The following is a 56,466-nucleotide window of genomic DNA, read 5'->3' on the forward strand; positions in this document are numbered from 1 at the left end:
TGGCGCTGGCGAGAAGGAGAAGCAATCTGCGACGCATGCGCTCGCTGGGGCGGCGCACCCGGCAAGGATAGCAGGCGGTTCTGAGAGTCCCCTGGCATGGGAGGATTCTCGCCATGGCGGTGGCGAGCGAGCGCATCATCGAGAGGGCGCAGGACGACTTCGGGGCGACGGCCGCGCAGGTCCTGACCCGGCTCGAGCGGCTGGGCGTGGGGCACGAGGTGGACGCCGAGCGTGTCCAGGCGGCCGTGCTGCTGGTGGCGCGCGGCAACCGCGTGATGCTCGACGATGCGCTGGAGCACGCCCGCGACGACTGGCGGGACCTGCTGGACCGGGCCGGGCTGGCGGGCGAGGGCTGGCGGGCGCGCCTGGACGAGGCGCTCGGGCTCGGCTGACGGGACGCGGCGTCAGCGGTCGGAGCGCTGCTCGTAGCGGACGCCCTGGGACCGCAGCCACGAGCCGAGGTCGCGGAGCTGGTCCGCGCCCAGCTGATCCGCCTTGCCCAGATCCACGCGCCGCTGATCCTGCTCGATGAACATCCGGATCGAGTCGCGCGGGCCCTCGGCGATGAGGAGCACGGGGTGGTCGAGCGAGTAGCGCACCGCGCGGCCGCGGAGCCGGCGCCCGCCGTGGCGGACCTCGAGGCGACCGTCGACCAGCCGCAGGTGGGTCGCATCGTCCCACCACTGGCCCAACGTGAAGGCGAGTCCCAGCAGCGCGAACACGATCGCGGCGGCGGGAAGCACCACGTTGCCCGCGCCGCCCTGCCCGTCGCCGCTGGGCCTGCCGATCGCGATCGCGAGCGCGACCACGCCGAACACGGCGATGGCGACCAGGAAGGCGGCCCGGAGCGCGAGGGTCGCGCGGCGGCCGACGTGGAGGACCAGCTCGGGGTGCACGGGGTCGGACGGGGTGCTCACGCTCTCCACGGTAGCCGCGCCGGCCGGGCGCCCCGTCACCGGGCGGCGAGGTCGACGACTACCAGGCGCGCCGACCACGCGCCGATGATCTCGGCCGCCACCGCGTGGACGGGGTGATCGAGGTAGACATCGCGGGCGGCCGCGTCGACGAAGGCGACGACGAGCCCCCACCCGTAGCCGGCCTCGAGCCCCTCGGGACTCACGCTCGGGCCGACGGTCACCTCCGCGATCCCGGGGATCTCGGCCCTGAACAGCCCGATCTGCGTGTGCAGACGCTCGAGCTCCGCGGCGGGCATCCCGTCCCGCCAGTCGACCAGGACCACGTGCACGATGCGCCCGTCGGTCGTCATGGCGCCACGCTACCGGGGATGACGGTGTGCACGAACAGCGCCGCCTCGTCGAGGTCCGCGGGCTCGATTCCGCGGTCGGGGCGAGGCGAGATGGTGAGCAGCCGGCCGCCGGGCCAGAACTCGGGCGCCGGCTGCCCCGTCGCGGCGAGCTCGTCTCGCCACCCGTCGATCAGATCGTCGATCCAGATCACGCCGGCGTGGGTCGCGAGCGCCTCGCGGGCGCGGTCGGCCTTCCACCAGCCCTCGACGGCGAACGCTCCCCCGCCCTCACCCTCGAGGCACGGCCAGTCCTCGCCGAGGCCGATCGCCGGGCCCAGGTAGCGGGCGGCACGGAACCCCCAGGTGGTGCACCACGCGGGCTCGACGCCGGGCAGGGCGGCGATCCGGGCCAGGCGCTCGACCATCGCACCCGACCAGGTGATCTCCATGCCGAACAGCACCGGCGCGGTGCGCCAGGACGATGCGGGCCACCCCGTCCGCTCGGTGCCCGGGAGGTCGTAGGGCGCGATGACGCCGTCCACGTCGACCAGCAGGGCGACGGACGGGGGTCCCTCACGCGGGGCCGCGGCGGCCATGGTTCCGACGCTACGCCGCGGAGCACGCCGGCGCCCGGAGCGGAGCGGCGGCTACGTCCGCCGGGCCCCGGCCCAGTCGCGTGCGTGGGCCCGTGCCGCGTCGACGGCGGCTCGCCGCGACCGCAGCGTCTCCGCGTCGTCGCCTGGGCGCGTCGCGGCCTCCGCGTCGAGCGCCTGGGACAGCTCGCCCACGACGGCCAGGCCACGCTCAGCGGCGCCCCTGCGGTCGTCTGTCGGCGCCGTCTCGATGAGCCCGTGCAGCTGGCGGTCCGCATCGAGCACGCGCGGGCGCGCGGCCTGCCACGTCTGCGCCGCCTCGGCCGCGGTGGGCTTGGCGAGCACCTGCGGCACCAGCGAGTCCTCGAACCACGAGACCTCGGCCCGCGCGCGCTCCAGCTGCCGGTCCCACGACCGGCGCGCGGCCACCACGCGCCACACCAGGATGACGAGCACCAGCGCGGCGGCGCCCGCCAGCAGCCAGAGCCACCACGGCAGCGATCCGTCGTCGACATCGTCGCCCGTTGCGGGCGACGCGCTCGGGGACGCCGAGGCGGTCTCCGAGGGCGCCGGCGCCTCGGTGACTGTCTCGGTCGGCTGGGCGACGGGCGCCTCGGTCACGGTCTCCGTCGGTTGCGGCTCCGCCGTCTCGCTCGGTCGGGCGGGGAGCGAGATGTCGGGGAGCCGGGACACGTCGATGTCGGGCAGGCTGTCGCAGGCGGACACGCCCAGGACCGCTGAGGCCCCGATGACGCCCGCGACGAGCCCCTTGACGATGCGTCTCACGGTCCGCCCCCTTCGTCGGCGTGCTTCTCGCGAGCGTAGCGGACGGGTGCGACGCGGCGACGATCGCCGCCCCGCGGGAGTCCGCGGCACGACGATCGACGCCGTCTCAGCGCAGCACGGCCCCGAACTTCTCGGAAGCCGCCGCGATGATCGCGTTGCGCACCTCGAGAACCTCATCCGCCGAGAGCGTGTGGTCCGCGTCGCGCATCTTGACGTTGATGGCGAGGCTCTTCTTGCCCTCGCCGATCTGCTCGCCCGTGTAGACGTCGAACACGCGCGCGTCCTCGACCAGGCCGTCGCCCGCGGCGAGGACCACGTCGACGAGCGCACCCGCGGGCACGTCGGAGGCGACCACGAACGCGAAGTCCTCTTTGGCCAGCACCTGGCCGGACACGGGCGAGGCCGTGACCAGCACGCCCTCGCTCTCGTCGATCATCGGGTCGAGGCGCATCTCGAACGCGACCGTGCGCGCCGGCAGGCCCAGGTTCTCGCACACCTTCGGGTGCAGCTCGCCGGCCAGGCCCACGAGCTCGCCCTCCAGCCAGTACACGGCCACGCGGCCGGGGTGGAACGGCGCCGTGGTGATCGCACCGTGCGCGTCGGGCGTGATCTCGAGGACCACGCCGCAGGCGCGCTCGACCCTCTCGGCCATCGCCATCGCGTCGGTCCACTTCCACGGCGTGGCGTGACCGTCCCAGCCGGCGGCGACCTTGTTGCCGGTCATGATGCCCGCCACGCGGCGGATCTGGCCCGGCAGAGCCTCGTTGAGCGCCTCCACGTCGTCGGGCGTGATGCCCTCGCCCGAGAACGTGCTGGGCACCTTGCCGATGCGCGACTGCAGGTAGGCGCGGCCGGTCTCGTAGACGGCCACGTCCTGCGCGCCGCGCCCGAGGTTCACCTTGACGGCGTCGACCAGCGAGGCCAGCAGCCCGGGACGCATGAGCGGAAGCTCGGCGCTCAGCGGGTTGGCGAGGCGCACCACCAGGTCGCGCCGCGCATCGTCCGGCGGCAGCAGCAGGTCGTCCAGCCGCTTCTCGGAGATGAAGGGGTAGGAGAGCACCTGGGTCAGCCCGGCCTCCGCGAGCGAGCGCGCGACCGACTTCCGCACCAGCTGCGAGTGCGTGTAGCCGCGGCCCGGGGGCGCGATCGGCAGCACCGACGGCAGGCCCTCGTACCCCTGCAGGCGCGCGACCTCCTCGACCAGGTTGATCCGACCCTCGAGATCCGCGCGCCAGGTCGGGCGCGTGACGATCAGCACCTCGCCGTCGCGCTCGACGGCGCAGCCCACCTCGGTGAGCGAGTCGATGACCTGCTCCGCGGTGTACGGCACGCCCACGATCCGGGCCGGGTAGTCCCAGTCCATCTCGATCTCGGCGATCGTCGGAACGTCGTCCACGTCCGTGTAGACGTCCTCGACGACTCCCCCGCCGAACTCGACCAGGAGGTTCAGCGCGCGCTGGACCGCGACCGGCGGCAGCGCGGTGTCGACGGCACGCTCGAACCGGCGGGACGCCTCCGAGCCGAGCTTGTGGCGCCGCGCCGTTCGCGCGATGGTGATGGGGTCGAAGTGCGCGGCCTCGAGCAGGATGTCGGTGGTGGTCTCGGAGACCTCCGTCGACGCGCCGCCCATGACGCCGGCCATGCCGATGGGCCGGGCGCCGTGCCCGCCCTCGGAGTCGGTGATGAGGAGGTCCTCGACGTGCAGCGCGCGCTCCGCGTCGTCGAGCGTGACGATGCTCTCGCCGGACGATGCGCGGCGCACCACGATCGGCGCAGTGACCTTCGCGAGGTCGTAGGCGTGGAGGGGCTGGCCCAGCTCGAGCATGACGTAGTTGGTGACGTCCACGGCGAGCGAGATCGACCGCATGCCGGCGGCCTCGAGCCGCTGCCTCATCCACGCGGGCGGCGCGGCGGTCGGGTCGAAGCCGCGCAGGATCCGCGCCACGAAGCGGTCGCAGCCGACGGTCCCGCGCACGGGCGCGGCGTCCTCGATCAGCACCTCGAAGCCGGCGCCGGCGGCGCCCGACACGGGCAGCGCGGCGGGGTCGGTGAAGGCCTGACCGGTGGCGTGGGCGTACTCGCGCGCCACGCCGCGGATCGAGAACGAGTAGCCGCGGTCCGGCGTGACGTTGATCTCGATGGTCGACTCGTCGAGCCCGAGCAGCGCGATGGCGTCCTGGCCGGGGGTCAGGTCGGCGGCGTCGAAGCCCATGTCGGTGAGCACGATGATGCCCGTGTGGTCGTCGCCGAGCCCGAGCTCGCGCGCGGAGCAGATCATGCCGTCCGACCAGTGGCCGTACGTCTTGCGCCCCGAGATCGGGAACGGCCCGGGCAGCTCGGCGCCGGGCAGCACCACGACCACCCAGTCGCCCTCGACGAAGTTGTGCGCGCCGCAGACGATCCCGCGCGAGGACGGGTACTCCACCTTGTTGTCGGGCTTGCGGCCCGGACCGGCGGGGTCGTTGTGCTCGCCGACGTCGACGCGGCAGTAGTTGATGGTCTTGCCGTTGGACTGCTCCTCCTTGACCAGCGACATGACGCGGCCGACCACGAGCGGGCCCTTGACGCCGGAGCCGTGGATGCCCTCCTCCTCGAGCCCGATCCGGGCGAGGGCGGTGACCACGTCCTCGGGGGTGGACCCGGGCACCAGGTCGACGGACTCCGCGAGCCACGTGAGCGGAATCTTGGGCATCAGATCTCCATCCCGAACTGCTGAGAGAAGCGCACGTCGCCCTCGACCATGTCGCGCATGTCGGTGACGCCGTGGCGGAACATCAGGGTGCGCTCGATCCCCATGCCGAACGCGAAGGCCGTGTACTTGTCGGGGTCGATCCCCGCGGCGATGAGGACGTTGGGGTGCGTCATGCCGCAGCCGCCGAGCTCGATCCAGCCGGTGCCCCGGCAGGTGCGGCACGCCGCGTCCTCGCCGTTGCACACGAAGCAGCGCATGTCCATCTCCGCGCTGGGCTCGGTGAAGGGGAAGAAGGACGGGCGCAGGCGCGTGACCGCGTCGGGGCCGAACATCGCCTGGACGAAGTGGTCGAGCGTGCCCTTGAGGTGCGCCATGGTGAGGCCCTTGTCGATCGCGAGCCCCTCGAGCTGGTGGAACACCGGCGTGTGGGTCGCGTCGAGCTCATCGGTGCGGAAGGTCTTGCCCGGGCAGATGACGTAGATGCCGTGGCCGTGCTCCTCGAGGGCCTCGCGGCGCTCGAGGGCGGCGCGCACCTGCACCGGCGAGGTGTGGGTGCGCAGCAGCAGGCCCGAGTCCGGCGGGTCGATGAAGAACGTGTCCTGCATCTCCCGCGCCGGGTGGTCGGGGTCGAAGTTGAGGGCGTCGAAGTTGAACCACTCCGCCTCCATCTCCGGTCCCTCGGCGACCTCCCAGCCCATGGACACGAACACGTCGCACATGCGGTCCTGCATGGTCTCGATCGGGTGGCGGGCGCCCACGGAGGCGCGGTTCACGGGAAGCGTGACGTCCACGGCCTCCTCGATCAGCACGCGCGCGTCGCGCTCGGCCTCGAGCTCCTCGGTGCGGGCGGCCAGCGCCCGGCCGATCGTGGCCCGGGCCGCGCCCATCGCCTTGCCCGCGGCCGCCTTGTCGGCGGGCTCGAGGTCCTTGATGCCTCGGTTCGCGAGCGTCAGCGCCGCCTTGTCGCCCGTGTGGGCGATGCGCGCGTCCTTGAGCTCGTCGAGCGTGGCGGCCTGCGCGAACGCGGCGAGCGCCGCCTGCACGGCGTCCTCGACGCCGACGGCGTCGAGCGGGGAGAGATCAGTCATGAGCGACCCTTCACAGCCTGGAAAAACCTACGGAAGTCTATCGGTCGCGCGGGGCTCTCCGGCCGGCGATGCTGCGGGTGGCACGGCGGTGGGACGATGCGGGCGCGAGCGCGGGTCAGGCCCGGGGGTCCTCCCCGGGCCTAGATAAACAGACGCACGGCGGCGCGCGGCAGGCGGCGGCTCGGACTCGTGGTCATGACCTCACCGTACCAGCCGTCTCGATGCGCCGGCCGGCCCGTCAGAGCCGGCGGCTCTCGTAGGCGACGCCCTTCTCGACCACGCGCCCGGAGACCAGCGCCTCGTCGGCGGCGACGATCCAGTAGCGGAGACGATGGTCGGCTCCCGTCGCCTCGACCCAGCCCGCGCTGACGCCCACGTCGAACTCGGCGCCCACCGCATCGTCCAACGCCCGGGCGGCGGAGCGGCGCATGCGCTCGACCGCCACGGCCGGATCCTCGTCGTCGTCGAGCAGGAGGACCGCCGCGAACTCGTCGCCGCCGAGGCGACCCACCAGGTCGCGCGGCCCGGCGCCGCGCACCAAGCCGTCCGCGACCGCCGCGAGCGCCGCGTCGCCGCTCTCGTGTCCCGCGCCGTCGTTGACGGACTTGAAGTGGTCGAGGTCGAACACGGCCACCACGGAGCGGGCGCGCTTGCGCCGGGCCGTGTAGAGCATCGTCGCGCCGGTCGCGTCGAAGTGATGCCGGTTCGCCAGGCCCGTCAGCGCATCGGTACGCGCCCGCAGCGACATCTCGCCCGCGGGGCGACGCAGCACCCAGAGCACCAGGGCGAGGATGCCCGTGATGCCGATGATCGCGATGGTGAAGAACGTCATGGTGCGATCCACGGCGGCGACCGCGGGCAGCACGTCGGCGCTTTCGATCTGGACGGTGAGGACCCACGGGATGTCGTCCGACACCGGCCGCTCGTAGGACACGAGCGACTCCTCCACGCGCACGATCCCGTTCTCGACCTCGACCGTCTCGGCGTCCGCGGGCATCGCGATGTCGGCATCGCCCGCGAGCAGCGTGCCGTCGGCCCCGGACAGGCGCGCCGCGCCGTAGCCGGCCGCGGGCGACTGCGCGAGCATGCTGGTGAGCATCGCGGAGTCGAGCCGCACGACGGCGATACCGCTGGGCTCCGCCCCCGGGACCGTCACGACCATGGCCGCGGTGATCGTGGTGCGACCGCCAGGGGTGACGACCGGGTCGGCCCACTGCACCCCCGGTTCCGAGACGTCCGCCTGCTCCCACACGACGTCGCTCACCGGCGGCGGCGGGCGCAGGCCCTCGGGGGCATCCGTCGGCTCGAGGGCGGCGTCCAGCAAGGTGGTGGCGACGGACCCGTCCGACGTGGTGACCGAGTATGCGTAGCCGTCCTCGACGCGGGCGAGGTCGTGGGCCGTGCCGTCGGCCGACGCCACCGTCAGGCCGGTGATCGCCTGCTGCGACTCCATCGCCGAGGCGAGCGCCTCCAGCACCCGATCGGCATCGCCCAGCGCGTCCGGCGTCGAGCCCAGCAGCACCGTCATGGACCGCAGCGCGGTCTCCGCGGGACGGGTCGCGGCGGCCACCTGGACCGCCGTCGCGTCGCCGACCAGGGCCACGCCCTCGACGGACACGCGACGCGAGTCCGCGTCGACGCTCGCGCGCACCACGATCGAGATCATGCCGATCAGCGCCAGGGCGCCCAGGACGATCCCGAAGACCCACGCGAGGGGATCGCTGGCCCCGCGCAGCGTGTAGCGCGACATCAGCTCCCCACCGCCATCGCTGCTCCGTCCCCCAACGTACGCCCCCCGACGTTTGCGGTGGAGCCTAGCAGGGGCTTTGTGCGATTTGGGAGGATGTGACCAGCGTCACCACCGAGTGCCGAACAGCACCAGCAGCGCGAGGATGATCACCACGGTGTTGACGGCCGGCATGGCGACGCGCAGGCCCGTGGGGATCGTGGGGTTCTTCACGAACACGATGTTCATGAGGAACATGAAGAAGGCGAGGATGGTGGTGATCGAGAGGACCACCACCGGGATGCTGCCGACGAGGGGCCAGAGCAGCAGCAGCACCGGCGCGAACATCGTGATCTTCGCGCGGGTGGGCACGTGGGCGCCCATCTTGAGGATCGGCTTGCCGTCGAGGTACAGCGTCTGGAAGCCGGGGATCACGCCGTTGGCGGAGAGCTTCGCGACCGACCCGTTGCGCATGGGGATCTGCCACGCGCCCTTGCGGCGCTTCACGACGGTGCCGTCGATGCGCACCTTGTACAGCAGCCCCAGGACTCCGACGACCTCGACCTTGCCACGCGCTCCGGGGATCTCCAGCACGCGGGTGTTGTCCATCGGTCCTCCTCGGTTCGCCGGGGCCGCGCTCAGCGCCGGTCCCCGGGGAGACTACCAGCCGGCGCGCGGCCGTCCTCCCCGCCCGCGGCATCGTCGACCCGCACCACCGGGACCTGCCCGGTGGTGCCCGCGACGTGGCCGAACGCGTACGTGCGGCCCTTGTGCGCGCGCTTGCCCGTGACGAGGGCCTCGTCGGCCGCGCTCACGAGCGCATCGGGGTCGTAGCCACATTCGGCCGTGGTGGCGAAGCCCGCGGTGACGCCCACCACCCCGGCGGCGCGGAGCGACTCGTGGATGGCGATCTCGACGTCGTCGCGGAGCCGGCGGGCGACCTCGACCGGGGACCCCCGCTCCGCGAGCCGGAGCACCGCGGCGAACTCGTCGCCGCCCAGGCGAGCGGCGACGTCGCGGGTACGCAGGGAGGCGAGCATGGCGTCGCCGACCGCCGCGAGCACCACGTCGCCAGCGTCATGGCCCTCCGCATCGTTGAGCCGCTTGAAGTCGTCGAGGTCGAGCGCGACCACCATGACGGTGTCGCCCTGGGTCCTGGCCGAGGCGACGATGCCGCGGAGCCGCCGCGGGAACTCGTACCTGTTCGCCAGGCCCGTGAGCGCGTCCGTGCTCGCGCGGTGCCGCATCGTCCTCACCGGACGCCACATCTGCCAGGCGAGGATCGACGCGACGGCGACGAGCGCGAGGCTCACGGCCGCGATCGTGAAGGTCGCCGTGCGGAAGCTGGCGAGGCCGGGCGCGAGATCGCGCGCGTCGGTCTCGAGGTGGAGGATCCAGTCGAGACCCGTCGCGGGATCGAGCGACCGCTCGAGCGTGACCACCGTGTCGCGGGTCGCGAACACGTCGCCGCCGTCACCGCCCGGCGTGGGGGCGGTGCTGGGAAGCCCGATCTCGCCGGCCAGGGGAACCTCGCCGGTCTCGGACAGGACGTCGCGGACCAGGTCCCGGGATCCCGCGGGAGCGGCGATCACCCGGCGGTCGCCGGTCAGGATGAAGGCGCCGGCGTCCTCGCCGATCGGGATGTCGTCCAGCAGCGCGCCGAGGGAGTCCGGGTCGAGGTCGGCGCCGACGACCAGGATCGAGCCGCCATCGCCGGACAGCGCCTGCACCGGCGAGACGACGAGCTCCCCGGTTCGCACCGAGATGTACGGATCGGTCCACGTGAGGCCCGCGCCGTCGACCGCCGCGTCGTACCAGGGGCGGGTGTCGAGGTCGTAGGCGCCGTCCTCCGCGTCGATCGCCGTGATCGCGTGGTCGGGGCCGAGCTCGGACCGCTCCACGTGGGCCCGCCCGGGATCTCCGTCGATCGGGGTGATCTCGTAGACGGTGTAGCCGGCGTCGGCCGTCGCGACGGCGAGCACCTCGCCCGAGGGCCAGCCGATGAAGATCGAGCCGACGCCCGGCTCGCGGTCGAGCCGGTCCGCGAGCGCGCCGATCAGGTCGGCGGTGTCGGGCACACCCCGCCTGTCGAGCTCGGAGACCGTGCCGCGCACCACGTCCGAGGCGGAGTCGAGCGCGGTCGCCACGCGCTCCGTCATCAGGTCGCCGACGTACGAATAGGTGTCGCGCGCGGCGGCCTCCGCGCCCCGATCGGCGACCACGACCGCGGTGACGGCGATCAACGCCTGGACCACGAGGATCGCGACGACCGCCACGGCGGCGACGAGCATGCCGCGCAGGCGCGAGACGCGCAGGCGGAGCTTCCGGATCCTCATGGACCCAATTGTCGGCCGTGCGGGGACGTGCCTGGTGCGACGGGAGGCGTGGACTTGGTCACATGGGGGTTCCTCGCGGGTTGTCCCCGGCCTTCGTGTCCGGTTTGTCGGGAATGTCAGAGGGTGCTGATGGGATGGTCCCATGTTGATCTCGGCGGACCGGGTGGCGCCCCTCGCGGATGCGGTGGGACGCCTCGACGCGCGCGAGACGTCGGACCTGCGGCGCCCCGAGGTGCTCGAGGCGCTGGAGGCATGCGGGCGGCTCGCCGCGGCGGCGCGGCTCCCGCTGGCGATCATGGCGGCGGAGGTGGCGGCGCGCTCCCCGCGCGACGCGTCGAGCCTCGCGCGGCGCGAGGGGTACTCGTCAGCCGAGCGGCTGGTCGCGGCGCGCTGCGGGGTCTCGATCGCCGAGGCTATCCGGCTCATCGAGGCGGGGCGGGCCTTCATGACGCCGGACGATGCGGGCCCCGGAGGCGGCGGAGAACCCGAGGGCGGCGGCGGTCCGGAAGGCGGGCCGGATGACGGCGGTGGCGGGCCGGGCGATGGCGGCGGGGGTCCGGGCGATGGCGGTGGCGGGCCGGATGGCGGAGGTCCGCCGCCTCCTCCGCCCCCTCCGCTCGGGCCGGTCGCCGCCGCGCTCCGCGACGGGCGCATCGGCACCGACGCAGCCGCCCTGATCCGCGAGACCCTGCGAGCGCTGTCGGACCCGGCCCTCCCGGGAGCGCTCGGGCGGGAGGCGCGGCTCGCGATGGAGCGCGACCTGGTCGCCCGCGCGTGCACGCTTGACCTGCGTGATCTGCGGGCGTGCTGCGCGCGGCTCCGCGCCAGCCACGACGCGCGCAGCCGTGCGGAGCGCGAGCGGCGCCTGCGGGCGCAGCGGCATCTCACCTTCACCGAGCAGTCGGACGGGATGGTGCTGCTCCAGGCTCGGCTCGATCCCGAATCCGCGCTGCCCGTACGCGCGTGGTTCGACGCGCAGGTCAAGCGGACCCTGCAGGCGGCGAAGGAGTCGGACGTGCCGGACTCGCGCTCCTCGGGGCAGATCAGGGCGGACCTGATGGTGCAGCTCGCGAACCACGGACTTCGCTGCGGCAGCCCGGGCGACCGCGCCCCGGCTCAGGTGATCGTCCACGTCGAGCTGGAGTCGCTCCGGAGCGGCCTCGGCGAGGTGCGTCCCGAGACCGCGGGGCTGCCGCTCAGCGTCGAGTCGGTGCGCCGGATGTGCGCCGACATCGAGATCATCCCCGCGGTCCTCGGATCCCGGTCGCTCCCGTTGGACGTCGGGAGGCGGGTGCGGCCGTTCTCAGCCGCCCAGCGACGGGCGTTGGCGGCGCGGGACGGGGGCTGCGCGTGGTGCGGGGCGCCCGCCGCGTGGTGCGAGGCCCACCACATCGTGCCGTGGGCCCGGGGCGGCGGGACCGATCTGTCGAACGGCGTCCTGCTCTGCCGTGGATGTCATCTGCGGATCCACGACACGCGCTGGGAGGTCGAGGTGCGCGGCGAGGAGGTCGTCTTCATCCCTCCGCCCGAGGTCGACGCTGGGCGTGAGCCGCGTCCGGCAGCGCGACAACGCACGGCGGCACCCCGAGGCGGCCGCGACCGAGGCGGCCCGGCGGGAGGAGTCCCGACCGAGCAGGCCCGCCACGCCGTGACCGTCCACGTGTCGACGCGGGACGGCGGAGACGACGGCGAGGACGGCGCGGCAGGTGAGAGTCCCGCGGGAGTGCCACATGACCGGCGGATCGACGACGACGCGACGACGACGCCGCAACCGGGCGCGGGAGCGCTCTGGTGACGGCTCCGCGGCGGCGAGGTGACGCTGGGTACAGGTTCCCGCGTGCCAATGTGCCGCGAGGTACAGGTTCAGGCGTGCTGTGCCGACGCGGAGGCGTACAGGCACACCGTGGCCGCCGTCGCCAGGTTCAGGCTCTCCGCCCGACCGTAAATGGGGATGCGCACCACGGCGTCGGCGAGCGCGAGCTCGTCCTCGCTCAGGCCCCAGGCCTCGTTGCCGAACACCCACGCTGTCGGCGACGCGAGTGACTCCGCTCCCCCGGCGCCCGCGCCGGCCTCGGGATCGCCCAGGAGGTCCTCGCCCGAACCGTCGGCGGCCAGGACCGTCAGCCCCGCCGTGCGGAGCGCCTCGACGGCTTCGCCCAGCGGAGCGCGCGCGACCGGGAGGTGGAAGAGCGAGCCCGCCGTCGAGCGGATCACCTTGGGGTTGCCCGGGTCGACCGACTCCCCCGCGAGCACCACCGCGTCGGCGCCCGCCGCGTCGGCCGCGCGGATCACGGCACCGGCGTTGCCGGGGTCGCGCACGTTCGACAGCACCGCGACCAGGCGGGGGCGGGCGGCGACCACGTCGTCGAACGAGACGCCCGTCGAGGCGAGGACGGCGACCACGCCCTGCGCGTCCGCGCTCATCGCGCCGAGCACCTCGGGAGTGCCCAGATGCACGTACAGCCCCGCCGCGATCGCCTCCGTGGCGATCTCGGGGTGACGCGCGTGCGCATCCTCGGTGAGGTAGACGTCATGCACGCGATCGGCGGCGTGACGCACCGCCTCGCGGACCGACTGAGGCCCCTCGACCAGGATCACGCCTGCCCGGGAGCGTGCAGAACGCCCCGCCAGTGCCGCGACTCTCTTGACCCGCTCGGCCCTCGGATTCGAGAGCGTGACGGAGAGGTCTGCAGGCCCGGCGGGGCGTTCCGACATGGTGGCCGTGCTTACGCGGCGGGCGCGTTGACGTCGGCCGGGAGGGCCTTCTTCGCCACCTCGACGAGCGCCGCGAAGGCAGCCTCGTCGTTCACCGCGAGCTCGGCGAGCATGCGGCGGTCAACCTCGATCTCCGCGGCCTTGAGGCCCTGGATGAAGCGGTTGTAGGTGATGCCGTTCGCGCGGGCGGCGGCGTTGATGCGCTGGATCCACAGCTTGCGGAACTCGCTCTTCTTCGCGCGACGGTCGCGGTACGAGTAGACGAGGGAGTGGGTGACCTGCTCCTTCGCCTTCCGGTACAGGCGCGAACGCTGACCGCGGTAACCCGCGGCGCGCTCGAGGGTAGTCCGGCGCTTCTTCTGGGCGTTGACCGCCCGCTTGACGCGTGCCATTTCAGTTCTCCTAGGTACGTGTGTCGGGGCGGGCTTACTTGCCCAGCAGCTTCTTGATCTTCTTCGAGTCGGCGTCCGACAGGATCTGGTCCTGCGCGACACGGCGCTTGCGCGAGGAGTGCTTCTCCTCGAACTTGTGCACGTTCATGGCCGAGGCGTGCTTCACCTTGCCGGTGCCGGTGAGCTTGAAGCGCTTCTTGGCACCCGAGTGGGTCTTGTTCTTCGGCATTGCTGCCACTCCTTCTAGGTCTGGCTGGGACCGGTGGGACCCAGCACGTTTCACGGGCGGCCAGCGCCCGACATCTGTATGAGGCCTCCGCCTACTCGGCGGCCGGCTCCTCGACCTCCACGGCCTCCGGCTCGGCGCCCTCGGTCTCCGCCTCCTCGGCGGCTCCCCTCGGTGCCTTGCGGTGCTCGCGGGCCTCGGCCTCGGCGGCCTTGCGGGCCTCGCGGGCCTGGCGCTGCTCCTCCTTGGCCTCCGCCTTCTTCTTCAGCGGGCCCAGGACGAGCGACATGTTGCGCCCCTCCTGCGAGGGCATGTTCTCGACGACCCCGTACTCCTCGAGCTCGGCCGCCAGCTTCAGCAGCAGGCGACGGCCCATCTCGGGACGGGACTGCTCACGACCGCGGAACATGATCGTGACCTTGACCTTGTCGCCGCCCTTGAGGAAGCGGATGACGTGGCCCTTCTTGGTCTCGTAGTCGTGCTCGTCGATCTTGAGACGGAAACGCATCTCCTTGATCTCGGTGTTGGCCTGGTTGCGACGTGCCTCGCGTGCCTTCACCGCCGCCTCGTACTTGAACTTGCCGTAGTCCATCAGCTTGACGACGGGAGGACGCGAGTTGGGCGCGACCTCGACCAGGTCGAGCTCGGCGTCCTGCGCCAGACGCAGGGCATCCTCGATGCGGACGATGCCGACCTGCTCGCCCTTCGGACCGACCAGGCGGACCTCGGGGACCCGGATGCGCTCGTTGATGCGCGGCTCGTTGATAGCGGCTCCTTACCGTTGCTCTCGGACCGCCTCTCAGGCCGCCCCTCCCCGACAACGAGAAAGGCCCCTGCTCGAACGCGAGCAGAGGCCACCGCAGCACACGGCCCCCACCCCGCGCGGACGCGTGGCTGACGCCGTGACCGTGAACCCTGGTCCGTGAGGTCCGAGGGTGGGAGGTGGACTCCGCTTGCGCGTTGCGACGTGTGCCGCAACCGGTCGATGGACAAGAATAGCAACCATGAGCGAAGAAGACCAGGCCACACGTCCCGACACGCCGCGCGGCCCCTCCGGGTCGGACGATGCGGCGCGCGACATCGCCGAGGTGTCCGCCGTGGAACTTATCACCACCGTGAGCGTTCATCTGTTGAGCGCTGCGGCGCTCCGGTGCGGGCTGGCCGAGGAGGGTGAGGAGCACAAGGACCTCGACGAGGCACGTGCGATCATCACCGCCCTGGCGGGTCTCGTCACCGCTGCGGCACCTGACCTCGGCGACACGCATGCGCGGGCGTTGAGGGATGGGCTGCGGAGCGTACAGTTGGCATTCCGGGAGGCGTCGGTGATCCCGGACCGGCCCGGAGACGGGCCCGGTGAGAAGTACACGGGGGCGGTCACGTAGTGGCACAAGGGGACGACACCACCCGCGAGGAGACCCAGGTCCGCACGGACCTGGGTTCGCGCGGGCCTGAGGGCGAGCAGGTCTCGCCGGGTGACGTCCCCGACGGCGCAGCCGTCACCGCTCCCAACGACGATGCGGACACGGCGACCGACGAGCTCGCGACGGTGGCCGACACAGCAGACACGGCAGACGCGACCGGGGCCGACGATGCCTCCCGGCGGCCCTCCGTCCTGCCGCCCGACGTCGCCGCCGCTCGCACCGCGATGCACCGGCGCACCACCGAGATCCCGATCGTCACGTCCCGGTTCGCACCAGTCGTGGCGACCGGCTTCGGGGAGGACGATGCGGCGGACCCCCTGGTCGACTCCGACGCCCCGGCCTCCCCCGAGCCCGCCCCGAGCTCGGGCGCGCATCACCGACCGCATGTGGTCATCGAGCGCCGCGCCGGCCTGTGGTTCGCGATCGCGCTGCTCACCGTGCTGCTGATCGGCATCTCGACGCTTGCGGCCTACCTGTGGCATGTCTCGGACGAGTGGAGGGCGCAGGTCGAGGAGCTCACCGACGTGAGCTATGGGCTGGGCGACGACCTCGCGGCCGAGCGCGAGACGCTCGCCGCCGCCGAGGAGCGGATCGACCTCCTCACGGACCAGCTCGCCACCTCGAAGGACACCGTGAGCCGCCTCCAGGCCGAGAACGCGCGGTGGGGCGACGACGCCGCCTTCGCCCAGGAGCAGATCGGCCAGCTCGAGGACCTGATCGCCACCGGCACGGCCGCGACGAGCTCGCTCAACCGCTGCATCGAGGCGAACGACCAGCTGGTCGCCTACCTCGAGGCGCCCGACGACTACGACCCGGAGGAGATCGTGGCCTTCGAGGAGTCCGTCGCCGAGCTGTGCACGGAGGCCAACCGGGCCGCCCAGGAGTTCACCACGGCGGCGGCGCAGTGAGCGCTCGGCGGGTCCCGCGTCGCGCGATCCTCGCGGTCGCCCTCGCCATGGGGGCGGCCGGCTGCGGCGTGATCCCCCAGGCTCCCGACCCGATCCCCAGCGACTTCGTGCCGAGCCCGTCAGCCGAGCCCGGCGACGGACCCGGCGCCCTGTCCCCCGACGGCTTCACCGCGGCGCAGCGGATGACCGTGCGCGTGCGCAGCGTCGGATGCTCCGGCACCATCGTGCTGTCGACCGGCACCGGCTTCGCGCTCGACGAGCACACCCTGGTGACCAACCGCCACGTGATCGCGAACAGCAAGCGCATCACCATCACGACCTACGACGGACGCACCATCAACGTGACCGCCGCGACCACCTCCACCGCCGCCGACATCGCCGTGATCACCACCGAGGAGTCGCTCGGCAACGCCTTCGCCCAGACCGCCGAGGCGGATCCCGAGGTCGGCGACCTCGTGACCGTCGTGGGCTACCCGAACGGCGGACGGCTCACCACCTCCTCCGGCGTCGTGCTCGGCGCGACCGCCGACCCGCTCGGTGGCGCCGTCGACTCGGTCCTCGCCACCAGCGCCACCGTCAAGGTCGGCTCCTCCGGCTCCCCCGCGCTCGACGAGGACGGCCGCGTGATCGGTGTCGTCTACGCCAAGAACATCTCGGACCAGAGCTTCATCGTCCCCGTGTCGACCCTCAACGCCCTCCTCGAGGAGCCCGCCCTGTTCGTCCCCGAGTCCGCGTGCGCGGCCGACGCCGACGCGTCGTCCAACGCCTCGGCGTTCCTGCCATGACGACCCCCGACATGGATCCCGGCGGCCCCTGGCAGCCCACCGCATCGTCCGTGCCCGAGCCCGTCCCCGCGGAGCCCGCCGCGCGGGCGCCTCGCCGCGTCGGGATCGTCGTCGCGCTCGTGCTCGCGATCGTGGTCGCCCTCGGCTTCGCCGCGGCCTTCGCCTGGCAGTCGCTGGCGCGCGCGAACTGGGAGGCGCAGAACGACGCGCTCCGCCTCCGCGTCGAGGACCTCACCCTCACCCTCTCCGATCAGAACGCCCGGATGGCCGAGCTGGAGGAGGCCGAGTCCCAGCTCGAGACGCTCAAGGAGGAGTACTCCGCCGCGGTGAACACGGGCGCGAGAAGCACCGAGGTCGTGACCGAGCTCGAGCAGATCGTCGACGCCTACGGGCAGTGCGTGGAGGCGCAGCAGGAGCACTTCGAGGTCCTCAGGAACGCCGATCGCTACGTGGCGTCCTCGATCGTCAGCTCGGAGCGATCGATCGTCGAGTTCTGCGACCAGGTGCACCAGAGCTATGTCGCCTTCCGCGCCGAGAACGGCTGACGGCGTGACGCGCACCCGCCTGGCCGCGAGCCTCGGGATCGGCGTGCTCGCCGTCGCGGGGTGCGCTCCGCTGACGCCGCCGCCGTACACGACGCCGGTGCCCGTCGAGGTCTCCGCCGCCCCCGCCGTCGGCGACGGCTTCACCGGGGCCGAGCTGGTCGCGCTCCGGGTCTGGACCACCACCTGCGACGCGTTCCTCAACGGCAGCGCCTGGATGCTCGACGAGTCCCACGCGGTCACCAACCGCCACGTGGTCGAGGACGGCGCCGAGATCGAGCTCACCGACTACCAGGGCAACGAGTACCACGGCGTCGCCGCGGAGATGTCGCTCACCGACGACCTCGCCCTGGTCACGATCGAGGGCTCCTTCCCCCGGGCCGCCACCGTCGGCACGGAGGAACCCGCCCCCGGCGACACCCTCAGCGTGTCGGGCTTCGCGCTCGGCGGACCCCTCGCCACCGTCACCGGGCGCTACCAGGGGCTGATCGAGAACCACCTCGACCCCGACGGCGCCGCCATCTACTCGATCGCCGTCGAGGTGCGCGAGGGCAACTCCGGGTCTCCCGTGACGGACGAGGCCGGCGCCGTGGTCGGCGTCATCTTCTCCTCGGACGGTGCGACGATGGGCGGCGCCGTCAGCCTGGACCGGCTGATGGCCTTCCTCGACGGCGACACCGACCGCGCGGACGCGATGACCACCTGCGGCTGACGGGGCCCGCGGCGTCGTCAGGCGGTGGCGAGACGCAGCTCGAGGCTGTCGACCCGCTGCGCGACCACGGGCGACTGCGCGAGCTGGTGCTGAACCCGCCTCACGACGGAGTCCACCTCGGGCTGCGTGAGCCCGGGCACCAGCCTGAGCACCACGGCGACCTCCGCCGACCGCCCGGCGACGGCCTCGACGGCCACCAACGCATCGTCCACGGGCACCGCCTCGGCGACCGCATCCCTGACGTCGTCGGCCACCATGCCGTCACGCACCGCCGGCCGCCATGGCTCGCCCTGCCCGAGCGCCCACACCGCGGGACGCGGGATGAGGACCGTCTCCATCCCGGGGTTGACCACCAGGGTCGACCACTCCTCGTTGATGGCCGCCAGGGCGGCGCGCGGCCCCTCCGCAGGGATCGGGCGGGCGCGCTCGCTCCACGCCTTCATCGCGTCGACGTCGGTGAACACGGGCAGCGCGGTGCGTCCGTCCGCCATCTCGACCGCGACCACGCCGGTCGAGGCGACCGCGTCCTGCTTGAGCCCGTGCGCCCCGACGATCCGCTTCTCACCGCTCGCCATCACCGGGATCAGCACCCGGGCGTACGCGAGCGCATCGACCACGTCCGTGAGCGGCGCCTTGCCACGCGAGTGGCGGATGAGGGCCTGGGCGAGGCGGGCGTCCGCGCTGCCGTCGTCATCGGCGAAGATCGACTCGGGGATCTCCTTGCGCGGCTCGGACTCGCTCATGCCCCCCAGACTAGGGGCACGCGGCGACGACGCCGCGGAGCGACCGTCAGAGTCCGGCGAGGTCCTCGAGCTCCGCGACCATGTCGCGGGACCCTCCGAACAGGCCGTCGTAGCCGTCGATCGTCACGAACCTGCACCCGTACGACTCGATCACCAGCCGCGTGGCGGAGGCGCCGTCGGCCAGCACCAGCAGGTACCGGGGACCGGCCTCGAGGGTGCATCCCTGGGACGTGTCCGCCGGCCCGATCCCGTCGAGCAGCGCGCCGAGCCGATCGAGGTCCTCGATCTCGGCCGGACCGCTGCTCACCGGGCTGCCGTCGCCGATCGGGTACACGCAGATCCACGCCGCGTCGAACCTCCCCAGCTCAGCAGCCGCCGCCGCAGCCTCGAACGCCCCTCCCGGGCTCTCCAGCGCCTCGTCGCATGCGGGCTCGAGCGCGACGGCGGAGTCGACCACGGTCGGCGCAGGGCCGGAGGCGCCCGGGCCCGTCGACGCGTCGTCGGAGGTCCCGCCTCCGGTGCAGCCCGCCAGCAGCAGCGGGAGGCCGGCCCACGCGACAGCGGCGGTACGCACCAGGGGTCGCCCGCTCAGCGCCGCACGCCGCATCGTCGCGCGCCTCATCGTCCCCCGCCGATCCCGCTGAGGTCGCGCACCACCGAGGCCGCGTCGACCCCGTCCGCCATGAGCACCCCCGCGGGGAGGTCCGGGTCGCTCGGCGAGCCCGGTGGGGACTCCCGGGGGTCCTCGGTCAGCCGGATCTCGCGGCACCCGTACTCGTCGATGGTCATCGCGACCTGCCGATCGCCGGTGACCGCGACCAGCAGCAGCCGCGGACCGAGGTCGTCCGTGCAGGCGCGGTCGGCCGGCGGCACGTCGACCGTCGCGAGCAGGTCGCCCAGCTCGACCAGCGCATCGTCCGGCACCTCCGCGAGGGCCGCGTCGGTCCGGCGCCACTCGTACAGGGCGCCGCCGTCCGGGTCCGGGTCGCCCGTGTCCTCAGCGACGTACTCGCACACCCAGGCGGCCTCCGGGACGCCCAGCTCGGGCACGGACGTCGCCGCGTCCTGCGTGCCGAAGCCGTGGTGCGGCGGATCCGCCTGCACCAGCACGTCGGGACACCCCGTGGAGGGCTCCACCGCGCTCGCCGTCGACGGCCCGGCGCCACCCCCGCTCGCGCACCCCGCGAGCAGCATGGCCGCCGCCGCGATCGCCAGCGCTCCCCGCATCGTCGCCCCCTCTCGAGAGGTTCAACGTACCGGGGAACTCGGAACGTTGGGGCTAGGGGCGACCCGCGATGTCGAGCGCCTGCGGCAGGGTGAAGTTGCCGTTGTAGAGCGCCTTGCCGACGATCGCGCCCTCGATCCCGACCGGCGTGAGGGTGCGCAGCGCCGCGATGTCGTCGAGCGAGCTGATGCCGCCCGAGGCGACCACGGGAGCCTGGGTGGCCTCGCACACCTGGGTGAGGAGCTCCAGGTTCGGACCGGAGAGCATGCCGTCCTTCTTGACGTCGGTGACCACGTAGCGCGAGCAGCCGGCCCCGTCGAGGCGGGCGAGCACCTCCCACAGGTCGCCGCCGTCGCGGGTCCAGCCGCGACCCGCGAGCGTGGTGCCGCGCACGTCGAGGCCCACCGCGATCCGGTCGCCGTGGGTGTCGATCACGCGGGCGGTCCACTCGGGGTTCTCGAGGGCGGCCGTGCCGAGATTGACGCGAGCGCAGCCGGTGGCGAGGGCGCGCTCGAGCGACTCGTCGTCGCGGATGCCGCCCGACATCTCGACCTTGACGTCGACCGCCTTCACCACGTCTGCCAGGAGGGAGGCGTTGGAGCCGCGCCCGAAGGCGGCGTCGAGGTCCACCAGGTGGATCCACTCCGCTCCACCCTTCACCCAGTCGAGGGCGGCCGACAACGGGTCGCCGTAGCCGGTCTCGGATCCCGCCTCGCCCTGCGTGAGGCGGACGGCCTGGCCGTCGGCGACGTCGACGGCGGGGAGCAGCTCGAGGCGGGGGGTGTCGGTCATGGTCTCGCTTTCGGGTGGGGCAGGCACGGTGAGGCGTCGCGGCGCTGGCGACGATGCGGGCTCCAGGGTATCGCTGTCATGCCCCGCGCCGTGCGCCGGGGTCAGAGCGACTCGACCCAGTTGCGGAGCAGCTGGAGCCCCGCCTCGCCCGACTTCTCCGGGTGGAACTGGGTGGCCGCGAGCGGGCCGTTCTCGACGGCGGCGACGAACCGGTCGGAGTCGTCCCCCGCGCCCGCGGTCGACCAGGTCACCAGCGGCGCGGCGAAGCGGCCCGTGTCCTCGGTGGTGCCGAGCGGGAACTCGCGGGCCCCGTAGGAGTGCACGAAGTAGAAGCGCTCGTCCTCGACCCCCGCGAACAGCCGGGTGCCCTCCGGCGCCTCGACGTGGGCCCAGCCCATGTTCGGCACGACGGAGGTCTGCAGGAGCTCGACGGTGCCGGGCCACTGGTCCAGGCCGGCGGACTCGACGCCGTGCTCGACGCCGCGCTCGAACATCACCTGCATGCCGACGCAGATCCCCAGCACGGGTCGCCCGCCCGAGAGCCGCCGGCCCACGATCTGATCGCCGCGGGCCTCCTGGAGCCCCTGCATCACGGCCGCGAAGGCACCGACGCCGGGCACCACCAGGCCGTCCGCGTTCTCCGCGATCACGCGGTCGGAGGTGAGCTCGACGCGTGCACCCACGTGCTCGAGCGCGCGGGTGGCGGAGCGGACGTTGCCGAAGCCGTAATCGAAGACGCAGACCAGCGGCGAGCTCATCATCCCTGCTCCTTGCGCAGCCGGCGGGTCTCCTTGAGCAGCTCGCGGTACGCGGCGAAGCGGCTCATCGTGGCCTCGTGGACCTTGTCGGGGTGCGTCGCCGCGATCTCGTCGAAGCTCTGCGCGCCCGTCACCAGCGTGGTGAGCACGCCGGGGGCGTCGTTGAGCGCGAGGCCCGCGGGAACGTCCTTCGCGACCTGGCCGCCCAGCCAGATCTGCGCGGTCGCCTGACCGCCGCGGTTGACCACCAGCATGAACTCGGCGCGCGCGACGAAGGCCGAGACCGTCTTCGCGGCCTTCGCGACGGCCTCCTCGTCCGTGTCCGTCAGCACCGCCACCGGGCCGCCGCTGGTCGACAGGATCCGCGCGTCGACCTTGTTGAGAGCGCACAGCGCCGTGAGGAAGCGCGGGCTGGGGATCGGCGAGAGGATCGCCGCGAAGTCCCGGGTGCCGGGCTCCTGCGGGGCTGACGCCTGCTCCGCTCCCTCCGTCACAGCGCTCCCTTGGTGGACGGGATGCCCTCGACCCGCGCATCGTCCGCCACCGCGAACCGCAGCGCGCGCGCGAGCGCCTTGAACTGGGCCTCCACGATGTGGTGGGGGTCCCGACCCGCGAGCACGCGCATGTGCACGCAGATGCCCGCGTGGTGCGCGATCGACTCGAGCGCGTGGCCCGTGAGGGAGCCCGCGAAGTTGCCGCCGATGAGGTGGGTGGCCTGACCCACCGGCTCGCCGGTGTGCACGAAGTAGGGACGTCCGGAGACGTCAACCACGCACTGCGCGAGGGCCTCGTCGAGCGGCACCAGGGCGTCGCCGAACCGCGAGATGCCGGCCTTGTCGCCCAGCGCCTGCTTGAGCGCCTCGCCGATGCAGATCGCGACGTCCTCCACCGTGTGGTGGCTGTCGATGTGGATGTCCCCCGTGGCCTGGACCGTGAGGTTCATCAGCGAGTGCTTGCCCAGCGCGGTCAGCATGTGGTCGTAGAACGGGACCCCGGTCGAGATGTCGGTGCGGCCCGTGCCGTCGAGGTCGAGCTCGACCAGGACGGAGGACTCGGACGTGGTGCGCTCGATGCGACCGGTGCGGCTCATGACGTGACCTCCAGCAGCGCGCTGCGGAACAGCGCCATCTCCTGCGGCGTGCCGATCGACACCCGCAGCCAACCCTCGGGGCCCGTGACGCGGATCAGCACCCCGCGCTCCAGCAGGCCCTGGAACACCCTCTCACGGTCCTCGAACGGTCCGAAGAGGGCGAAGTTCGCGTCCGTGTCGGCGACCGTCCACCCCTGGGCACGGAGCCACTCGACGGTGTCGTCGCGCTCCGCCCGGATCTCGTCGACCTGCGCCTGCAGGGCGCGGTGGTGGGCCAGCGCCGCACGCGCCGTCGCCTGCGTGACGGCGCTCAGGTGGTACGGCAGGCGGACCACCTTGAGGACGTCGATGAAGGTCTCGTGGGCGATGAGATAGCCGAGGCGCGCGCCCGCGAACGCGAACGCCTTCGACATGGTCCGGCTCACCGCGAGGTTCGGGTGCTGCGGCACCAGGCTCGCCGCGCTCGGGGTGCCCCAGCGGCGGAACTCCGCGTACGCCTCGTCGACCACCACCACGCAGCCCCCGGGGACCTCGTCGGCGGCGCGCATCAGGGCGCGGACCTCGTCCAGGCTGAGCGCGGTGCCGGTCGGGTTGTTCGGGCTCGCGACGATCACCATCACGGGGTGCTTCTCCCGGATCGCGGCGACCGCGGCGTCGACGTCGAGCGTGAAGTCCTCCTTGCGCGGCACCGTCACGTACTCCGTGAACGTGTCGCGCGCGTACTCGGGGTACATCGAGTATGTCGGCGCGAAGCTCAGCACCGTCCGCCCCGGGCCGCCGAAGGCCTGGTGCAGGTGGAGCATGACCTCGTTGGAGCCGTTCGCCGCCCAGATGTTCCGGGGCTCGACGAAGTCGACGTGGCTCTCCTGCGCGATGTACGCCGCGAGGTCCTGGCGGAGCCCCGCGAAGTCGCGGTCCGGGTAGCGGTTGAGGCCCTGCGCCGCCTTCCGCACCGACTGCGCGATCGCGTCGACCACCGCGTTCGGCGGGGCGTACGGGTTCTCGTTCACGTTGAGGCGCGCCCGCACGTCGAGCTGGGGGGCGCCGTAGGGCTTGAGGCCCTGCAGGTCCGGACGGATCGGCAGTGTCATGGGAGAAGTCTAGTGAGCGCGAACACGGCGTGATGCCGCCCGGGTCCCGCCCTCCCGACGGCACCTGGTGCCGTCCGTGGGCGCCCGGGCGGCCGGCGCATCGTCCCGTCCGGCGTCAGACCTGGCCCGTGAACGTCAGCACCAGGAGCGCCAGGTTCAGGGCGACGATCGACGCGACCACCGTCCACGCGATCACCTTGGTCGTCGTGGAGTTCGCATGCTCCCCCATCACCGCCTTGTCGGAGGTGAGGCGGACCAGGGGGATCACCGCGAACGGGATGCCGACAGACAGCACCACCTGCGAGATCACGAGCGCCCAGGTGGGGTTCGCGCCGACGCCGAGGATCACCAGCGCGGGGATCAGCGTGATCGAGCGGCGGATCCACACGGGGATGCGGCGGTGGAGCAGGCCGCCCATGATCGCGGCGCCCGCGTAGCAGCCCACCGAGGTCGACGCAAGTCCCGACGCGAGCAGCCCCACCGCGAAGGCCCCCGCGATGATCGGGCCGAGCGCCGTGCCGATCGCGTCGTACGCGCCCTCGATCGAGTCCGTGCCGGCGACGCCTCGCAGGCTGCCGGCGGCGAGCAGCAGCATCGCGATGTTGACCGAGCCCGCGATCACGAGGGACACGGCGACGTCCCACTTGGTGGCGTGGAGCAGGTGGCGCAGGCGGGGCTTGTCGTGGCCGACGCCGTGACGGTCGCGCGCGAGGGAGCTGTGGAGGTAGATGACGTGCGGCATGACCGTCGCACCGAGCATCGACGCCGCGAGCAGCACCGTCGACGGGCCGTCGAAGCGCGGGATCAGACCCTCGGCGGCGCCGCCCCAGTCGGTGTCCGACACGACCAGGCCCGCCATGAAGCCGATCGCGATGATCGCGAGGAGGCCCATGATGACGAATTCGAAGTGCCGCTGTCCGCGCCGGTTCTGGATCATCAGCAGCGCGAGCGACACGACGCCGACGATCAGGCCCCCGAGCACCAGCGGGATGTCGAACAGGAGGTAGAGGGCGAGCGCTCCGCCGATCACCTCGGCGAGGTCCGTCATGGCCGCCACCACCTCGGCCTGCGCCCAGTAGGCGAGGCGGCCTCGCGTGCGGAGGCGGCCACGCAGCAGCTCCGGCATCGAGCGCCCGGTCACGAGCCCGAGCTTGGCCGACGTGTACTGGATGAGCACCGCCATGAGGTTCGACGCGACGAGCACCCACACCAGCAGGTAGCCGTGCTCGGCGCCCGCGGTGAGGTTCGCCGCGACGTTGCCGGGGTCGACGTAGGCGACGGCGGCGACGAAGGCCGGGCCGAGCAGCGTGACGATGCGGCGGACCGGTCCGCGGTTGCGCTCCGCGCGCTCGCGGTTGCGCTCGACCAGCGTCTGCGTCACGTGGGCTCCCTCCGCCGTCGACGGGGCGTCGGGCAGCCGCGTCGCGTGGAAGTTAGGCTAGCCGAACTTCCACCGGTGTCCAGCCCATGGCGCCCCGCGTCGCACCGATCCGCGGCATCGGCGGCGCCGATGCCGGCGGCCCGGGGGACGGCCGCGCCGCCGTGTCGGACGGGCCGCGTAGGGTCGTCGCATGCCGACCCCGCAGCGCTCCGACGTCGATCTCCGCGAGGCCGCCGAGGGCGCCCTGCGCCGCCTGGTCGGGAGGGACGATGCGCGGCTGCGGGACGACCAGTGGACGGCGATCGAGGCGCTCGTGTCCCGTCAGGCGCGAGCGCTGGTGGTGCAGCGCACGGGGTGGGGCAAGTCGGCGGTGTACTTCGTCGCCACGCGCCTGCTGCGCGACGCGGGCGCGGGACCGACCGTGATCGTGTCCCCCCTGCTCGCACTCATGCGCGACCAGATCGCCGCCGCGGCGCGCGCGGGGATCCGCGCCGTGACCGTCAACTCGTCCAACGTCACCGAGTGGGATCAGGTCCACGCCGCGATCGCCGCGGGCGAGGTCGACGTGCTGCTGTGCTCGCCCGAGCGGCTCAACAATCCGCAGTTCCGCGACCAGGTGCTGCCACGGCTGGCAGCGGACGCGGGGCTCGTCGTGATCGACGAGGCGCACTGCATCTCCGACTGGGGCCACGACTTCCGGCCGGACTACCGCCGCATCCGCACGCTGCTCGCGGACCTGCCGACCGGCATCCCCGTGCTCGCCACCACCGCGACCGCGAACGCGCGCGTGACGGAGGACGTGGCCGAGCAGCTGGGCGTCGCCGGCGACCGGCGGAGCGCGGAGGTGCTCGTGCTGCGGGGCGCCCTCGACCGGGAGTCCCTCCACCTCGCGGTGCTCGACCTGCCCGACCCCGCCGCGCGCGTCGCCTGGCTGGCGCAGTCGCTCGGCGAGATGGACGGATCCGGGATCGTGTACTGCCTCACCGTCTCGGCGGCCGAGGAGGTCGCGTCCCAGCTGCGGGCCGCCGGGCTCGAGGTGGGCGCCTACACGGGACGGACCGACCCCGCCGAGCGCGAGCGGCTCGAGCAGGACCTCAAGGACAACCGGGTCAAGGCGCTCGTGGCGACCTCCGCGCTCGGGATGGGCTTCGACAAGCCCGACCTGGCGTTCGTGGTGCACCTCGGGGCGCCGTCGTCGCCGATCGCGTACTACCAGCAGGTCGGGCGTGCGGGCCGCGGGGTGTCGCGTGCGGTGGTGGCGCTGCTGCCGGGCCGCGAGGACCGCGCGATCTGGGAATGGTTCGGGAGCCAGGCGTTCCCGCCGGAGGACACCGTGCGGGCAACCCTCGCCGCGCTGTCCCCCGAGCGGCCGACGACCGTGCCGGCTCTCGAGGCGGTCGTGGACCTCTCCCGCTCCCGGCTCGAGGCGATGCTCAAGGTGCTCGACGTCGACGGCGCGGTGCGCCGCGTCCAGGGCGGCTGGCTCGCGACGGACAGGCCCTGGGAGTACGACGCGGATCGGTACGCGCGGGTCGCGGCGACGCGGGCCGCCGAGCAGCGGACGATGCTCGAGTACCAGTCCGCGACCACCTGCCGGATGGCGTTCCTGCGACGGGTCCTCGACGACCCGGAGCTGGCGGACGGGTGGACGTGCGGCCGGTGCGACGCCTGCGGCGGCGTGGCGCTTCCGGCGGCACCCACCGCGGAGGCGGTCTCGTCGGCGCAGGCCGGGCTCGACCGCGTCGGCATCGAGGTGGTGCCGCGGCGCCAGTGGCCGAGCGGCGTGGACACGCTCGGAGTCCCGCTCAAGGGGCGGATCTCCGGCGGCGAGATGGCCGAGACGGGACGCGCGATCGCACGCCTCGACGGGCTCGGGTGGTCGGGGTCGCTACGCGACCTGTTCGGGGAGCGGGACGAGGCCGGAGCGCCGGTCGATGCCGAGCTCCCGGTGCCGCTGCGCCACGCGGCCGTGCGGGTGCTCGACGACTGGGAGGACCTGTGGACCGTCGCCGGGGGCGCGCACCAGGCGACCGTCGCCGGCGTCGTCGGGGTCGCCTCCGCCACCCGACCCACGATGGCCGCGCACCTCGCCACCGGTCTCGCGCGCTACCTCGGCGTGCCCGTGCTCGGGACGGTCGCGCCCGTGCCGGGCCGCGACGAGCCGAGCCGGCATGACGTGAACTCGGCCCAGCGGCTCGCGGCCGTCGCGCGACGCCTCGGGCTGGTCCCCGCCCGCGACGCGACCACCGGCGAGGCCGCGTCGCTCGACGGCGCGCGGGTGCTGCTCGTGGACGACCAGATCGACTCCGGCTGGACCGTCACCGTCGCCGCACGGCTGCTGCGGCGCGCCGGCGCCGAGGCGGTGCTGCCCTTCGTGCTCGGGGTGCGGTGACGCGTCCCGATCCCGTTCCGCCCGTGGCGAACCCCGATCCCGCAGCTGCCGTCCGCCCGTTGTGATGGACGCATGAACCTCCTCATCCTCGGCGGCACCGCCGTCCTCGGCCGCGCGGTCGCGACGCACGCCCTCGCACGCGGGTACGCCGTCACCTGCGCGGCCCGCGGCAGCGCCCCGGCGCCCGCGGGCTGCACGTTCGTGCCTGTCGACCGCGACGATGTCGACGGCCTCGCGCCCGTGGCCGACCGCCGGTGGGACGCGGTCGTCGACCTGTCACGCGATCCGCGCCACGTGGCGCGCGCGGTGAACGACCTCGACCCGGCCCATTGGGTGCTCGTGTCGACGGCCAACGTGTACGCACGCTTCGACAGCCCCGAGCAGGCGGAGGCGTCCCCCACTCTCGCCCCTCTCGAGCACCTCGACGACGCCGCGGACTACGGGCGCGCGAAGGTCACCTGCGAGGCATCCGTGCGCGGGGCCCGCGCGTCGTCCACGGTCATCCGCTCCGGCCTCATCGGCGGGCCCGGGGACACGACCGGCCGCAGCGGCTACTACCCGTGGCGGTTCGCCCACCCGACGGGCGCCGACGTCGTCGTCCCCGACGCGCCCGACATGCCCGTCGCCATGATCGACGTCGACGACCTCGCGACCTGGATCGTCGACGTGGCGCAGCGACGCCTGCACGGCGTCTACAACGCGACCGGCACCACCACGACGCTGCGCGAGGCGCTGAGGATCTCGGCCGAGGCGGCGCGCAGCGCCGCGACACCCCTGTGGGTGGATCCGCTCACGCTCGCCGAGGCGGGCGTGGCCCCCTGGATGGGAGAGGCATCGCTGCCGCTGTGGATCGACGACCCGACGTGGCGGTGGTTCGCCACCCTCAACACGACCGCGGCGCGTGCTGCGGGGCTCGCGACGCGGCCGCTCTCCGCGACCATCGCGCGTGCGCTGGCGTACGAGCGGTCGCGCGCGGTGCTGCACGGCCGGTCCCCCGACCGCGCGGGGCTGTCCGACGACGACGAGCGACGCGTGCGAGCGCTCGCCCTCGGTGGGGCTCGCGGTCGCTAGCTCTCCTCGAGGCGCGCCCGGATGGCCTCGCCGTGCGCCGGGAGGTCCTCCGCATCCGCGAGCGCCACCACCTTGTCCCCCACCGCGCCCAGCGCGTACGCGCCGTAGTCGATGTAGGAGACGGCCTTGAGGAAGCTCGTGACGTTGAGGCCGGAGGCGAACCGCGCGGTGCCGCCCGTCGGCAGCACGTGGTTGGAGCCCGCGAGGTAGTCCCCGAGCGGCACCGGCGAGAACGCGCCGATGAAGATCGCACCCGCGTTGCGGATCCGGCCCGCGACCTCGTGCGCGTCCTCCGTCTGGATCTCGAGGTGCTCCGCCCCGTAGGCGTCGGCGACGGCGACCGACTGGTCCACGTCGTCCGTGAGGATGATCGCGCTCTGCCTCCCGCCGAGCGCCGTGTGCGCGCGCTCGGAGTGCTTGGTCGCGGAAGCGAGCGCCGCCAGCTCCACGTCCACCTTGTCCGCGAGCTCCTCCGAGTCGGTGATGAGCACCGAGCCTGCCATCGGGTCGTGCTCGGCCTGGCTCAGCAGGTCCGCGGCCACGAAGCGCGCATCCGCCTGCGCGTCCGCGATCACGGCGATCTCGGTGGGCCCCGCCTCGGAGTCGATGCCGACCAGCCCGGTGACGGCACGCTTGGCCGCCGCGACGTAGACGTTGCCCGGGCCCGTGATGACGTCCACGGGGTCGCACAGCCCGTCCGCCCCGAGCGCGAGCATCGCGACCGCCTGAGCGCCGCCCACCGCGTAGACCTCGTCGACCCCCAGCAGCGCGCACGCGGCGAGGATGGTCGGGTGCGGGAGGCCGCCGAACTCCTTCTGCGGGGGGCTCGCCACAGCGATCGACGGCACACCGGCGGCCTGCGCGGTCACCACGTTCATGACGACGGAGCTCGGGTACACCGCGAGCCCGCCGGGGACGTAGAGCCCCACGCGCCCCACGGGCACCCAGCGCTGGGAGACGGTGGCCCCCGGCGCGAGCTCGACGCTCACCGGCGGCGGCACGGTCGCCACGTGGAAGGTGCGGACGCGGTGGATCGCCTCCTCGAGGCCGGCGCGCACCGCATCGTCCAGCGTCTCGAGCGCGGCCTCGATCCGGCCGACCGGGACGCGCAGGTGCTCCGGGGTGACGCCGTCGAAGCGGGCGCCGAGCTCACGCAGGGCGTCGGCGCCGCGGGTGCGCACGTCCTCGATGATCGGCTCGACCACCGCGAGGGCGTCGCCCACGTTCACGTCGGCACGCGGGACGATGGACAGCAGCTCGCGGGCGGTCAGGTCCTGGCCACGCAGATCGATCCGGTTCAGCACGCGACCACTCTAGTGCGCGGGCGCGTCCGACCCCCGCACGGGAGATGGCATCCTGGAGCCATGGAATGCGTCGAGTGGGAGGAGCGCGCCCGCGCGGGCGAGCCCGCGACGCCGGCGCGGTCGAGGCGCTCCCGCGCGGTCCTGCTGGTCGTGATGGGATTCGTCGGCGTGGTCGCTCTGGCGGTGGTCACGGCGCTGTGATGCTCAGCGCGCCGTCCTCCTCACACGCCGGCGAGGCAGCTCGGTCCGAGCGCGGCCTTGAGGTCTCCGTAGAGGGCCGAGGAGCGTGACACCCGGAACTCGTCACCGAGCCGCATCGTGAGCGGCCGGTCCGGGCCCGTCAGGACCATCCGCACCTCGATGGTGCCCGGGTGCGCCCGGAGGATCCCCTTGACCTGCTCGACGAGCGGCGGGGTGACCCGCGCCGCCGGCACCGTGATCGCCACGGGCGACGTGTCCTGCTGGTTGAGGTTGGGGATCCGCACGTCGACGGCCGAGAACTGCAGCCCGCCGTCGCCACGCTCGCGACAGCGCACCTTCATGGCGAGCACCGAGTCCTCCGCCAGGTCCCGCGCGAAGGTCTCGTAGGTCTTGGCGAAGAACGAGACCTCGGTCTCGCCCGTCATGTCCTCGAGGGTGACGATCGCGTACGGGTTGCCCGACTTCGCGATGCGCCGGTCGACCCGCGTCACCAGGCCGGCGAGCACGATCTGCGAGCCCTCCTGCACCCCGTTGGTGGGCGTGGCGTTGAGGATCTGGTGCGAGGCCTCCGACCGGATGATGTGGTCGAGCCCCGACAGCGGGTGATCCGAGACGTACAGGCCGAGCATGTCCCGCTCGAGGTTGAGCTTGGTCTTCTTGTCCCACTCCTCGAGCGTGGGCACCTCGACCGTCACCCCGCCACCGATGTCCTCGGCGTCGGCGAACAGGTCGAACTGCCCCGTCGCCTCCTGGCGCTTGACCCCGATCACCGAGTCGATCGCCTGCTCATGCACCGCATTGAGCGCGCGGCGCGAGTAGCCCAGCGAGTCGAAGCCGCCCGCCTTGATGAGCGAGTCGATGGTGCGCTTGTTGCACACCGTCGCCGGCACCTTGTCGAGGAAGTCCGCGAAGGACGTGAACGCGCCCTTCTCCTGCCGCGTCCTGACGATCTCGGCGACCACGTTCGAGCCGACGTTGCGCACGGCCGTGAGACCGAAGCGGATGTCGGTGCCCACCGCCGAGAACGTGGCCTTCGACTCGTTCACGTCCGGCGGCAGCACGGTGATGCCCATCCGTCGGCACTCCGCGAGGTACAGGGCCGACTTGTCCTTGTCGGTGCCCACCGAGGTGAGCAGCGCCGCCATGAACTCCGTCGGGTAGTGCGCCTTCAGGTAGGCGGTCCAGAAGGACAGCACCCCGTACGCCGCGGTGTGGGCCTTGTTGAACGCGTAGTCGGCGAACGGCAGCAGCGTGTCCCACAGCGCCTTGATGGCCGCGTCCGAGTAGCCGTTCGCCTTCATGCCGGCGCTGAAGGGCTCGAACTCCTTGTCGAGGATCTCCTTCTTCTTCTTTCCCATCGCGCGGCGGAGCAGGTCCGCGGCGCCCAGGGTGTAGCCGGCGACGATCTGCGCGATGCGCTGCACCTGCTCCTGGTACACGATGAGGCCGTAGGTGATGCCCAGCACCTCGCGCAGCGGCTCGTCCAGCTCCGGGTGGATGGGCGCGATCGCCTGCCGCCCGTTCTTGCGCTCCGCGTAGTTGGTGTGCGAGTTCATGCCCATCGGGCCCGGGCGGTACAGCGCGAGCACCGCGGAGATGTCCTCGAAGGTGTCGGGCTTCATCTGCCGCAGCAGCTGGCGCATCGCCGTGCCGTCGAGCTGGAAGACGCCGAGCGTGTCGCCGCGGCCCAGCAGCTCGAACGCGCCCTCGTCGGCGAGCGGCAGGTCCTCGAGGACCAGCGGCTCCTTGCCGTTGTCGACGATGTTCTCGAGGGCGTCGTCGAGGATCGTCAGGTTCCTCAGGCCCAGGAAGTCCATCTTGACCAGGCCGAGCGTCTCGCAGGTCGGGTAGTCGAACTGGGTGATGACGGCGCCGTCCTGCTCGCGGCGCATGATCGGGATGATGTCGATCAGCGGGTCCGAGGACATGATCACGCCCGCCGCGTGCACGCCCCACTGGCGCTTGAGGCCCTCGAGGCCCTGCGCGAGCTCGAACACCTGCTGCGCGTCGGGGTCCGCCTCGAGCACCGCGCGGAAGTCCTGGCCCTCGTGGTGGCGCGGGTGGGTCGCGTCGTGGACGCCGACCAGGGGCATGTCCTTGCCCATGATCGCCTCGGGGTACGCCTTGGTGAGCTGCTCCCCGAGCGAGAACGGCTTGCCCAGCACGCGCGTCGAGTCCTTGAGCGCCTGCTTGGCCTTGATGGTGCCGTACGTGACGATCATGGACACGCGGTCCTGGCCGTACTTGTCCGTGACGTACTGGATCACCTCGCCGCGCCTGCGCTCGTCGAAGTCCACATCGAAGTCGGGCTTGGACTCGCGCTCGGGGTTGAGGAACCGCTCGAAGTAGAGCTGGTGCTCGATCGGGTCGATGTCCGTGATCTTCATCGCGTACGCGGCCATCGAGCCGGCACCGGAGCCGCGCCCCGGCCCGACGCGGATGCCGTTGTTCTTCGACCACTGGATGAAGTCCGCGACCACCAGGAAGTAGCCCGGGTAGCCCTTGCCCGCGATGACCTCGATCTCGTAGTTCGCGCGCTCCTGGACGTGGCCGGGGATCTCCTCGCCGAAGCGCTCGTGCAGGCCCTTCTGGACCTCCTTCACGAACCACGAGTGCTCGTCCTCGCCCGGAGGGCAGTCGAACACGGGCATGTAGTCGGCCCTGGTGTTGAACTCCACCTCGCACTGCTCGGCGATCGCGACCGTGTTGGTGAGGGCTTCCGGGTACTCGCCCCAGAGGTCCCACATCTCCTGGCTCGACTTCACGTAGTAGCCGTCGCCGGAGAACGCGAAGCGCTTGCCGCCGTTGTCGTAGGTCGGCTCGTTCAGTGTCGAGCCCGACTGGACGCAGAGCAGCGCCTCGTGCGCGTGGGAGTCCTCGCGCTTGGTGTAGTGCAGGTCGTTGGTCGCGACCAGGGGCGCGCCGATCGCCTTGGAGATCCGCAGCAGGTCCTCGAAGACCCGCTTCTCGATGTCGAGGCCGTGATCCATCAGCTCGACGTAGTAGGAGTCCTTGCCGAAGATGTCCTGGAACTCCGCCGCCGCCTTCAGGGCCTCCTCGTACTGGCCCAGCCGCAGGCGGGTCTGCACCTCGCCCGACGGGCAGCCCGTGGTCGCGATGATCCCCTTCGAGAAGCGCTGCAGCAGGTCGCGGTCCATGCGCGCCTTGTAGAAGTGGCCCTCGAGCGAGGCGTAGGACGCGAGCCGGAACAGGTTGTGCATGCCCGCGGTGTCCCGCGCCCACATGGTGGCGTGGGTGTACGCGCCGCCCGCGCTGACGTCGTCCGACTCCTGACCGCGGTCGCCCCAGCGCACGCGGCTGCGGTCGCCGCGCGCGGTGCCGGGCGTGAGGTACGCCTCGAGCCCGATGATCGGCTTGATGCCCGCGGCCTTGCCCTTGGTCCAGAACTCGTAGGCGCCGAACAGATACCCGTGGTCGGTCGTCGCCATCGCGGGCTGGCCCAGGCGCTCGGCCTCCTGGAACAGGTCGCCGATCTTCGCCGCGCCGTCCAGCATCGAGTACTCGGTGTGGACGTGGAGGTGGACGAAATCCTTGCCTGGCATGGCGACGATTCTAGGCGTCCCGGCAGACATCGCGGGAGACGCGTTCCGGCCCGGCGCGGGGTGTCGGTCGGGCCTGGGAGAATGTCCCGGTGAGCGAGGAGTCCCGGCCCGAGCGCGCCCCGCGGCGCGGCCGTCGCGGACCCCGGCGGGGCGCCTCCGGAGGGCGACGGGACGATGCGCGGGGCACCCGGGCGCCGCATCGTCCCCGCGTCAGCGCCAGGGCCCTGGAGGCCGCCGCGGACGCCCGGGCGGCGGTCGCCGTCCCCGAGATCCTCTACCCGGCCGAGCTCCCCGTCAGCGCCAGGCGGGAGGACATCGCCGCCGCGATCCGCGACCACCAGGTGGTGATCGTCGCGGGCGAGACGGGCTCGGGCAAGACCACGCAGCTGCCCAAGATCTGCCTCGAGCTCGGCCGCGGCCGGGCGGGTCAGATCGGCCACACCCAGCCGCGCCGGATCGCCGCGCGCTCGGTCGCGGACCGCATCGCCGAGGAGATCGGCACCCCGCTCGGCGAGATCGTCGGCTACCAGGTGCGCTTCACCGACCAGTCCTCGGACCGGACCCTCGTCAAGGTGATGACGGACGGCATCCTGCTGGCCCAGATCCAGCGGGACCCCGACCTGCTCGCCTACGACACGCTCATCATCGACGAGGCGCACGAGCGCAGCCTCAACATCGACTTCCTGCTCGGCTACCTCACCAACCTGCTGCCCCGCCGCACCGACCTCAAGGTGATCATCACCTCCGCCACCATCGACTCCGAGCGCTTCGCGCGGCACTTCGCCCGCGGGGGGCCGCTGCCCGACGATGCGGATGGGGACGATCAGCGCCGCGCCCCCGTGGTCGAGGTCACGGGCCGCACGTACCCGGTCGAGATCCTCTACCGCCCGCTCGAGGGCGAGCGGAAGGGCGACGAGAAGGACCTCGACACCGGGATCGTCGAGGCGTGCGCCGAGCTGATGACCTGGGGCGACGGCGACATCCTCGTGTTCCTCTCGGGCGAGAGGGAGATCCGCGACGCGGCCGACGCGCTGGCCGCGTCGCTCGGCGACCGCGCCCGCGACCCCCGCCACCCGCGCCGGGTCGAGATCCTGCCGCTGTACTCGCGCCTGTCCGCCGCCGAGCAGCACCGGGTGTTCGAGCGGCACGCGCACCGCCGCATCGTGCTGTCGACGAACGTCGCCGAGACCTCGCTCACCGTCCCGGGGATCCACTACGTGGTCGACCCCGGGACGGCGCGGATCTCGCGCTACTCGAAGGCGACCAAGGTCCAGCGGCTGCCCATCGAGCCCATCTCGCAGGCGAGCGCGAACCAGCGCTCGGGCCGCGCGGGACGCCTCGCGGACGGCATCGCGATCCGCCTGTACGCGCAGGACGACTTCGAGACGCGCCCCGCCTTCACCGAGCCCGAGATCCTGAGGACGTCGCTCGCGAGCGTGATCCTGCAGATGATCGCGGTCGGCGTGGTCTCCTCCCCCGAGGACATCGCGCGCTTCCCGTTCGTCGAGCCGCCGGACACGCGCGCGATCCGCGACGGCGTTGCCCTGCTCGCGGAGCTGGGGGCGGTCGCCACCGCCGACGGCCGCACCGCGCTGACCCCCGTGGGGCGCCAGCTCGCCCGCCTCCCCATGGATCCCCGCCAGGCGCGCATGATCGTCGAGGGCGCGAAGCACGGCGTAGGCTACGAGGTCGCGGTGATCGCCGCCGCGCTGTCGATCCAGGACCCCCGCGAGCGCCCCGCCGAGCGCCGCGAGGAGGCGGACCTCCTGCATCGTCGCTTCGCCGACCCCTCCTCGGACCTGCTCGCCTACCTCAACCTGTGGGAGCACGTCCGCGAACGCCAGAAGGCGCTGTCGGACAACCAGTTCCGCCGCGGGCTCAAGGCGGAGATGCTGCACTTCCTGCGCATCCGTGAGTGGCAGGACGTCATGACGCAGATCCGCGCGTCCGCGAAGGAGCTCGGCATCGAGCTGGTGCGACGCGATGCGAGGCCCGTGCCCGACCGCGGCGACACCCTCAGGCACCTGTGGGACGAGGACGCGATCCACCGCAGCGTGCTGGCCGGCCTGCTGTCGCAGATCGGCGCGCAGGACGTGCTCCAGCTCAAGGCCTCGAGCTTCACCCACCTCCGGGGCGAGGCGCGCGCGAAGGAGATGAGGAAGGCCCGCAAGCGCTCCTCGAACGAGTACCTGGGCGCCCGCGGCGTGCGCTTCGCCATCAACCCGGGCTCGCCGCTGTCGAAGAAGCCGCCGGAGTTCGTGATGGCGGCCGAGCTGGTCGAGACCTCGCGGCTGTGGGCGCGCGACGTCGCACGCATCGACCCCGCGTGGGCCGAGGAGCTCGCGGGCGACCTCGCCAAGCGCACCCACTCGGAGCCGCACTGGTCCTCGAAGCGCGGCGCCGCCATGGCGACGGAGAAGGTGCTCCTGTACGGCGTGCCGATCGTCGCGGACCGGCCGGTGCTGTGGGGCCGCATCGACCCGGAGGGCGCGCGCGACCTGTTCATCCGCCACGCCCTCGTGCAGGGCGAGTGGACCACCCACCATCGATTCTGGCGCGACAACCAGCGGGTGCTCGAGGAGGCCGCCGAGATCGAGGCGCGCTCCCGCACGCGCGGCGTCATCGCCGACGAGGAGACCCTGGTCGGGTTCTACGACGCCCGCCTGCCCGAGACGATCGTCTCCGCGCGGCACTTCGACCGCTGGTGGAAGGAGGCCCGGGTCGCCGATCCGGACCTGCTCACGCTCACGCTCGAGGAGCTGGTCCCCGAGCACGCCGCGATCGACCCCGCGCTGTTCCCGGACTCCTGGCCTCAGCTCGACCTCGAGCTCCCGCTCACCTACCAGTTCGAGCCCGGCACCGCCGCCGACGGCGTCACCGTCCATGTGCCGCTCGGGGTGCTGCCCCGCGTGCTCGGAGACGGCTTCGACTGGCTGGTCCCCGGGCTCCTGCCCGAGCTGGTGACCGCGACCATCCGCGCGCTGCCCAAGGCGGTGCGACGTCTGCTGGTGCCGGCGCCGGACGCGGCGCGGGACATCGTCGCGTGGTTCGAGGCGCATCTGCCCGCGTGGTCGGACGTCGCCCGGGCGGGCGACATGGCCGAGCCGTTCCGAGCCGCGTTCACCCGCGCCGTGCGGGACCTCCGCGACGTGGAGATCGGCGACGAGGCGTGGGACGGCCTGGACGAGCGTCTTCCCTCCCACCTGCGCATGACGTTCCGCGTGGTCGAGCGGGTCGGGCGCGACACCACGGTGCGGGGTGAGAGCCACGATCTCGCGATGCTGCAGCGGCAGCTGGCGCCCCAGGCGCGCGCGGCCGTGCGCACCGCGGTGCAGCGGGCGGCCGATGCGGCGGCGTCGGGGCGCGGGGGCACGCGGGGCGGCGCGGGTGGAGACGCCCGGCCCGGCGCGACGGACGCCGGGGCGCGGGACGGTGCGGCGCTGCCGCGCCCCGCGAGCGCCGCGATCGCCGAGGTGGATGAGCTCACCGCGTGGCCCGACGTCGACGTCCTCCCCGACGAGGTGGAGGGGACGGTGCACGGCGTCGTCGCGCGCGGCTTCCCCGCCATCGTGGCCGAGGGCGAGGGAGTGAAGGCTCGGGCCGCGCTGCGGGTGCTCGCGGAGGCGGGCGACCGCGACGCCCGCCACGGCGAGGGCGTGCGCCGGCTCCTGCTCGCGGAGGTCGGGCTGCCGGTCAAGCGCGTCACCACCCGCTGGTCGACGCAGGAGGCGCTCGCGCTGGGCGCCTCTCCCTACACGTCGACCGAGGCGCTGGTCGACGACCTCCAGCTCGCCGCGATGCGGACGCTCACCCCGGGCGCCGGCGCCGTCAGGGACCGCAGCGCCTACGAGGCCCTGCGCGACTCCGTCCGCCCCGCCCTCGAGGACCAGGTGCTCGAGGTCGCGCGCCGTGCCGCCGGCGCGCTCGCCGCCGCCCGAGAGCTCGACGTGGAGGTGCGGGGCAGCAGCTCGCTCGCGCTCCTGTCGACGCTCCAGGACCTGCGCGAGCAGTCCGCCGCGCTCGTGGGCGACGGCTTCGTCCGCCGCACGCCGGCCGGCCGGCTTCCTCATCTGGAGCGCTACCTCAAGGCGGCCGCGCATCGTCTGGAGAAGGCGCAGTCGGATCCGTCGAAGGACGCCCAGCTCGCCTGGCAGGTGTCCCAGGTGGCCGAGGCGTACGAGACGGTGCGGACCGCTCGCCTCAAGGGCCGGCCGGACGCGGCGACGCGCGCCGCGCTCGACGAGGTCCGGTGGATGCTGGAGGAGCTGCGGGTGTCGCTGTTCGCGCAGCGGCTGGGGACCGACGGCCCGGTCTCCGAGCAGCGCATCCGCAAGGCGCTCGCCGCGATCGGCTAGCGTCGTCCGCATGGTCCGCATCCTCCCCTGGTTCTCCCGCGGCATCGCCGCCGTCGCGCTCGCCGTGGTGGCCTGGGCCGCCCTCAGCTCGTGGGGGGCCGTCAGCCACGGCCACCCGGCGTATGCGATCTGGCTCGCGTTGACCGCCGCCGCGGCGATCGCCTCGATCATCGGATCGTTCGTGCGGGCGCCGCGCGGTGGGTGGCGGGCCGTGCTGCGGGTGATCGGGATGTTCGGGGCCGTGGTGTGGGTGGCCGGGACGGCGTGGCTCCGGCCGGCGACGGCGATCGAGCCGGCGCTGGCGGCGATGGAGTCCGACGAGGCGGTCACGGTGACGGAGACCGCGACCTCGATCACGCTGGCACCGGCCGGCGAGCGGGCGCCGACCGCGGTCGTCTTCGAGCCCGGGGCGCTGGTCGAGGCGCGCTCGTACGCAGCGGTGCTACGACCGCTCGCGGAGGCCGGCCACCTGGTCGTCATCACCAAGCCGGCCCTGGGGATCGCGTTCCTCGACACGGGGGCGCTCGAGTCAGCGCGTGGGGCCCACCCCGAGGTCGACGGCTGGGTGGTCGGCGGGCACTCGCTCGGCGGCGTCGTGGCCGCCGTGCTGGCGGACCGCGACGACTCCCTCTCGACCGCCCCCGCGGTGGGACTGCTCCTGTTCGCCTCCTATCCCGCGAGCGACATCAGCGGCAGCCTGACCGCCGCGGTCGAGTCGATCTCCGGGTCCGAGGACGGGCTCTCGACGCCGGAGGCGATCGAGCAGTCACGGTCGATGCTGCCCGCCGGCTCCTCGTTCACGGTCATCGAGGGCGCCGTGCACGCCCAGTTCGGCGACTACGGCCCGCAGGCGGGAGACGGGACGGCGACCCTCTCCGACGACGAGGCGCGCGAGCAGATCAGCGCCGCCGCGCTCGCCTTCGTCGACTCGCTCGGCGGCTGACGCCCCACGCCTGCCCCGCCGCTGCCCGGCGCCGCCCCGCCCTCCCCTCCGGACAGCACGCACGGATCTCGGCGCGACACCCCGGTGATCCGCGCCGAACCGAGCCCGACACGCCGCCGACCCGGGACCGGCTCCGTGCGGAGTGTCCGGAGGTCGGGTGGGGCCGGGTCGTCAGGGGGCGGTGAGGTCCACGTACGCGTCGTGGTGCGGGATGCCCTCGTCGAGGTAGCCCTCACCGTGCGCGACATATCCCAGCCGCGCGTAGAACGGCATCGCCTGGTCCTGCGCGCTGAGCTCGACCCGCACGCGCCCGTCCACGGCGTAGCGCTGTCGAGCGGCGTCGTGGAGCGCCTCCATCAGCACGCGGCCGGCGCCCGTCCCCCGCGCCTCGGCCACCACCGCGAGCCGCCCGATGTGAGGGGTCGCGGGGTCCATCGCGCCGTGATCGGCGTGGAACTCGTCGGTATGGGGCGCCAGCAGCCGGCCGGTGCCGAGCGGCTCGCCCGAGTCGGCGTACGCGATCACGTGGACGGTGCGAGGGTCGTCGTCCTGGGCGTCTCGCTCGACCTCGGGGCTCACCCCCTGCTCGTCGACGAACACGGCGAAGCGCACCCGCATCGCGTCCTCGAGCTGCGCAGCCGTCGCCACCGGGTGGACCCGCACGTCAGCCCCGCAGGATCGCGAGGGCCGCCGCGAGGTCCTCGGGGTAGTCGGAGGTGACCCGCACCTCGCGTGCCTGCGTGGGGTGCTCGAACGCGAGCTCGCGCGCGTGCAGCCACTGGCGCGACAGGCCCAGGCGCTGGGCGAGGGTCGGGTCCGCTCCGTAGGTGAGGTCGCCTGCGAGCGGATGGCGCATCGCGGCCATGTGGACCCGGATCTGATGCGTGCGACCCGTCTCGAGATGGATCTCGACCAGCGACGCCGCGGGGAACATCTCCAGCACCTCGTAGTGCGTGACCGACGGCTTGCCGCCCTCGACCACCGCGAACTTCCAGTCCGAGTGCGGGTGGCGGCCGATCGGCGCGTCGATGGTCCCCGCCGTCGGGTCGAGGTGCCCCTGCGCCACCGCGTGGTAGATCTTCTCCACCGTGCGCTCCTTGAAGGCGCGCTTCAGGTGCGTGTAGGCGGCGTCCGAGCGCGCGACCACCATGAGGCCCGAGGTGCCCACGTCGAGCCGGTGGACGATGCCCTGGCGCTCGGGCGGACCGTGCTGGGACAGCCGGTACCCGGCCGAGGCGAGCGCGCCCACCACCGTCGGGCCCGTCCACCCCGGCGACGGGTGCGCCGCGACGCCGACGGGCTTGTCCACGACGACCACGTCGTCGTCCTCGTACAGGATGGCCAGGCCGCCGGGCACCTCCGGCTCGGGCGCCGCCTCGCGCTCCTCCGGCAGGTCCACGGCGACGATCCCGTCGGCGAGCCGGTCCGACTTGCCGAGCGTGCGGCCGTCCTGGAACAGGCCGCCCGCCTCGATCACGTCGGCTGCGCGGGCCCGGGAGAGCCCGAGCATGCGTGCGAGCGCCGCGTCGGCACGCTCGCCGACGAGCGCGTCGGGCACGGGCAGGTACCGGGTCTCAGGCACGGGCCTCGCCCGAGCCGTCCCCGGAATCGTCCGTCGCGTCGTCCGCCGGAACCGCCGCATCGTCCTCCGTGACCGCGGCGGCGAGCACGGGCGTCGACCCGAGGCTGGCGAGGATCAGCACGATGGCCGCCCCGACGATCGCGATGTCCGCGACGTTCCCGACGAACAGGTCCCCGTAGTTGATGAAGTCGACGACGTGGCCCTCGCCGAACGCGGGGTCGCGGAACAGGCGGTCGATGAGGTTGCCGAGCGCGCCGCCGAGCGCGGCGCCGAAGATCCACACCGCGAGCGTGCTCTGCGCACGGCGTGCGTACACGACGATGCCGACGCTCACCGCGACGGCGACCAGGGTCAGGATCCACGTGAAGGCGTTGCCGAGCGAGAACGCCGCGCCCGAGTTGAACACGAGCTGGATCGACAGCAGGTCGCCCAGCACCTCGTGCTTCTCACCGGGCTCCAGCGTCTCCAGCACCCACTGCTTGGTGGCCTGGTCGATCGCGACGACACTGCCCGCGATCAGCCAGAAGGCAGGCCTCCAGGTCAACGACGCTCCTCGCGCTGCTTGCACGTCACGCAGAGGTTGGCGCGCGGGAACGCCATGAGGCGCGCGCGACCGATGCCCTGGCCGCACGACTGGCAGGCGCCGTAGGTGCCGACCTTGATCCGGCGCAGCGCGTCCACGCTCTGCTCGAGCATGTCGCGGGTGTTGTTGACGATCGACATCTCCTGCTCGCGCTCGAGCGCGGTCGAACCGGCGTCCGCCTGGTCGTCACCCGCACCCTCGGACGTGTGCAGCAGGTCGTCCAGCTCGTGCTCCGTGACGCCCAGCTCGGTCACGAGCCGCTCCACGTCCTCGTTCAGGCTCGTGACGATCTGCCGCAGGTCCGCGAGCTTCCAGGCGTCGTCGCCCGGTCGCACAGGAAGCTGCTTGGCATCGGCCGGCTTCAGCTCTGAAGGGTCGACCACCACGATGGTGACTTCGGTGCTCATGACTGTCCTCGTCTCTGGCTGGTGCAGTGAGAGTAGTCCCGACGCCTCCGCAAGGCAAAGCGCCGCGCCCGTGGGCGCGGCGCTTCGTCCAGGGGTTTCTCTCAGGCGCGGGGTTCTGCGTCCCCGTCAGCCGTGGGCGCCCACGGCTGCTGGGGGGTGTACGACCCGCCGAACTGCGTCGTCGGCGGCGTGTACGGGGTGCCGAGCGCCGGCGAGGAGGTGGACTCCTCCTCCGGCTGGTCCTCGGCGGGTGCGTCGGCCTCCGCGGCGGGCTCCTCGGAAGCGGGAGCCTCGTCGACCGGCTCGTCGGCGGGGGTCTCCTCGCCGAAGCTCTCGACGGTCTCCTCGACGGCGGGCTCCTCGATGAGCTCCTCGCCCACGAAGGGCGCGGCCGGCGCGGGGGCGGTGCCCTCGGCGTGGTCGAGGTCGTCGAGAAGGTTGCTCAGGTACGACTTGAGGCGCGAGCGGTAGTCGCGCTCGAAGCGGCGCAGGTCGTCGATCTTGGTCTCGAGCAGCGCGCGCTCGGAGTTCAGCTGGTCCATGCGGGCCTGCGCGTCGTTCTCGGCACGCTCGACGATGGACTCGGCCTTCGCCTTGCCCTCCTCGACCAGGCGCTCCTTCTCCTCCTCGCCGGCGGCCACGTACTCGTCGTGGAGCTTCTGCGCCATCGCGAGCATGCCCGTCGGGGTCGGGGGGTTCGGGTCGGTCGCGGCCTGGAGCAGGCCTGCGTCGGTGGCCGGGGCCTCGGCGGCCGGCGCGGCGCCGCCGCCCTGCTGGACCTCGCGCAGCCGCGCCGCGAGCTCGTCCCGCTCCGCGGTGAGCTGCGAGATGGAGTGCGCGACCTCGTCGAGGAAGTCGTCGACCTCGTCCTGGTCGAAGCCCTCCCGGTACTTGGTCTTGGAGAAGGCCTTGTTGAGGACGTCCTCGGCGGTCAGCAGTGCCATGTCGACTTCCACCTCGAGTCTGATCGGGGCCGGTAGAACCGGCCATGCTGTCAATCTGTCACTTTACCCATTGCAGTATCGGCACGCACTTGAGAGCCGTGCGCGGGCGTCAGGCGAGCAGGCTCAGGTACCACCGCAGCATCATGGTCCCGAGCATCACGATCATGATCCCGAGGTCCAGGCGGAGGCCGCCGATGCTGAGCGGTGGCACGATCCGACGCACGAGCTTGATCGGCGGGTCGGTGACGGTGAGGACCGACTCGACCGCCACGAGGCCCGCGCCGGTGGGCTTCCAGTCGCGCACGATCGACGCGACCATCATGATCACGAAGCGCGCGAACAGCAGCATCAGGAACAGCGTCAGGATGAAGATCAGGACGTCGATGATGAGGCTCACGGGGCGAGCCTACCCCGGGCCTCAGGCCTGGTTGTAGAACGCGTGGTCCTGCGCGGGCTCCTCGTCGATGCCGATCTCCACGTGCGCCGGCGAGAGCAGGAACACCGAGGTGGTGACGCGCTCGATGGAGCCGTGCAGCCCGAACGACAGTCCCGCGGAGAAGTCGACCAGGCGCTTCGCGTCCGCGTCCGACATCTCGGTGAGGTTCATGATGACCGGCACGCCCTGGCGGAAGGCCTCGCCGATCAGGCGGGCGTCGTTGTAGGTGCGCGGCTTGATGGTCTGGATGCGGCGCAGGTCGGTCGCCTGGGCCGTCGACGCGGCATGCTCGCGAGCCGGCCGCGCGTGCTTGACCGCGCCGGTGCGAGGACCGGACTGCTTGACCTCGGACACGTCGTGCAGGTTCGTCACGGGCGCGAGCTCGGGCTCGGCGTAGTCGTACTCCTCCTGCTCGTTGACATCGAAGTCGAGGTACTGGATCGCCTTGCGCAGTGCGCTCATTCTGACCCCCTGTGGTGCGGACGAATCGTTGGCTTCACGGTACGGCCGCCGCGCGGCCCATCAGCGGAGCGACACGCCGGGCCCCGCGCACACGATCACGCCCGCGATCCGGCCGGTGACGCCGTCGCGGCGATGGGAGAACAGGCCGGGCTCCTCGCGCGTGCACTCGGGTCGGCGGATGACCTCGCGGAACCCCAGCTCGCCCAACCGGGTCTCGATCGCGCGCGGGAGGTCGAGCGACGGGGTGCCCGTCCGGGTCATCGCGCGGGCCGTCGGGTGGCGGCCCGCGACGCGCGCCTGCATCTCACCCGGGACCTCGTAGCAGCGCCCGCAGATCGCGGGTCCGATCGCGGCCCGGAGCGTTCCGGGCTCCCGACGCGCCGGACCCAGGTCGAGGAGAGCCGCCACCGCGGCGTCGATCGCACCGAGGTACAGGCCCTCGCGGCCCGCGTGGACGGCCGCGACCGCTCCGGTGAGCTCGTCGTGCATCAGCACCGGCACGCAGTCGGCGGCGATGGCGGCGATGGCGAGCCCCGGGACGCGGGTCACCAGGACGTCGGCGGGCCCCGGATCCTCGCGGGGCGCGGACACCTGGGCGACCGCGATGCCGTGCTCGGCCGTGAGGAATGTCACCGGGGCGTCCGCATGCTCGGCCACGATCGAGCGGTTGCGCGCGACGCATGCCGGGTCGTCCCCGACGTGCGTCGCGAGATTGAGGGAGTCGTACGGCGGCGCCGAGGTCCCCCCGTCACGGGTGGTGAAGAAGGCCCGGACGGGGAGACCGGCGTCGATCACCGCAGGAAGTCGGGGACGTCGAGCGTCTCCGCGGACTCCCTGGTGGGCACGGCGCGGATGGTGTCGGTGGCCGGCCCCGCATCCGCGGTGGCGTAGGGGCTGGCCGGGATGACGTCGGTCTCGACCGGCGCGTCGACGGGCTCGAGCTCCTCGGCCTTCGGCGCGGGCGAGGACTCGATCGAGCCCAGCGCGCCTTCGTGCGCGCGTCGCGTCGGGGCGCCTCCGTCGAAGCCCGCCGCGATGACCGTGATGCGGAGCTCGTCGCCCAGCGAGTCGTCGATCACCGTGCCGAAGATGATGTTGGCCTCGGGGTGCGCCGCCTCGCGCACCAGGCGGGCCGCGGTCTCGACCTCCTTGATGCCGAGGTTCGAGCCGCCCGAGATCGACAGCAGCACCCCGTGGGCGCCCTCGATCGAGGCCTCGAGCAGCGGGGACGCGATCGCGCCCTCGGCGGCCTCGAGAGCGCGGGCCTCGCCGCGCGCGCTGGCCACGCCCATGAGCGCCGTGCCCGCGCCCTGCATGACGGACTTCACGTCGTTGAAGTCGACGTTGATGAGGCCGGGCGTGGTGATGAGGTCGGTGATGCCCTGCACACCGCCCTGGAGGACCTGGTCCGCCGCCGCGAACGCCCCGAGGACGCTGAGCTGCGCGTCGGAGATGTCCAGGAGACGGTCGTTGGGGATGACGATCAGGGTGTCGACCTCGTCGCGCAGCGTCGCGATGCCCGCGTCGGCCTGGTCGGCGCGGCGCCGGCCCTCGAAGCCGAACGGGCGCGTCACCACGCCCACGGTCAGGGCGCCGAGCGACCGCGCGATGCGCGCGACCACGGGTGCGCCGCCGGTGCCGGTGCCGCCGCCCTCGCCCGCGGTCACGAACACCATGTCGGCGCCCTGGAGCGCCTCCGCGATCTCGTCCTCGTGGTCCTCGGCGGCCTTGCGCCCGACCTCCGGGTCGGCGCCCGCACCGAGGCCGCGGGTGAGCTCGCGACCGATGTCGAGCTTCACGTCCGCGTCGGACATCAGCAGCGCCTGCGCGTCGGTGTTGATGGCGATGAACTCGGCACCCTTGAGACCGACGTCGATCATGCGGTTCACGGCGTTCACGCCGCCGCCGCCCACGCCGACGACCTTGATGTGCGTGATGTAGTTCTGCGGTGCGGCCATGTGCGTTCCCTTTCAACCTTAACCCTCTAGTTGAGAGTTATAGTTATGTCAAGTCGTTCAAGGTCGAAGTTACGGGCCGTCGCGGCGCTTGCCGCGCGCGACACGCGCGGCGTGCCGATAATCGCTCGCCGCGCCCCGCCGACCTCGGTGCCGCGCGTCCGGGAACCGCCCCGTCGCGCCACGGGCGGTGGCGACCGGTCAGCTCCTGGTGATCGGCAGCGTCGGCGCGGAGACGTCGATCACGGTCGCGCCGTCGGCCTGGCCCGAGTCCAGCAGCACCTGCAGGACCTCGGCCTTGAGCGCCGAGTCCTCCGCGCTCCCCCACTCGACTCGCGGCCCGTCGCGGAGCTCGAACGTGACGGTGTCCTCGGTGCCCGCGCTGACGTCCTGGACCCGGTCCCGCAGCTCCACCGGCAGCTGGTTGATCACCCCGAGCACGGCCGCGAGCACGCGCGTGTGGTCCTCCCCGACGGGGATGGTCACCACGGGCAGGTCGTCGGGCGCCTCGTCCGCGCGGCCGACCGTGGTGGCCTCGGAGTCGACGAACGCGTAGCCGTCCTCGACAGGGACGGCGGCGACGGGCTCGCGCGAGGTGAGCTCGATGAGGAGGCCCGCCGGCCACACGCGCTCGATGGCCGCATCGCGGACCCCGGGGATCTCGCGCAGCGCATCGGCGAGCCTCGAGGTGCTCAGGGTCGCGAGCGACTGCCCCTCGAACTGCGCGACCGTGGCGCTCACGTCCGCCGGCTCCACCACGGTGCCGTACCCGGTGGTCTCGACCTCGGCGGGATCGAGCGCGAACACCGGCGACGCGAGCACGAGCCACGCGACGAGGCCGACGATCGCGAGGTAGCCGGCCCTGCGGGCCCACACCACGGCGGACAGGCGGCGCTGCGCACGGGCACGCTCCCGCAGGCGCGCCTGCAGCCGGGTGGTGACGGTGCCGACGCGCGCGCCGGCCGCGTCGACCATGGGGGCGGCGCGTCGTCGCCCGACGTGGAGGGCGGACGCCACGCGGGAGCGCACCGACGGGCCCGCGTCACGCGCCTCCGGCGCGGCGGGGGCCGTGCGGGCGTCGGCCGGGCGCGCGCGCCGCTCGCCGTCGCCCCGTCGCCAGGGCGCCGCCAGGGACTCGTGCTCGGCCGTCACCGAGACTCCGCTGCTGCGAGGACGCGGGGACGGGCCCGGCTTCGCCGTCACCGCAACGGCCTCGGACGCGGGTCGGCCCGATGCGGGTGCCGCGCGGCGCGGGGCCGGCGGGCGTGCCGTGGCGGGCCGGGGAGGACGCCGCTCAGCCATCGCCGCCCTCGCGGGCGCGGATCCGGTCGAGGATCCAGTCGGCGGCGAGGGTCACGGTGCCGGACCCGACGGTGAACACCGTGTCTCCGGCTCGCGCCCGGTCGGCCGCGAGTCGCGCCGCGTCCTCGAGATCCTCGGCGAGGGTGAGGGTCGAGCCCGCAGGCAGGTCGACGTGCGCCGCGATCGAGGCCGAGGAGACCCCGGGGATCGGGTCCTCGCGGTCGCCGTGGACGGGTGCGAGCACCACGTCGGCGTCCGGGACGGACAGCGCGCGCCCGAACGCCTCGGCGTGCATCTGCGTGCGCGTGAAGAGCGCCGGCTGGAACAGCACCACCATGCGTGCCACTCCCCCGTCGCGCGCGGCACGCATGAGGGCCGCGACCTCGGTGGGGTGGTGAGCGTAGTCGTCGATCACCGTGACGCCATGGGCCTCGCCGCGGTGCTGGTAGCGCCGACCGGTGCCCGCGAAGCTCGCGAAGGCCGCGGCGGCGTCGACGGGGTCGGCGCCCATCTCGATGGCCGCGAGCCACGCGGCGGTGGCGTTGAGGCGGTTGTGCGCGCCGGGCGCGCTCACGGCGAGCGGGACGCGGAGGTCGCCGCGCGTGATGCCGGCGGCGTCCACCACCGCATCGGCGTCGGCGGACGTGCCGTACGTGATCACCGTCGTGCCGCCGGCGCGGGCCGCGTCGGCGAGCCGCCGCACCACCGGGTCGTCGACGCACGCGATGACGGTCCCCGACTGCGCCGCGAAGTCCGCGAAGGCGCGGTGCAGGTTCTCGACCGTGCCGTGGTGATCCAGGTGGTCGGGCTCGATGTTGAGCAGGATCGACACCTCGGGGCGGTACCGCAGGAACGAGCCGTCCGACTCGTCCGCCTCGAGCACCGAGATCCCCGCGGTCCCCGCATAGCCGCCTGCGACCGCGCCCTCGATGCCGAACACGCGCGCACCGACGGCGAAGCCCGCATCGATCCGGCTGGAGTGCAGCGCGTGCGCCACCATCGCCGACGTGGTGGTCTTGCCGTGCGAGCCCGCGACGGCGACCAGCCGCTGACCCTCGAGGGCCCGCACCAGCGCCTCCGACCGGTGCCACACGGGGATGCCGAGCTCGCGCGCACGCGCGAGCTCCACGTTGGTCTCGCGCACGGCCGTCGACACGACGACCGCCGCCGCGCCGTCGACGAGGGCGGCGTCGTGGCCCAGCTGCACGTCCATGCCTGCGTCGCGCAGCGCCTGGAAGTAGGCGGTCTCCGCGAGGTTCGTGCCGCTCACCTCGTAGCCTCGCGCCGCGATCAGGCGCGCGACCGCGGACATCCCGGAGCCGCCCACGCCGATGAAGTGGATCCGCTCGCTCACAGCGCGCCTTCGATCAGCGCGGCGAGGCGCGCGGCGCCGTCCGCGATCCCGATCCCGCGAGCCGCCTCGCGCATGGCGCCGCCGTCCAGGACGATGCGCGCGGCCTCCCGCGCGAGCCTCGCGGGCTCCAGCTCGGCGTCCGGGATGAGCGTCGCGGCCCCCGCGCCGACGGCGGCGCTCGCGTTGAGCGCCTGCTCGCCGTTGCCGTGCGCGAGCGGCACGTAGAGAGCCGGCAGCCCCAGCGCGCCGATCTCGCACACCGTGGCGGCGCCCGAGCGGCACACCACCGCGTCGGCGGCCGAGAACGCCGCCGCCATGTCGTGCGAGTACTCGGCGACGTCGTACCGCGCGGCGAGCTCCGCGGGCAGCGCCGCGCGCGCTCCGAGCGCGCCCTCGGACTTGCCGCGCCCGGTCAGGTGGATCACGTGGATGCCGCGGCCGACCAGGTCGGCGATCGCGCCCGCGAGAGCGGCGTTGACGCTGGCGGCGCCGAGCGAGCCGCCGAACACCAGCAGCACGGGGGCGTCGGCCGCCCAGCCGCGAGCCTCCCTCGCGGTCGCGGCGGCGGCGGCGCGGGCGTCCGCGTCGGCGAACACCTCGGCGAGCTCCTCGAGCTCGCGTCGCAGCGGCAGGCCCGTCACCGTGGCATGACGCAGCGGGGTGCCGGGGAACGTCACGGCCACGTGGTCGGTGAGGCGGGCTCCCAGACGGTTCGCGATGCCCGGACGCGCGTTCGCCTCGTGGACGATGATCGGGATCCCGCGGCGGCGGGCGGCCCAGTAGACCGGAGGCGACGCGTAGCCGCCGAAGCCGACCACCGCATCGGCCCGATGCGCCTCGATGGCGGCCTCGCAGTCGCGGATGGCGCGCCGCAGCCGCCCGGGGAAGCGCAGCGCGGCCCCGTCGGGCCGGCGCGGGAACGGGACCTTCTCGATCTCGACCAGCTCGATCCCGGCGCGCGGCACCAGGTCCGCCTCGAGACCGTCGGGCGTGCCGACGGCCGCCACCTGGTGGCCGCGCTCGCGCAGCACCGCCGCGGTGGCGAGCAGGGGGTTGACGTGGCCGGCGGTGCCGCCGCCGGCGAGGAGCAGGCTAGCCACGCCGCCGTCCCTTCATGCGTCGGGTCCCCTTCGCGACCACCGCGAGCGAGCGGCGCACGACGGACGGCCGCGCCTTGAAGGCCTCCTGCGCCCCCGGCTCGTGGCGCGCGAGCGACATGAGGACGCCCACGGCGGTGAGGGACAGGATCAGCGACGATCCGCCCGACGACACGAGCGGCAGCGGCACGCCCAGCACGGGGAGCAGCTGGAGCACGACCGCGATGTTCACGCACGCCTGGACCACGAGCCACGCGCCGATCGCGGCGGCGGCGATCTGCGTGAAGCGGTCCGTGCTGCGGGTGACGATCCGCGTCACGGCGATCAGCAGCATCGCGAACGCGACCAGCACCACGACCGTGCCGACGAGCCCGAACTCCTCACCGATGATCGCGAAGATGTAGTCGTTGTCGGCCGCCGGCAGGTAGCCCCACTTCTCGCGGCTCATGCCGGGGCCGAGCCCCCACAGCCCGCCCGAGGCGAGCGCCCACGTGCCGTGGGTCTGCTGCCAGCACTCGTTGACGTCGCTGCAGGACCCTTCCGCCCACGCGACGATGCGGGCGATGCGGGTGGTGCCGGTGTTGACGAGCGCGAGGACGCCGAGCCCGACGAGCGCGCCGGCGATGCCGAAGAAGCGGGCGGGGGCGCCCGCGACCCAGAAGGCGACCGCGACCACGACGCCCATCATGAGTGCGGTGCCCAGGTCGCCGCCGACGAGGACCAGCCCGATCACGCCGAGCGCCACCAGGCCTCCCGGCACGAACACGTCACGCAGGTTGGTGAGCTTGTGGCGGAACCGCGAGAGCACCACGCCCAGGTAGAGAGCGAGGCCCAGCTTCGCGAACTCCGAGGGCTGGAAGCTGAAGCCGGCGACGTCGATCCAGGCCTTGTTGCCGCCGACGGTGCGGCCGCCGGCGAGCACCATCAGCAGCAGACCGATCGACGCGAAGAGCACCCACGGCGCGATCCGCTTCCAGAACATCACGGGCATCCGGGACCCGACCACGAGCGCGACCACGCCGACGACGAGCGCGATCACCTGCACGATGAACCCGGAGTACGCGCTGCCGGAGCCCGAGCGGATCGACGAGATGGACGAGCTCGAGAGCACGACCGCGAGGCCCAGCAGCACCAGGATCGTGGTCGCCGCGACCAGCAGGTAGTAGCTGGTGGCCGGCGACCGGAAGGCGGTGACAGCGCTCTGCGGCCGGGACTCGGTCGCGGTCATCGTCACCTCCTAGCGGTCCATCGCCTCCACCGCCGCGGTGAACGCTTCCCCTCGGTCCGCGTAGCTGCGGAACTGATCCATCGAGGCGCATGCGGGTGACAGCAGGACGGTGTCGCCCTCATGCGCGAGCCCGCGGGCGGCGATCACCGCCCGTCGCATCACATCCTCCCCCGGCTCGATGCGGACCACCGGTATCTCGGGCGCGTGTGTCGCAAGCGGCTCGAGGAGCGCGTCGGGATCCACGCCGATCACCACGGCTGCGCGCACCCGCGGCGCGATCGCCCGCACCAGGGCGTCGAACGTCTGCCCCTTGGCGAGCCCGCCCGCGATCCACACCACCGACCGGTCGGCGCGGCCGCCGAACGCCGCCTCCACCGCGTGCGCGTTGGTGGCCTTCGAGTCGTCGACGTAGGACGCGCCGTCGAGGTCGCGGACCCACGCCGAACGATGGTGGTCGAGCCGGAACCCCCGGAGCCCGTCCCTCACCGCCTCGGGGGGCACCCCGACCGCCCGGCACAGCGCCGCCGCGGCGAGCGCGTTCGTGGCGAGGTAGGGCGGGACGTCGCCGGCGACCAGGTGGGCGAGGTCCGACACCTCGCCGAGCTCGGCCGCCTGGCGGTGGCGGTCGGCGACGAAGGCCCGGTCGAGCAGCAGCCCGTCGACGATGCCGAGCTGGCTCGGGCCCGGCGGTCCGAGGGTGACGCCGACGGCGCGGGCGCCCTCGACCACCTCGGCCTCCGCGACCATCGCCTCGACCCGCGCGTCGGCGGCGGGATACACGCAGGCGACCCGCACGTGCTGGTAGACCTTCGCCTTGTCCGCGCGGTACGCCTCGAGGCTGCCGTGCCAGTCGGTGTGATCGTCGTCGGCGTTGAGGCACACCGCCGCGTGCGGGGAGATGGTGTGGGCGAAGTGCAGCTGGAGGCTCGCGATCTCCACCGCGACCAGGTCGGACTCCTCGCGGCCCGCATGGATCACCGGGATGCCCATGTTGCCGCACACGCGCACGTCGAGCCCCCCGGCCGCGGCGATGGCACCCACCATCTGGGTGGTCGTGGTCTTGCCGTTGGTGCCCGTCACGAGCACCCACGGGATGCCGGGACGCCGGACGCGCCAGGCGAACTCCATCTCGGACCAGATCGGCAGACCTGCGGCCTCGCACGCGCGGACCGCGTCGGAGTGCGGAGGGAAGCCCGGTGAGGACATGACGACGTCGAAGGAGCCGAGGTCGACCTCGGACACGTCGCGGTGGTCCGCCGCGCCGTTGGCGTCCACGGTGACCGCGGTGCCGCCGAGCTCCTCGGTCACCTCGGCCGCGGCCCGGCCGGCCACGCCGACCCCCAGCACGAGGACCCGGGTGCCGGCGCCGATCTCGACGTCGTGGCCGGGATCGGTCACTGCGAGGCCACCCACTCGGCGTAGAACAGGCCCACGCCGAGCGCGCTGAACATGCCGGCGATGATCCAGAAGCGCGTGACGATGGTCACCTCGCCCCAGCCCATCAGCTCGAAGTGGTGGTGCAGAGGCGCCATCTTGAACAGCCTCTTGCCGCCCGAGATCTTGAACCAGCCGATCTGCAGGACGGAGCTCGCGACCACCAGCACGAACAGGCCGCCCACGATCACGCCGAGCAGCTCGGTGCGGGACAGGATGGTCATGCCGGCGATCGCGCCGCCGAGCGCGAGCGATCCCGTGTCACCCATGAAGATCTTCGCCGGGCTCGTGTTCCACCACAGGAAGCCCAGGCTGGCGCCGGCGATCGCCGCCGCGAGGATCGCGAGGTCCCAGGGGTCGCGGACGTCGTAGCACTTGACCGCGGAGTCCGCGATGCCGCACTTCTGGTTGATCTGCCAGGTGGAGATGAGCACGTAGGCGCCGAAGAAGATGACGGCGGCGCCCGAGGCGAGGCCGTCGAGCCCGTCGGTGAGGTTCACCGCGTTGGACCACGCGGTGATCAGGAAGTTCGACCAGATGACGAACAGGATCAGCGCGACCGTCGGGCCCCACACGGCGAGGTCGACGTAGGTGTCGCGCAGGAACGTGATCGCGGTCGAGCCGGGCGTGAGCCCGTCGGCGTCCGGGAACTGCAGCGCCAGGACGCCGAAGGAGATGCCGACCACGGCCTGCCCGAGGATCTTCCAGCGCGCCTTGAGGCCGAGCGAGCGCTCCTTCGAGATCTTGATGCTGTCGTCGAGGAAGCCCACCAGCCCGAGCCCCACCATGAGGAACACCGCGAGCATCGACGAGACGCTCGGCGCCCGTCCCACGAAGAGGTTGCCGCCCAGCCAGGCGACCAGCACGGCGAAGATGATGACGATGCCGCCCATGGTCGGCGTGCCGCGCTTGGTGTGGTGGCTCGCGGGTCCGTCCTGGCGGATGAACTGGCCGAACTGCTTCTTGGTGAGGTACCGGATCAGGAGCGGCGTGAGCAGCATGGAGACCAGGACGCCGAGCCCTCCGGCGAAGATCACCGCCTTCATCGCGCTCCTCCCACCAGGTCGTCGGCCAGCTCCCACAGGCCCGAGCCGTGCGACGCCTTGACGAGCACGGTGTCGCCCGGGGCGAGCATCCGATCGAGGACCTCGCGGGCTTCGCCGATTGTAGCGACGAACAGCGCCTCGTCCCCCCACGAGCCCTCGCGCACCGCCGCGACGTACGCGGGCCGGGCGCCGTCGCCGACCACGATCGTGTGGTCGATGCGGAGCCTCACCACGTCCACGCCGAGCGAGTCGTGGATCGCGATCGACTGGTCGCCCAGCTCGAGGATCTCGCCGATCACCGCGAAGGTGCGGCCGCCGTCGGCGACGTGCTTGAGCGCCCGGAAGGCCGCACGCATCGACTCGATCGACGCGTTGTACGAGTCGTCGAGGATCACGACGCCGTCGGCGCGCTCGGTGAGCGCCATCCGATGGCCCGAGATCGGTCCGGCGGCCGCGACGGCCGCCCATGCCCGCGCGGGCTCGATGCCGCACTCGAGGGCGACCGCGAGAGCGGCGAGGGCGTTGGTCACGTGGTGCTCGCCGACGAGCGCCAGGGTGCGCCGCTCGAGGACCTCGCCGTCCGCGCCCCCGAGCCGGACCTCGAACGAGGCGCGACCGCGGTCGTTGCCCAGGTCGAGCGCGGCGACGTCCCCCTGGCCGATGCCGAACATCACCGCGCGCGAGGCGAGCGACGCCATCGCCGCGACCCGCGCATCGTCCGCGTTGAGGACCGCGACACCGCCCGGCATGAGACCACGGACGATCTCGCTCTTGGCCACCGCGACATCGTCCGGCGACGCGTACTCCCCCATGTGCGCGGTGCCCACGATCAGGCCGACCGCGACGTCGAGCGGCGCGATGTCCGTGAGGTAGGCGATGTGACCGAGGCCGCTCGCGCCCATCTCGAGCACGAGGTGACGGGTGGTCGCGTCGGCGCGGAGCACCGTGAGCGGCAGCCCGATCTCGTTGTTGAAGCTCCCGACGGGCGCGACCGCGTCGGGCAGCACCTGGGCGAGCAGATCCTTGGTGGTGGTCTTGCCGTTCGAGCCGGTGATCCCGATCACGGTGAGCGGCTGCTCGGCGCGCAGCAGCGCCAGGTAGGCCCGCGCGAGCCGGCCCAGCGCCGCGGTGACGTCGTCGACGAGCACGTGAGGTCCGTCGACCGGCCGCGACACCAGGCTCAGGACCGCGCCGTTCGCGACGGCCTGGGTGATGAAGTCGTGGCCGTCGACGCGCTCGCCGATGAAGGCGACGTAGAGCCATCCGGGGTGGATCTCGCGGGAGTCCTTCTCCACCCCGATCACGAGCGCGTCGACGTCGGCCGCGAGCTCGCCGCCGACCGCGTTCGCGATCCACTGCGCGGTGACGGGCCTCATGCGCGCTCACCCCGGACGGCCTCGAGGGCGGCGAGGAACGCGCCGGCGTCCGTGTACGGGTGGTGCACCCCGTCGATCTCCTGGGTGGTCTCGTGCCCCTTGCCCGTGGCGATCACCGTGTCCTCCGGACCGGCCATGCGGATCGCCGCCTCGACCGCCGCCACGCGCGGGAAGATCTCGAGGACGTCGTGGCGGTCGGGGCGCTCGGCGTCGACGCCCTCGAGGATCCGGGCGCGGATGTGATCGGGCGGCTCCGTGCGGGGGTTCTCGTCGGTGACGACGACCACGTCGGCGTGGGCCGCCGCGGCGCTGCCGAGGCCGGGCCGCTTGGAGTCGTCGCGAAGCCCGTCGCAGCCGAAGACGATGATGATCCGTCCGGGGGTCACCAGCCGCATGGCCTCGAGCACGCTCGCGATGCCGTCGGGGGTGTGGGCGTAGTCGACCACCGTCATGGGCGTGGTCGCGTCACGGACGGTCACGATCTCCGTGCGGCCGGGCACGGGGCGCGCGGTCTCGACCCCGCGGATCGCGTCAGCCAGCGGCACGCCCGCAGCGTGCGCGGAGACGATCGCGCCGGCGGCGTTGGACACGTTGATGAGGCCGGGGAGGCCGATCTCCACGTCGTGGCGCGACCGGTCGGGGGCGACCAGCACGAACCGCATCCCCCCGGTGGGTGTCGGCTGCGCGTCGATCGCGTTCCAGTCCGCCCAGGGAGAGCCCGGGCGCGTGGCGACGGTCTCCACGGGAACCGTCACCTCGTCGACCAGCAGGCGCCCCCACTCGTCGTCGACCAGGACCACCGCGCGCTCGGCGAACTCCGGAGTGAAGATCCGCGCCTTCTCCTCGAAGTACTCCTCCATCGTGTGATGGAAGTCGAGGTGCTCGTAGGACAGGTTGGTGAAGAGCACCACCGCGAACCTGGTGGCGGTGACGCGCTCGAGCGCGATCGCCTGCGAGGACGCCTCCATCACGGCGGCGCCGGCGCCGGCCTCCACCATGCGCGCGAGCAGGCCCTGGAGCATCGGCGCCTCGGTGGTGGTGCGGGTGCTGGGCTCGGCCTCCTCGCCGATGCGCATCTCGACGGTGCCCAGCAGGCCGACGGTCGCGTGCGCGGCCCGCAGCGCACCCTCGACCAGGAACGAGGTGGTGGTCTTGCCGTTCGTCCCCGTCACGCCGATGACGGGCATCCTCCGCGACGGGTCGCCGTAGATCTCCGCGGCCGCGAGCGCGGCCGAGCGGCGGGCGTGCGTCGAGACCAGCACGGGCAGCCCCGTCGCCACGGCCAGGTCCTCGCCTGCGAGGTCGGTGAGGATCGCGGCCGCGCCGTTGGAGGCGGCCTGCGCCGCGAAGGCCGCGCCGTGCACGTTGTCCCCGGGCAGCGCGCAGAACAGGTCGCCCGGCGCGACCGCGCGCGAGTCGACCGTCGCACCCGTGAGGCGGACGTCGGCGCCCCGCAGGTCCCCTCCGACCCGGGCCTCGATCGCGGACAGCAGTGCGCCGGCGACGCTCATCGGACGCATCGCGAGGTCCGGCATTCATTCACTCCCAGGTGGTCGGGTACAGCGAGGCCTCCGTGGTCGACGGCGGCACGCGCAGGGACTGCAACGCAAAGGTTGCCACATCCTTGAAGACCGGTGCCGCCGCGGTGCCTCCCCAGATGGTCGACTTCGGATCGGTGACGATCACCGACACGACGATACGCGGGTCGTCGGCAGGAGCGATGCCGATGAAGGAGGCCACGATCGAGCTGAGGGTGCCGTCGGCACCCGCCGCCTCGGCGGTTCCCGTCTTGCCCGCCACGCGGTAGCCGTCGATCTTGGCGAGCACGCCGGTGCCGCCCTCCTCGGTGACGTCCTCGAGCATCGTCATGAGCTGCGAGGCGGTCTGCTCCGAGATGACCCGCTCGGGCTCCGCGGTCTCGCGCTCCGTGAACGTGCCGTCCTCCGCCAGGAAGCCCTTGACCACGGACGGCTGGATCTTCAGACCGCCGTTGGCGATGATCGAGTACACCTGCGTCGCCTGCAAGGCGGTCACGGAGACGCCCTGGCCGAACGTGACGGCCCACTTGGTGCGCCCGTCCCAGTTCTCCCAGTCCCGGAGGATGCCCGCCGACTCGCCCGGCAGCCCGAGCCCCGTGGTCGACCCGAAGCCGAACCTCTCCAGGTAGTCGTAGCGCTGCTCGG

At 72.9% G+C, this 56,466-nt stretch carries 54 protein-coding genes (1 of these 54 cut by a window edge); 12 read left to right on the forward strand and 42 right to left on the reverse strand.

Going from position 1 to position 56,466, the window contains the following annotated elements; translation table 11 throughout:
• Positions 1–113: 113 nt before the first annotated feature.
• On the forward strand, positions 114–392 hold the full coding sequence (locus QQX10_RS03565; protein ID WP_301118312.1) for a hypothetical protein: 279 nt from the start codon (positions 114–116) through the stop codon (positions 390–392).
• Between the two features lie 12 nt (positions 393–404).
• Here the strand turns inward: QQX10_RS03565 and QQX10_RS03570 are convergent, their stop codons facing one another.
• The 9 genes from QQX10_RS03570 to QQX10_RS03610 all read right to left on the reverse strand — a co-directional run bounded on the left by QQX10_RS03570 (position 405) and on the right by QQX10_RS03610 (position 10,467).
• A complete protein-coding gene (locus QQX10_RS03570) occupies positions 405–917 on the reverse strand; it encodes a hypothetical protein (protein WP_301118313.1) in 513 nt (170 codons plus the stop codon).
• Between the two features lie 35 nt (positions 918–952).
• Positions 953–1,267 (reverse strand): Dabb family protein, encoded by a 315-nt coding sequence (locus QQX10_RS03575; RefSeq protein WP_301118314.1) that lies wholly within the window; start codon positions 1,265–1,267, stop codon positions 953–955.
• Positions 1,264–1,842, reverse strand: a complete 579-nt coding sequence (locus QQX10_RS03580) for an HAD domain-containing protein (protein ID WP_301118315.1) — start codon at positions 1,840–1,842, stop codon at positions 1,264–1,266. Before QQX10_RS03580 ends, QQX10_RS03575 begins: the two co-directional genes overlap by 4 nt.
• A gap of 51 nt (positions 1,843–1,893) precedes the next feature.
• A complete protein-coding gene (locus QQX10_RS03585) occupies positions 1,894–2,625 on the reverse strand; it encodes a hypothetical protein (protein WP_301118316.1) in 732 nt (243 codons plus the stop codon).
• 106 nt (positions 2,626–2,731) lie between these two features.
• A complete protein-coding gene (pheT, locus tag QQX10_RS03590) occupies positions 2,732–5,317 on the reverse strand; it encodes a phenylalanine--tRNA ligase subunit beta (RefSeq protein ID WP_301118317.1) in 2,586 nt (861 codons plus the stop codon).
• Entirely contained in the window at positions 5,317–6,405 is a 1,089-nt protein-coding gene (pheS, locus tag QQX10_RS03595; protein ID WP_301118318.1) for a phenylalanine--tRNA ligase subunit alpha, read from the reverse strand. The genes pheT and pheS overlap by 1 nt, the downstream gene beginning before the upstream one ends.
• A 238-nt stretch (positions 6,406–6,643) precedes the next feature.
• A complete protein-coding gene (locus tag QQX10_RS03600; RefSeq protein WP_301118319.1) occupies positions 6,644–8,155 on the reverse strand; it encodes a GGDEF domain-containing protein in 1,512 nt (503 codons plus the stop codon).
• A 105-nt stretch (positions 8,156–8,260) separates the two neighbouring features.
• On the reverse strand, positions 8,261–8,740 hold the full coding sequence (locus QQX10_RS03605) for a hypothetical protein (protein WP_301118320.1): 480 nt from the start codon (positions 8,738–8,740) through the stop codon (positions 8,261–8,263).
• Positions 8,741–8,769: 29 nt separating this feature from the next.
• Complete coding sequence (locus QQX10_RS03610) at positions 8,770–10,467, reverse strand: sensor domain-containing diguanylate cyclase (protein WP_301118321.1); 1,698 nt, start codon at positions 10,465–10,467, stop codon at positions 8,770–8,772.
• 142 nt (positions 10,468–10,609) lie between these two features.
• On the opposite strand from QQX10_RS03610, the gene QQX10_RS03615 reads away from it, so the two are divergent.
• On the forward strand, positions 10,610–12,262 hold the full coding sequence (locus QQX10_RS03615) for an HNH endonuclease (RefSeq protein WP_301118322.1): 1,653 nt from the start codon (positions 10,610–10,612) through the stop codon (positions 12,260–12,262).
• A 68-nt stretch (positions 12,263–12,330) separates the two neighbouring features.
• On the opposite strand, the gene QQX10_RS03620 is transcribed toward QQX10_RS03615, so the two are convergent.
• The 4 genes from QQX10_RS03620 to infC form a co-directional block, all read right to left on the reverse strand.
• Complete coding sequence (locus QQX10_RS03620; protein ID WP_301118323.1) at positions 12,331–13,182, reverse strand: TrmH family RNA methyltransferase; 852 nt, start codon at positions 13,180–13,182, stop codon at positions 12,331–12,333.
• A gap of 11 nt (positions 13,183–13,193) precedes the next feature.
• Positions 13,194–13,574, reverse strand: a complete 381-nt coding sequence (rplT, locus tag QQX10_RS03625; RefSeq protein WP_301118324.1) for a 50S ribosomal protein L20 — start codon at positions 13,572–13,574, stop codon at positions 13,194–13,196.
• Between the two features lie 34 nt (positions 13,575–13,608).
• Complete coding sequence (rpmI, locus tag QQX10_RS03630) at positions 13,609–13,803, reverse strand: 50S ribosomal protein L35 (protein ID WP_062294442.1); 195 nt, start codon at positions 13,801–13,803, stop codon at positions 13,609–13,611.
• Positions 13,804–13,894: 91 nt separating this feature from the next.
• A complete protein-coding gene (gene infC, locus QQX10_RS03635; RefSeq protein WP_301118616.1) occupies positions 13,895–14,566 on the reverse strand; it encodes a translation initiation factor IF-3 in 672 nt (223 codons plus the stop codon).
• Positions 14,567–14,804: 238 nt separating this feature from the next.
• Here infC and QQX10_RS03640 point away from each other — a divergent pair, with 238 nt between their 5' ends.
• Genes QQX10_RS03640 through QQX10_RS03660 form a run of 5 tightly spaced genes read left to right on the forward strand, consistent with a single transcriptional unit; the run spans position 14,805 to position 18,168 of the window.
• Positions 14,805–15,182, forward strand: a complete 378-nt coding sequence (locus QQX10_RS03640; protein WP_301118325.1) for a DUF1844 domain-containing protein — start codon at positions 14,805–14,807, stop codon at positions 15,180–15,182.
• Complete coding sequence (locus QQX10_RS03645) at positions 15,182–16,129, forward strand: hypothetical protein (RefSeq protein ID WP_301118326.1); 948 nt, start codon at positions 15,182–15,184, stop codon at positions 16,127–16,129. Before QQX10_RS03640 ends, QQX10_RS03645 begins: the two co-directional genes overlap by 1 nt.
• On the forward strand, positions 16,126–16,914 hold the full coding sequence (locus tag QQX10_RS03650; protein WP_301118327.1) for a S1 family peptidase: 789 nt from the start codon (positions 16,126–16,128) through the stop codon (positions 16,912–16,914). The genes QQX10_RS03645 and QQX10_RS03650 overlap by 4 nt, the downstream gene beginning before the upstream one ends.
• Positions 16,911–17,459 (forward strand): hypothetical protein, encoded by a 549-nt coding sequence (locus QQX10_RS03655; protein WP_301118328.1) that lies wholly within the window; start codon positions 16,911–16,913, stop codon positions 17,457–17,459. Before QQX10_RS03650 ends, QQX10_RS03655 begins: the two co-directional genes overlap by 4 nt.
• 4 nt (positions 17,460–17,463) lie before the next feature.
• On the forward strand, positions 17,464–18,168 hold the full coding sequence (locus QQX10_RS03660) for a S1 family peptidase (RefSeq protein WP_301118329.1): 705 nt from the start codon (positions 17,464–17,466) through the stop codon (positions 18,166–18,168).
• 17 nt (positions 18,169–18,185) lie between these two features.
• Here QQX10_RS03660 and QQX10_RS03665 read toward each other — a convergent pair whose 3' ends face one another.
• The 9 genes from QQX10_RS03665 to QQX10_RS03705 form a co-directional block, all read right to left on the reverse strand.
• On the reverse strand, positions 18,186–18,911 hold the full coding sequence (locus QQX10_RS03665; RefSeq protein ID WP_301118330.1) for an SseB family protein: 726 nt from the start codon (positions 18,909–18,911) through the stop codon (positions 18,186–18,188).
• 46 nt (positions 18,912–18,957) lie between these two features.
• A complete protein-coding gene (locus QQX10_RS03670; protein WP_301118331.1) occupies positions 18,958–19,485 on the reverse strand; it encodes a hypothetical protein in 528 nt (175 codons plus the stop codon).
• Positions 19,486–19,529: 44 nt separating this feature from the next.
• Positions 19,530–20,138, reverse strand: coding sequence for a hypothetical protein (locus tag QQX10_RS03675; RefSeq protein ID WP_301118332.1), 609 nt, complete (start codon positions 20,136–20,138; stop codon positions 19,530–19,532).
• A 52-nt stretch (positions 20,139–20,190) separates the two neighbouring features.
• Entirely contained in the window at positions 20,191–20,928 is a 738-nt protein-coding gene (priA, locus tag QQX10_RS03680; RefSeq protein ID WP_301118333.1) for a bifunctional 1-(5-phosphoribosyl)-5-((5-phosphoribosylamino)methylideneamino)imidazole-4-carboxamide isomerase/phosphoribosylanthranilate isomerase PriA, read from the reverse strand.
• A 101-nt stretch (positions 20,929–21,029) separates the two neighbouring features.
• Positions 21,030–21,689 (reverse strand): imidazole glycerol phosphate synthase subunit HisH, encoded by a 660-nt coding sequence (gene hisH / locus QQX10_RS03685; RefSeq protein ID WP_301118334.1) that lies wholly within the window; start codon positions 21,687–21,689, stop codon positions 21,030–21,032.
• Entirely contained in the window at positions 21,686–22,180 is a 495-nt protein-coding gene (locus QQX10_RS03690) for a hypothetical protein (RefSeq protein ID WP_301118335.1), read from the reverse strand. Before QQX10_RS03690 ends, hisH begins: the two co-directional genes overlap by 4 nt.
• A complete protein-coding gene (hisB, locus tag QQX10_RS03695) occupies positions 22,177–22,776 on the reverse strand; it encodes an imidazoleglycerol-phosphate dehydratase HisB (protein ID WP_301118336.1) in 600 nt (199 codons plus the stop codon). The genes QQX10_RS03690 and hisB overlap by 4 nt, the downstream gene beginning before the upstream one ends.
• Positions 22,773–23,867 (reverse strand): histidinol-phosphate transaminase, encoded by a 1,095-nt coding sequence (locus QQX10_RS03700; RefSeq protein WP_301118337.1) that lies wholly within the window; start codon positions 23,865–23,867, stop codon positions 22,773–22,775. The genes hisB and QQX10_RS03700 overlap by 4 nt, the downstream gene beginning before the upstream one ends.
• A 115-nt stretch (positions 23,868–23,982) precedes the next feature.
• Positions 23,983–25,248: an Nramp family divalent metal transporter gene (locus tag QQX10_RS03705; protein WP_301118338.1), complete on the reverse strand. Its 1,266-nt coding sequence runs from the start codon at positions 25,246–25,248 to the stop codon at positions 23,983–23,985.
• 190 nt (positions 25,249–25,438) lie between these two features.
• Here QQX10_RS03705 and QQX10_RS03710 point away from each other — a divergent pair, with 190 nt between their 5' ends.
• Both QQX10_RS03710 and QQX10_RS03715 read left to right on the forward strand, forming a co-directional pair.
• Positions 25,439–27,640 (forward strand): RecQ family ATP-dependent DNA helicase, encoded by a 2,202-nt coding sequence (locus QQX10_RS03710; protein ID WP_301118339.1) that lies wholly within the window; start codon positions 25,439–25,441, stop codon positions 27,638–27,640.
• A 72-nt stretch (positions 27,641–27,712) separates the two neighbouring features.
• Entirely contained in the window at positions 27,713–28,711 is a 999-nt protein-coding gene (locus QQX10_RS03715; protein WP_301118340.1) for an NAD-dependent epimerase/dehydratase family protein, read from the forward strand.
• On the opposite strand, the gene hisD is transcribed toward QQX10_RS03715, so the two are convergent.
• Positions 28,708–30,015 (reverse strand): histidinol dehydrogenase, encoded by a 1,308-nt coding sequence (hisD, locus tag QQX10_RS03720; protein ID WP_301118341.1) that lies wholly within the window; start codon positions 30,013–30,015, stop codon positions 28,708–28,710. The two genes, QQX10_RS03715 and hisD, sit on opposite strands and share 4 nt — an antisense overlap.
• A gap of 60 nt (positions 30,016–30,075) precedes the next feature.
• Here hisD and QQX10_RS03725 point away from each other — a divergent pair, with 60 nt between their 5' ends.
• A complete protein-coding gene (locus QQX10_RS03725) occupies positions 30,076–30,216 on the forward strand; it encodes a hypothetical protein (protein WP_301118342.1) in 141 nt (46 codons plus the stop codon).
• Positions 30,217–30,236: 20 nt separating this feature from the next.
• Here QQX10_RS03725 and dnaE read toward each other — a convergent pair whose 3' ends face one another.
• On the reverse strand, positions 30,237–33,779 hold the full coding sequence (gene dnaE / locus QQX10_RS03730) for a DNA polymerase III subunit alpha (protein ID WP_301118343.1): 3,543 nt from the start codon (positions 33,777–33,779) through the stop codon (positions 30,237–30,239).
• 89 nt (positions 33,780–33,868) lie between these two features.
• Between dnaE and hrpA the strand changes: the two genes are divergently transcribed.
• Together hrpA and QQX10_RS03740 are read left to right on the forward strand one after the other, a co-directional pair.
• Complete coding sequence (gene hrpA, locus QQX10_RS03735; protein WP_301118344.1) at positions 33,869–38,134, forward strand: ATP-dependent RNA helicase HrpA; 4,266 nt, start codon at positions 33,869–33,871, stop codon at positions 38,132–38,134.
• 10 nt (positions 38,135–38,144) lie between these two features.
• Complete coding sequence (locus QQX10_RS03740; protein ID WP_301118345.1) at positions 38,145–39,077, forward strand: alpha/beta hydrolase; 933 nt, start codon at positions 38,145–38,147, stop codon at positions 39,075–39,077.
• A 171-nt stretch (positions 39,078–39,248) separates the two neighbouring features.
• Here the strand turns inward: QQX10_RS03740 and QQX10_RS03745 are convergent, their stop codons facing one another.
• The 18 genes from QQX10_RS03745 to QQX10_RS03830 form a co-directional block, all read right to left on the reverse strand.
• A complete protein-coding gene (locus QQX10_RS03745; RefSeq protein WP_301118346.1) occupies positions 39,249–39,740 on the reverse strand; it encodes a GNAT family N-acetyltransferase in 492 nt (163 codons plus the stop codon).
• A gap of 1 nt (position 39,741) precedes the next feature.
• A complete protein-coding gene (locus tag QQX10_RS03750; protein WP_301118347.1) occupies positions 39,742–40,659 on the reverse strand; it encodes an RluA family pseudouridine synthase in 918 nt (305 codons plus the stop codon).
• Entirely contained in the window at positions 40,652–41,203 is a 552-nt protein-coding gene (gene lspA, locus QQX10_RS03755) for a signal peptidase II (RefSeq protein WP_301118348.1), read from the reverse strand. The genes QQX10_RS03750 and lspA overlap by 8 nt, the downstream gene beginning before the upstream one ends.
• Positions 41,200–41,649: a TraR/DksA family transcriptional regulator gene (locus QQX10_RS03760; protein ID WP_301118349.1), complete on the reverse strand. Its 450-nt coding sequence runs from the start codon at positions 41,647–41,649 to the stop codon at positions 41,200–41,202. Before QQX10_RS03760 ends, lspA begins: the two co-directional genes overlap by 4 nt.
• A 101-nt stretch (positions 41,650–41,750) precedes the next feature.
• Positions 41,751–42,593: a DivIVA domain-containing protein gene (locus tag QQX10_RS03765; RefSeq protein ID WP_301118350.1), complete on the reverse strand. Its 843-nt coding sequence runs from the start codon at positions 42,591–42,593 to the stop codon at positions 41,751–41,753.
• Between the two features lie 109 nt (positions 42,594–42,702).
• Complete coding sequence (locus tag QQX10_RS03770) at positions 42,703–42,990, reverse strand: YggT family protein (RefSeq protein WP_301118351.1); 288 nt, start codon at positions 42,988–42,990, stop codon at positions 42,703–42,705.
• Between the two features lie 21 nt (positions 42,991–43,011).
• The gene (locus tag QQX10_RS03775) at positions 43,012–43,491 is read right to left on the reverse strand and encodes a cell division protein SepF (RefSeq protein WP_301144520.1); all 480 of its coding nucleotides are present in this window, start codon (positions 43,489–43,491) and stop codon (positions 43,012–43,014) included.
• A 60-nt stretch (positions 43,492–43,551) separates the two neighbouring features.
• A complete protein-coding gene (gene pgeF / locus QQX10_RS03780) occupies positions 43,552–44,286 on the reverse strand; it encodes a peptidoglycan editing factor PgeF (protein ID WP_301118353.1) in 735 nt (244 codons plus the stop codon).
• Positions 44,283–45,449 (reverse strand): cell division protein FtsZ, encoded by a 1,167-nt coding sequence (ftsZ, locus tag QQX10_RS03785; RefSeq protein WP_301118354.1) that lies wholly within the window; start codon positions 45,447–45,449, stop codon positions 44,283–44,285. The genes pgeF and ftsZ overlap by 4 nt, the downstream gene beginning before the upstream one ends.
• A 198-nt stretch (positions 45,450–45,647) precedes the next feature.
• Entirely contained in the window at positions 45,648–46,598 is a 951-nt protein-coding gene (locus QQX10_RS03790; protein ID WP_301118355.1) for a cell division protein FtsQ/DivIB, read from the reverse strand.
• 142 nt (positions 46,599–46,740) lie between these two features.
• Positions 46,741–48,102, reverse strand: a complete 1,362-nt coding sequence (murC, locus tag QQX10_RS03795; protein ID WP_301118356.1) for a UDP-N-acetylmuramate--L-alanine ligase — start codon at positions 48,100–48,102, stop codon at positions 46,741–46,743.
• Positions 48,099–49,202, reverse strand: coding sequence for a UDP-N-acetylglucosamine--N-acetylmuramyl-(pentapeptide) pyrophosphoryl-undecaprenol N-acetylglucosamine transferase (locus QQX10_RS03800; protein ID WP_301118357.1), 1,104 nt, complete (start codon positions 49,200–49,202; stop codon positions 48,099–48,101). Before QQX10_RS03800 ends, murC begins: the two co-directional genes overlap by 4 nt.
• A complete protein-coding gene (locus tag QQX10_RS03805) occupies positions 49,195–50,427 on the reverse strand; it encodes an FtsW/RodA/SpoVE family cell cycle protein (protein WP_301118358.1) in 1,233 nt (410 codons plus the stop codon). The genes QQX10_RS03800 and QQX10_RS03805 overlap by 8 nt, the downstream gene beginning before the upstream one ends.
• 9 nt (positions 50,428–50,436) lie before the next feature.
• Positions 50,437–51,825: a UDP-N-acetylmuramoyl-L-alanine--D-glutamate ligase gene (murD, locus tag QQX10_RS03810; RefSeq protein ID WP_301118359.1), complete on the reverse strand. Its 1,389-nt coding sequence runs from the start codon at positions 51,823–51,825 to the stop codon at positions 50,437–50,439.
• Complete coding sequence (gene mraY, locus QQX10_RS03815) at positions 51,822–52,907, reverse strand: phospho-N-acetylmuramoyl-pentapeptide-transferase (protein WP_301118360.1); 1,086 nt, start codon at positions 52,905–52,907, stop codon at positions 51,822–51,824. The genes murD and mraY overlap by 4 nt, the downstream gene beginning before the upstream one ends.
• Positions 52,904–54,283 carry a UDP-N-acetylmuramoyl-tripeptide--D-alanyl-D-alanine ligase gene (locus QQX10_RS03820; RefSeq protein WP_301118361.1) on the reverse strand — a complete coding sequence of 460 codons (1,380 nt, stop codon included), beginning with the start codon at positions 54,281–54,283 and terminating at the stop codon, positions 52,904–52,906. The genes mraY and QQX10_RS03820 overlap by 4 nt, the downstream gene beginning before the upstream one ends.
• Positions 54,280–55,818: a UDP-N-acetylmuramoyl-L-alanyl-D-glutamate--2,6-diaminopimelate ligase gene (locus QQX10_RS03825; RefSeq protein ID WP_301118362.1), complete on the reverse strand. Its 1,539-nt coding sequence runs from the start codon at positions 55,816–55,818 to the stop codon at positions 54,280–54,282. Before QQX10_RS03825 ends, QQX10_RS03820 begins: the two co-directional genes overlap by 4 nt.
• 4 nt (positions 55,819–55,822) lie before the next feature.
• On the reverse strand, positions 55,823–56,466 hold the final stretch of the coding sequence (locus QQX10_RS03830; protein WP_301118363.1) for a peptidoglycan D,D-transpeptidase FtsI family protein. The gene runs 1,144 nt beyond the window's last position; the window shows 644 of its 1,788 coding nt (coding positions 1,145–1,788); its start codon lies beyond the right edge, outside the window — the gene reads right to left on this strand; its stop codon occupies positions 55,823–55,825.

Source organism: Demequina lignilytica (genome assembly GCF_030418305.1).
In the GTDB taxonomy this organism is placed as follows: Bacteria; Actinomycetota; Actinomycetes; order Actinomycetales; family Demequinaceae; genus Demequina; species Demequina lignilytica.

Excerpts from the sequence above, each read along its gene's own strand:
- QQX10_RS03760 (WP_301118349.1), bottom strand. The coding sequence starts at position 41,649 with ATGAGCACCGAAGTCACCATCGTGGTGGTCGACCCTTCAGAGCTGAAG.
- hisH (WP_301118334.1), bottom strand. The coding sequence starts at position 21,689 with ATGATGAGCTCGCCGCTGGTCTGCGTCTTCGATTACGGCTTCGGCAAC.
- dnaE (WP_301118343.1), bottom strand. The coding sequence starts at position 33,779 with ATGCCAGGCAAGGATTTCGTCCACCTCCACGTCCACACCGAGTACTCG.
- QQX10_RS03615 (WP_301118322.1), top strand. The coding sequence starts at position 10,610 with ATGTTGATCTCGGCGGACCGGGTGGCGCCCCTCGCGGATGCGGTGGGA.
- QQX10_RS03715 (WP_301118340.1), top strand. The coding sequence starts at position 27,713 with ATGAACCTCCTCATCCTCGGCGGCACCGCCGTCCTCGGCCGCGCGGTC.
- QQX10_RS03725 (WP_301118342.1), top strand. The coding sequence starts at position 30,076 with ATGGAATGCGTCGAGTGGGAGGAGCGCGCCCGCGCGGGCGAGCCCGCG.
- priA (WP_301118333.1), bottom strand. The coding sequence starts at position 20,928 with ATGACCGACACCCCCCGCCTCGAGCTGCTCCCCGCCGTCGACGTCGCC.
- QQX10_RS03700 (WP_301118337.1), bottom strand. The coding sequence starts at position 23,867 with ATGACACTGCCGATCCGTCCGGACCTGCAGGGCCTCAAGCCCTACGGC.
- QQX10_RS03640 (WP_301118325.1), top strand. The coding sequence starts at position 14,805 with ATGAGCGAAGAAGACCAGGCCACACGTCCCGACACGCCGCGCGGCCCC.
- ftsZ (WP_301118354.1), bottom strand. The coding sequence starts at position 45,449 with ATGGCCGCACCGCAGAACTACATCACGCACATCAAGGTCGTCGGCGTG.
- QQX10_RS03665 (WP_301118330.1), bottom strand. The coding sequence starts at position 18,911 with ATGAGCGAGTCCGAGCCGCGCAAGGAGATCCCCGAGTCGATCTTCGCC.
- QQX10_RS03675 (WP_301118332.1), bottom strand. The coding sequence starts at position 20,138 with ATGCGGGGAGCGCTGGCGATCGCGGCGGCGGCCATGCTGCTCGCGGGG.
- QQX10_RS03825 (WP_301118362.1), bottom strand. The coding sequence starts at position 55,818 with ATGCCGGACCTCGCGATGCGTCCGATGAGCGTCGCCGGCGCACTGCTG.
- QQX10_RS03575 (WP_301118314.1), bottom strand. The coding sequence starts at position 1,267 with ATGACGACCGACGGGCGCATCGTGCACGTGGTCCTGGTCGACTGGCGG.
- rplT (WP_301118324.1), bottom strand. The coding sequence starts at position 13,574 with ATGGCACGCGTCAAGCGGGCGGTCAACGCCCAGAAGAAGCGCCGGACT.
- QQX10_RS03565 (WP_301118312.1), top strand. The coding sequence starts at position 114 with ATGGCGGTGGCGAGCGAGCGCATCATCGAGAGGGCGCAGGACGACTTC.
- mraY (WP_301118360.1), bottom strand. The coding sequence starts at position 52,907 with ATGAAGGCGGTGATCTTCGCCGGAGGGCTCGGCGTCCTGGTCTCCATG.
- pheS (WP_301118318.1), bottom strand. The coding sequence starts at position 6,405 with ATGACTGATCTCTCCCCGCTCGACGCCGTCGGCGTCGAGGACGCCGTG.
- QQX10_RS03610 (WP_301118321.1), bottom strand. The coding sequence starts at position 10,467 with ATGAGGATCCGGAAGCTCCGCCTGCGCGTCTCGCGCCTGCGCGGCATG.
- QQX10_RS03620 (WP_301118323.1), bottom strand. The coding sequence starts at position 13,182 with ATGTCGGAACGCCCCGCCGGGCCTGCAGACCTCTCCGTCACGCTCTCG.
- QQX10_RS03765 (WP_301118350.1), bottom strand. The coding sequence starts at position 42,593 with ATGGCACTGCTGACCGCCGAGGACGTCCTCAACAAGGCCTTCTCCAAG.
- pheT (WP_301118317.1), bottom strand. The coding sequence starts at position 5,317 with ATGCCCAAGATTCCGCTCACGTGGCTCGCGGAGTCCGTCGACCTGGTG.
- QQX10_RS03710 (WP_301118339.1), top strand. The coding sequence starts at position 25,439 with ATGCCGACCCCGCAGCGCTCCGACGTCGATCTCCGCGAGGCCGCCGAG.
- QQX10_RS03740 (WP_301118345.1), top strand. The coding sequence starts at position 38,145 with ATGGTCCGCATCCTCCCCTGGTTCTCCCGCGGCATCGCCGCCGTCGCG.
- QQX10_RS03820 (WP_301118361.1), bottom strand. The coding sequence starts at position 54,283 with ATGAGGCCCGTCACCGCGCAGTGGATCGCGAACGCGGTCGGCGGCGAG.
- rpmI (WP_062294442.1), bottom strand. The coding sequence starts at position 13,803 with ATGCCGAAGAACAAGACCCACTCGGGTGCCAAGAAGCGCTTCAAGCTC.
- QQX10_RS03655 (WP_301118328.1), top strand. The coding sequence starts at position 16,911 with ATGACGACCCCCGACATGGATCCCGGCGGCCCCTGGCAGCCCACCGCA.
- QQX10_RS03605 (WP_301118320.1), bottom strand. The coding sequence starts at position 8,740 with ATGGACAACACCCGCGTGCTGGAGATCCCCGGAGCGCGTGGCAAGGTC.
- QQX10_RS03600 (WP_301118319.1), bottom strand. The coding sequence starts at position 8,155 with ATGTCGCGCTACACGCTGCGCGGGGCCAGCGATCCCCTCGCGTGGGTC.
- QQX10_RS03775 (WP_301144520.1), bottom strand. The coding sequence starts at position 43,491 with ATGAGCGCACTGCGCAAGGCGATCCAGTACCTCGACTTCGATGTCAAC.
- hisB (WP_301118336.1), bottom strand. The coding sequence starts at position 22,776 with ATGAGCCGCACCGGTCGCATCGAGCGCACCACGTCCGAGTCCTCCGTC.
- QQX10_RS03805 (WP_301118358.1), bottom strand. The coding sequence starts at position 50,427 with ATGACCGCGACCGAGTCCCGGCCGCAGAGCGCTGTCACCGCCTTCCGG.
- QQX10_RS03580 (WP_301118315.1), bottom strand. The coding sequence starts at position 1,842 with ATGGCCGCCGCGGCCCCGCGTGAGGGACCCCCGTCCGTCGCCCTGCTG.